Source organism: Hymenobacter terricola, from assembly GCF_017921975.2.
Taxonomy (GTDB): domain Bacteria; phylum Bacteroidota; class Bacteroidia; order Cytophagales; family Hymenobacteraceae; genus Hymenobacter; species Hymenobacter terricola.
The window spans coordinates 115,343-172,859 of record NZ_JAGEMO020000023.1 but is presented as its reverse complement, the minus strand read 5'-3'; the positions used below and the strand labels follow the sequence as shown (position 1 = coordinate 172,859).

Genomic DNA, 57,517 nt, shown 5'->3' with positions numbered 1-57,517 from the left:
CCCAGTATCGGCAGCTACGCCTGCTGCCGGCCCCGGCTGATACCCCGGCCGGCCATTTTCACTTTCCTGCTTCCTTTCATGAAGGCTTTCCATTTGACGGACACCACTGGAATTGCTGATTTACACCTGATGGATGTTCCCGTGCCAACGCCCGCGCGCGGCGAAGTCCTGGTGCGGGTGCGCGCCATCAGCCTCGGCCCCATCGATGTCAACACCACCAATGGCCACGGCGCTTACCACGCCTTACAGGACGCCGAACCCATGATTCCGGGCTGGGATATTTCGGGCGAAGTAGTCGCCGTGGGGCCTGAAGTACTGGATTTTTTGCCCGGCGACGCGGTATTTGGCGCGGTGAACTTTCCGGGCCCCGGCCGGGGCTACGCCGAATACGTGGCCGCCCCGGCCCGGCACCTGGCCCCCAAGCCGGCCAATATTTCCCACGCCGAGGCCGCCGCCGCCTCGCTGGCCGCCCTCACGGCCTGGCAGGCGCTGATGACCACTGCCAACGTGCAGCCCGGCCAGCGCGTGCTCATTCACGGGGCGGGCGGCGGCGTGGGGCACTTCGCGGTGCAGCTGGCCGGGGAGCGGGGGGCATACGTCATCGGCACGTCGTCGGCCAGCAAGCGGGTGTTTGTGCTCTCGCTGGGGGCCGATGCGCACGTTGATTACACCCGGCAGCGGTTTGAGGACGTGGTACCGCCCGTGGACGTGGTGCTCGATGCCATCGGCGGCGAAACGGCGTTGCGCTCGCTGGCCGTGCTCAAGCCCGGCGGCCTGCTCATCAGCCTGCCCATTGGCCTCAGCCCCAGTTTGCTGGCCCAGGCGCGGGCGCGCGGGGTGCGGGGCCAGCACTTCCTGGCCGTTTCCAACGGGGAAGACATGCGCCGGCTGGCGGCGCGGCTGGCGGCGGGCACGCTCTACGCGCACGTAGCGCGGACCTGGCCCTTTGCCCAACTGCCCGATGCCTTGTGCCAGGTAGCGGGCGGCCATACGCAAGGAAAAATCAGCGTTTTGCTGGACTAAAACCGCAGTAACAACATCCATCCACAACATTCCTTTATTTCAGCCATGACCGTTCCCCCCCCCGCTTCCGCCCCGGCTGTTGGCAGCTCCGGCCCCGCCTTCAATCCCGATGATTTCCTGCTCGTGCCCGCCCGCACGTTTGAGGATTTGCGCATCGGCGAGGTGTTTCGCGCCCCCAGCCGGACGCTCACCGATGCCCACGCCACGGCATTTCAGGCCGTTTCCTGCGACAATCACCCCGTGCATTACGATGCCGTGTGGGCGCAGCAGCGCGGGCACCCGGCGCCAGTGGTGCACGGCTTGCAGGTGCTGGCATTCACCGCGCCGGGCGCCACGCTGTTTCCGCACTACATCGGCGAGGTGTTTATCAGCTTCACGGGGTTGTCGTGCGAGTTTTTGAAAGAAGTGCACGCCGGCGACACGCTCTACCCGGCGCTGGAAATCACCGGCCTCATTCCGCAGGGCGCAACCGGCGTGGTGGTCGCGGCCGTCACGGTGCACAACCAGCGGGGCGAGCTGGTGCTCTCCGGCCAGCACCAGTACCTGCTGCGGGCCCAGCCCACTGTAAAGTAGTGTCGTCCAAATGTTTGCGGCCTTTTTGAGTAGTTAAGAAAGTAGCTCGGGGCCAGCCAGATAGTTCTATCTGGCTGGCCCCGAGCTGCTGTTTGGCTCTTATTGCCGCTGCCATCAACAAGCTTGGGCGGCTGCTCTTGCTGAGCTTCACCCTTCAACCTGGTCTTCCCCAAACCCGTCCCATGCCCACGCCCACCGCTAAACCCGCCAACTACCTGCGCACCCCCAACGGCTTCCTGCTGGTGCTGCACCCCGGCGATAATGTGCTGCACGAGCTGGAGCAGCTGGCCATCCGGGAAAAGATTCCCAGCGCCAGCTTTACCGGCTTTGGGTTCGTGCATCCCACGTTCGGCTTTTGGAACGCGGCGAAGAAGGAGTACGACCCCAAAGCCTTCCGCGACACGGAGCTGGCCAGCATGACGGGCAGCATTGCCTGGAAGGACGATAAGCCGGCCCTGCACGTTCACGGCGTGGTGACGGACAAGAACTTCACGGCCTACGGTGGGCACCTGCTGGCGCTGGAAGTTGGCACGGGTTCGGTCGAAATCACCATCGTAGTGCACCCCAGGCGCCTCACGCGGGAAGTGGACGAATGCACCGGCGCGGCCGTACTCAACCTGTAGGGCATCAGGCGCTACAGGTCTTTGAGAATGGTAGCCAGCTCCGTGGGCCTGGCGAAAAAAGGACTATGCCCGCAGTCAAGCGCAAATACCTGCGCCACGGCCCCATTCTCCTGAATCATAAGCCTTTGCAAGTGGGTGCTTATCCCCACGTCTTGCAGCGTTTCGATGTAATACTTCGGTACCCGGCCGAAATTCGGTTCCGTGAGGGTGACGTTGGCCTGAAAGGGGGCCAGGGCCTCCGGCCGGTGCCGGGATACCACCAGCTCCTGAATGTAAGCGGGACAGTCGGCCGCGAAAATGGGCACAATGGCTTCGGGCTTGATGGTCGCGCTAAGCTGGTCGGCCGACACGAGCAGGTTGGGCGGCAGCAGGCTGTCGGCATCGGCAAAATCGAAGGCGCTCTGCCCGTCGTGGGGCAGGTAGGCGCAGACGTACACCAACTTATCGATTTCGGCCGGCGCCTGCTCGGCTACCTGCGAGATAATCATGCCCGCCATGCTGTGCCCAACCAAGACGACCGGACCGCCCTCTTCCGCCCGGATAAGGGCGAGCGTAGCGCGCACATAGGAATCCAGCGTAAGCTGGCCGAGGGGGGTGGGGTCGCTGCCGTGGCCGGGCAGGTCGAAGGTGATAACGCGGTGGCCGGCTTGTTCGAGCACGGGCCGCACGGCATCCCAGGCATATTTGCCCGACCAGGCTCCGTGTACGAGCACAAACGTCTTGTTCATGGGTTTGAGTCAAAGAATTTTATAAGGAATGATGTCTTGCGCCAGGCATTAAAACGGGTAGGCAACCCGCGGCGGGAAGTGGGTTAGGTTACGCCCGGTGCCGGGCTCCTGGCGAAAATCGCCAGCCCGGAAGTCGTCGCTAGAAAGCCCGGAGGTAGGGCACGGGCACCGGGGTTTCGGCCTGCAGCGCCGCCGCCGCCCGGAGTGGGAAATAAGGGTCGCGCAGGAGTTCCCGCGCCAGGAACACCAGGTCGGCCTGGCCGTCGATAATGATGGTATTGGCCTGTTCGGGCGTCGTGATGAGGCCCACGGTACCGGTCAGAATGCCCGTGCCAGCCTTGATTTTCTCGGCGTAAGGCACCTGGTACAGCGGTTTGATTTTCGCTTTGTCCGGCATCCCGAAGCCCCCGGCGGACGCCGTGACGACGTCCACGCCGTGCGGCTGCAACGCGGCGGTCAGCCGCAGGGAATCGGTCAGTTGCCAGGCGAGCGGCTCGTCGGAAAAATCGACGGCAGACAGGCGCACCAGCAGCGGCATGGTGGCCGGAACAACGGCCCGAATGGCCCGCACCGTTTCCACCAGCAGGCGAATCCGGTTCTCGAAACTACCGCCGTACTCGTCGTGGCGGTGGTTGACCAACCCCGAATAAAACTGGTGGAACAAGTAGCCGTGGCCGGCGTGCAGTTCAATGGCATCGAAGCCGGCTTGTACGGCCCGCTGGGCGGCCACCGCAAAATCGGCGACCAGCGCCTTTATTTCCGGTATCGTCAGCGGCTCTGACGTGTGCTGCTTGTCGAGCGATACGGCCGAGGCGCTCTTGGTGAGCCAGCCGCCGTCGGCCGGGGGCAGGTAATGGAATCCGGCCGAAGGATGGGCGTGGCTGCCTTTGCCGCCCGCGTGCCACAGCTGCACCGCTATTTTGGCCCCCTGCGCCTGCACAAACTGCACAACCGGCTGCCAGGCGGCTACCTGCGCATCGTTCCACAAGCCCGTATCGAACAAGGTATTGCGGCCGTGGGGCGTCACGGCCGTCGCCTCGGTGATGACCAGGCCCACGCCGCCCACGGCCCGGCTGCCCAAATGCACCAGGTGCCAGGCTCCGACCAGCCCATCGGGGCTGCAATACTGCTGCATGGGCGACATCACCAGCCGGTTTTTTAGCCACAGGCTTCGGATTTCAAGCGGGGAAAACAAGTTTGTTCTCATGGAATTTGGGGAGCAAAGTGAATCGGTCAGCTTTGGCGAAAAAGGGTGTGGCTCGGCCTTCATAGCAGCTAAAGGATTGGGGTGAAAAGCACTGCGCGGTGAGCAGTTTCAGCAGCTCTTTGGGCTACTGCACCACAGCGGGACAAAGGTCCCGGCCGCCTCCTCGCGCCTCCATAGCCAAACCCTGCAATCGGTGGTAGATTTTACCGGTTCGGCCAGCTCCCTTCAGGCCGTGAGCAGCAAGCAGAACGTCATGCCGAGCGCAGCCGGGGCATGACGCTCTGGAATCACAACCCGCAATCAGTAAAATACACCACCGATTGCAGGGTTTGGCAGTGGGCCAACACCACCCCGGCTACGTCCTTTGCCTAACCACGCCGGGCCTTTTTCATCAGGCCCTGACGACATTTTTTTCCATTCATTGCCAAGCGCTTATCCCCATGGAAGACCGCATCCTCGGCCTGCATCACGTCACGGCCATTGCCAGCGACGCCCAGCGCAACTTTACCTTTTACGCCAAGACGCTGGGCCTGCGCTTCATCAAGAAAACCGTCAACTTCGACGACCCCGGCACCTACCATTTCTACTTCGGCAACGAGGTAGGTTCGGCGGGCACCATCCTCACGTTTTTTCCCTGGCCGCACATCACGGCGGGCCGGCGCGGGCCGGGGCAGGCCACCGAAATCGGCTACTCGGTGCCCGCCGGCAGCCTCGATTTCTGGATGCAGCGCTTCGATGCCCACGGCATCACCTACAACAAGCCCAGCGAGCGGTTCGGCGAGCAGTACCTCCCTTTCCTCGACCCTGATGGATTGAAGCTGGAACTCATCGTCTCGAAAACACCGGACGCCCGCACGCCCTGGACCACGCCCGAAGTCGGGGCCGATGTGGCCACGCGCGGCTTCCACAACGCGACGCTGACGCTGGCCAGCCAGAAGGCCACGGCCGCCATCCTCACCGAAGTATTCGGCTATAAGCTGATTGACCAGCACGTAAACCGCTACCGCTACGCCACCGACGCCGTGGACACGGCCAGCATCATCGACCTGGTGGAGGTGGCCGGCGAAGCGCCCAGCATCACGGCGGGCGGCACGGTGCACCACATCGCGTTTCGGGTGAAGGACGACGCCACGCTCATGCGCTTCCGGGAAATCGTGCTGAAGCGCGGCCTCAACATCACGCACCAGATTGACCGGCAGTATTTCCACTCGCTCTACTTCCGCGAGCCGGGCGGGGTGCTGTTTGAGCTCGCCACGGAAAACCCCGGCTTCATGGTCGATGAGCCGCTGGCCGAGCTGGGCACCCACCTGCTGCTGCCGCCCCAGTACGAGGCCCGCCGCACGCAGATTGAGGGGCACCTGCCGGTTATTTCCTAGTTAGCGCTGGCACGTTGTAGAGACGCATACTTGCGTCTCGTCGTTGAACGATGACGGCCGCCTGGTGCAAACAACGAGGCGCAAGTGTGCGTTTCTACAACGCATCAGCGGCCTGATTACTCCTGAGGCAGAGATGCTTCGGCTGCGCTCAGCATGACCGCCAAGCACATCATCACATCTGACCACCAAACCGCACCCCATGAAAACGCTCGTTCTGTTTTATTCCACCTATGGCCACATCTGGAAAATGGCCGAAGCCATCGCCGAAGGTGCCCGCGAAGTAGCCGGCAATGAAGTCATCATCAAGCGCGTGCCCGAAACGCTGCCCGCCGCCGTGCTCGACCAGATGGGGGCCACCGAAGCGCAGAAAGCCTACGCGCACATTCCCGTGGCCACCCCGCAGGAGCTCACGCAGTACGACGCCATCATCTTCGGCACGCCCACCCGCTACGGCAACGTGTGCGGCCAGATGCAGGCCTTCCTCGACGCCACCGGCGGCCTGTGGGCCAGCGGCGCGCTGGTGGGCAAGGTGGGCGGCGCGTTCGTGAGCACGGCCACCCAACACGGCGGCCAGGAAACCACCATCCGCTCGTTCCACACCGAATTGCTGCACCACGGCTTCGTCATCGTGGGCCTGCCCTATGCCTGGCAGGGCCAGATGGGCCACCACGAAGTGACCGGTGGCACGCCCTATGGCGCCAGCACCGTGGCCGGCGGCCAGGGCGAGCGCCAGCCCAGTGCCAACGAGCTGGAGGGTGCCCGCTTCCAGGGCAAGCACACCGCCGAAATCGCCAAAAAGCTGGCGGCCAATTAACAAGCAACTCGTTCTGTCATGGCAAAAATTGCGTTGTACGGGTTCGGCCGCATTGGGCGGCAGTTCCTGCGGGTGGGCCTGAGCCACCAGCTATTCGTCCCGGTTTCCATTTCCGACATTCGGGACGAAGCCACCCTGGCCGCCCTGTTTGCGGTGGACACCAACTACGGCCGCTGGCCCGAACCCGTCGCCGGCAGCGCGGGCCAGCTCACCATTGGCGGGCGGGAAATGGCCTACCTCAACTCGGCGAAAGAAGTGCCCGACTGGGCCGCGCTGGGCGTGGACCTGGTGGTGGACTGCACCGGCCGGGCCACCACCCGCGCCGGCGCGCAGGCCCACCTCGACCGGGGCGCGAAGTACGTGCTGGTGAGTGCGCCCAGCAAGTCTCTGGCCGACTGCGACGCCGTGCTGCTCCAGGGCATCAACCTCGATACGTTCGACCCGGCCCGGCACCGCATCATCAGCATGGGCAGCTGCACAACCAATGCCCTGGCGGCCGTGGTGAAGGTGCTGCTCGAAAACTTCGGCATTCAGTACGGCCTGTTTTCGACGGTGCATTCCTACACCAACTCCCAGTCGCTGACCGACCAGCCCATGAAGGACCGGCGCGACTCGTGGGCGGCGGCCGAGAACATCATTCCCTCGTCCTCGGGCGCGGCCAAGGCCCTGCAGTTCATCTGGCCCGACCTGAAGATTACCGGCAAGGCCTACCGCGTGCCCACCCGCACGGGCAGCATCGCGGAGCTGAACCTGGTGACCGAAAAGGACTGCACGGTGCAGGAAGTGAACGACGCCTTTCGGGCCGCCGCCAAAGCCGGCCCGTTGCAGGGCGTGCTGGATGTGCTGGAAGACGAATGGGCGTCTGCGCGCATTGTGGCCGACCCGCACTCGTCCATCGTCGACCTGCCGCTGACCGTGAAGGAAGGCAACCTGCTGTCGGTGGCCGCCTGGTACGACAACGAATGGGGCTTCTCGAACCGCCTGGCCGAAGTGGCCGCCTTCCTGGCCGCGCGCATCTGACCGCGGCGCGGCCGGGTGCCGGCCCATAAGCTGCTTTATCATCCTCGCTCATGGCCCAGCTGTTGCCTGCCGACCCGGCGGCTTTGCGCACCATCATCGCGTTTCAGGACCTGCCGCCCGAGGTGCTGGACTGGCTGGGCCAGGCCGGCGAGCTGCGCCGGTTTGCCGCCGGCGAAACCGTGATGGCCGCCAATGGGCGGGCCGACCAATTGGTGGCCGTGGTGGCGGGAAGCGTGCAGTTTTACACGCTGCGCGACGGCCGGTCGGAGCCCGTTTTCCGCCTCGGGCCGGGCCACCTGAGCGGGGCGCTGCCCTACGCCCGGCTCGCGCCGGCTTCGGAGCAGGGCGTAACGGTGGGCGATACCACGCTTTTCCAGCTGCCGTGCAGCCAGTTTCCGGCGTTGGAGCAGGTGAGCCCCTTGCTGGTGCAGCGGCTGGTGGACATTATGAGCGACCGCGCCCGCGACGAGGCCCGCGCCCAGGAGCGCGACGACAAACTGCGGGCGCTGGGCAAGCTTTCGGCCGGCCTTTCGCACGAACTGAACAACCCGGCCGCCGCCATCAGCCGGGCGGCGGCCTCGCTCACCGCCTCGTTGCAGGTGCTGCCGACGCTGCTGCTGAACCTCCTGGCCACCGTGCCGCCGGCCGACGCCGTGGCCAACGTCACGGCCCTGGCCGTGCTCACGCCCGAGCGGCCCGCAATTCGCTCGGCGCTGGCCGCCGTGGACGAAGAAGAGGCGCTGGCCGACTGGCTCGAAACTCAGGGCTGCCCCGATGGCTACGCCCTCGCCGCCGACCTGCTCGCCGCCAACCTGACCGCGGCCGCGCTGACACCCGTGGCCGCCCAGCTCCCGGCCGCGGCCCGGCCGGCGGCATTCGCCTGGCTCAGCGGCCACCTGGCGGCCCAGCGCTTCAGCCGCGACATCGGCGAGGCCGGCCAGCGCATCAGCGCTCTGGTGGGCGACGTGAAAATCTACTCGCACATGGACCGCGCCACCGGCCGCGAACGGCTGGCCGTGACCAGCGGGCTCGACAGCACGCTCAACATGTTTGCCTACGCCCTGCGCCAAAAAAACGGGCACCTCACCCGCGACTACGCGCCCGACCTGCCGCTCATCATGGGCCAGGCCGGCAGCCTCAACCAGGTGTGGACCAACCTGATTGACAACGCCCTGGATGCCCTGCCCGACCAGGGCGGCGAGCTGACGGTGCGCGTGGGCCAGCAGGCGGGCTTCGTCTGCGTCGGCATTCAGGACAATGGCCCCGGCATCACGCCCGCAGTACTGGCCCACCTGTTCGAGCCCTTCTACACCACCAAGCCGCCCGGTGAAGGTACCGGCCAGGGCCTGGGCATTGCCCTGCACATCGTGCAGGAACACGGCGGGCGGCTGGAGGCGGCCTCCGAGCCCGGCCGCACCGAGTTTACCGTCTGGCTACCCATCAGCTGAGTGCCCCTATCCGGAATGCTATTTTATGAAAAAGCCCCTCATCCTTACCGTTGACGACGACCCGCAGGTGCTGGCGGCCCTGGCCCACGACCTGCGCCAGGAGTTTCGCCACGACTATCGCATCATGAGTGTCGACTCGGGGCCCGCCGCCCTCACCGCCCTCGACGAGCTGCGCGCCCGTGCCGAGCCGCTGGCCTTGGTGCTGGCCGACCAGCGCATGCCCGACGTGGAAGGCGTGGAGGTGCTGAGCCACGCCCGCGAGCTGTTTCCCGAGGCCAAGCGCGTGCTGCTCACCGCCTACGCCGACACCACGGCGGCCATCAAAGCCATCAACACGGCCGAGCTCGACTACTACCTGCTCAAGCCCTGGAATCCGCCGGAACAGCTGCTCTACCCCACCCTGCGCGACCTGCTGGCGCGCTGGCAGGCCACGTACCGGCCGGCCTTCGCGGGCCTGCGGCTCATTGGCTTTCAGTGGTCGCCCCGCTCGCACGCGCTAAAGGACTTCCTCAGCGGCTACCTGGTGGGCTACCAGTGGCTTGATTTCGAGAAAGATGCCGAGGCCGCTACCCTGCTCCTGGCCAGCGGCCTGGGCCCCGACGACCTGCCAGCAGTGATTTACCCCGATGGCCAGGCCGTGGCCCGGCCCAGTAAGTCGGAGCTGGCCCGCCACCTGGGGCTGCTGGTGGAGGCGCAGCATGAATTGTACGACGTGGTGGTGATTGGGGCCGGGCCGGCCGGGCTGGCTGCAGCCGTGTACGGGGCCTCGGAGGGCCTCAAAACCCTCGTTATTGAGAAGGAAACGCCCGGTGGCCAGGCCGGCTCGTCGTCGCGCATCGAGAACTACCTGGGCTTCCCCACCGGCCTGAGCGGAACCGAGCTCACCCACCGGGCCTGGACGCAGGCCACCCGCCTCGGGGCCGAATTCATGGCCCCGAGCGAAGTAGTAGCCCTCGAAGTGCAGGACGGCTACAAAGTCCTGACCCTGTGCGACCACGCCATTATTCGCACCAAAGCCGTGGTGCTGGCCACGGGCGTCAGCTACCGCACCCTCCAGGCCCCGGGGCTCGACCGCCTGAGCGGGGCCGGCGTGTACTACGGCGCGGCCCGGACCGAGGCGCGGAGCTGCCTCAACCAGCCGGTTTTTATTATCGGCGGCGGCAATTCGGCCGGGCAGGCGGCCATGTATTTGTCGACGTATGCCTCGCGGGTATTCGTCGTCATTCGGGCCGAGAGCCTGGCGGCCGGCATGTCGCAATATCTGATTGACCAAATCGGCCAGGCCCCCAACATCGAGCTGTTGCCGAACACGCAGCTCCGCGAAGCCTGTGGGGCGCAGGCGCTGGAGGCCGTGGTATTGCAGCGCGACGGCCAGCCGCCCGTGCCGTACCCCGCCCGCGCCCTGTTCATTTTCATCGGCGCCAAGCCGAGCACGGAGTGGATAAGTCACCTCGCCATTTGCGACAGCCGGGGCTACCTCCTCACCGGCCGCGACCTCGTGGCCGACCCGCGCTACTCCACCTCCTGGAAAGAGACGCGCGAGCCCTACCTGCTGGAAACCTGCGTGCCCGGCCTCTTCGCCGCCGGCGACGGCCGGGCCGGGGCCATGGCACGGGTGGCCTCGGCCGTGGGCGAGGGCAGCATGGCCATCAAATTCGTGCACCAGTACCTGGATGAGTAAACGGCCGCGCCGACCCGGATATGGCCGCGCTACGTTGCTATTCCGCCGCCGAAGCGGGAGGTAACGGACGTTCGATGCGGCGGTTGGGCACGAGCCAGCCCAGCGCCAGCGCCACGTAAATCGCGCCCGCCACCCACGCATTCCAGAAGCAGGCGGCCACGCCCAGGGCGTAGAATAGCGGTGAGAGCCGCCCCTTCCATTCGTGCGCTACGGCGCGGGCCAGCACCGAATCGGGACCGTTCAATGCAATTAATTTACGCTGCAAAATATTGAATGTCATGGCCGCCATGAACAGCACCGCGCCGTACACCGCCAGCGTGGCCGGGGCAAAGTGGTTTTCGCCCATCCAGTCCGTGGCGAAGGGTATCAGCGACAGCCAGAACAACAGATGCAGGTTGGCCCACAGTACGCGGCCGTCGATTTTGGTCACTCCCGCCAGCAAGTGGTGGTGGTTGTTCCAATAAATGCCCACGTATACGAAGCTCAGCGCGTAGCCCAGCAGCACGGGCAGCACGGGCTTTAGGGCGGCCAACGTGTCCCCGTGCGGCCGCTTGATTTCCAGCACCATGATGGTGATGATGATGGCGATGACGCCGTCGCTGAAGGCTTCGAGGCGTCCTTTTTGCATGGTTGGAAGGGAGTAAAATTAGCTGACTGAGCGAGGCATTTTCGCGCCCTTACTTTTTAAAAATCAATTCATTGGCCAGCCTGATTTCTTCCTGTGAAATGGTGTGGCCCATGTTGGGGTACACCTTCTCGGTCACGCGGGCGCCCATGCTGGTCAGCAGCACCGTCGAGGCCCGCACCCGCTCCACGGGCACATGAAAATCGGGGTCGCCGGTGCCAATAAAAACCGGGGTACCCGCGAACGCGCCCGCGTAGTTTTCGGGGTAAAGCCGGTCGCCAATCAGCCCGCCCGTGAAGGCCACCACGCCGCCGTAGCGGGCCGCGTTGCGGGCCACAAATTCCAGCGTGAGGCACGCCCCCTGCGAGAAGCCCAGGAAGTACAGGTTTTCCTTGGGAATGCCCTGCTTTTCCAGGCTCCCCACCAGGTCGAACACGGTGGCCAGCGCCACGGAGAGCCAGGGCTCGTTTTGCACGGGCGGGGCCAGAAACGAGTTGGGGTACCAGCTGTTTTGCGGGGCCTGCGGGGCCAGCAGCGCAAAATCGGCCACGTGCAGCTGGTTGGCCAGCGAGAGGATATCGGCGGCGCTGCCACCGCGCCCGTGCAGCAGAATGAGGACGTTGATGGCGGTGGCCAGGGGCTGCCCGGCGGTATGAATGGAAGGCTGATGCATGTGTTCCGGCAGTAGTAGCGGGCGAGAAATCCGGCCGGGCATTACCCCGCCCGGCGAAACCACAAAGAACACCGTTGCGCCGGCTGCGCGCAATGGCTAAACCCTGTAATCACAGGTGCATTTGCGGGATGCAGGCCATTGGTCGCTGTTGGCGCAGCATTGCTATATACCTCCGATTACAGGATTTGGCCATGTAAACCGGCAGGGGCAGAAGCGACCTTTGCCGGGAGCGGCATGCGCTGCTTCCGCCTCGCTAGTGGCCCGCTAATCCGCTATGAACTTATAATCGGGGAGCCCCACTTTGCTATTATTGGCTTTACCCTCAAACATCCAGTTGAAGGGCCGGCTGGCAGGGGGGCCGTTCCGCCACGTACTCGGCTATTTCCTGTACGAGGGTCCGCAACCGGGCCATGTACACCTCGGCCGACTGCTCCTTGTCAGGGCCCCCGGCGCCAGCATTTCCCATTTTTCTTTTCCCCTCCCCTCCCATGAAACAACTCCTGCTGGTTGGCTTGCGCGGCCCGGTGATGGCCCTGCTGCTGTTTGCACTATGTGGGCCCCTGAGTGTGGCCCAGACCAGTCCGCCGGCACCCGCCGCACCACCGCCGGTGGCGGCGGGCACCGAAAAAGCCGTGGGCCAGGCCGGCGGTGTCGCCGTGCGGGTGAAGGTGCAGGGGCCCTCCGAACAGGAAACGCCCCTACAGGTGGTGTGCGTGTTTGAGTACAACGCCGACGATATCTACCGCTCCCCCCCGGCGCTGCCCGCCGCCCTCAACGGCCTGGTGCATGTAGACCAAGCCCTGGGCGGGCTGCTCACGGAGCTGCGCCGCAGCGGGCGTTTTCACGGCTACGAAATGGAAACGCTGCTGCTGGAAACACCGCCCGGCTCGGTCAAGGCCCGGCAGCTGCTCCTGGTGGGCCTGGGCGACCGCCACCGGATTGATTTCAGCAGCACCATGCATAAAGTGGGCCTGGTGGGGATGCGCGAGGCGTTGCGGCTGGGCGTGGCCAGCTACTCGCACTCCAGCGACCTGAAGGACGCCGGCCTGGACTCGCCCGCCGGCGATGTGGTCCGCGCCGTGCTGGAAGGGGCCCTGGAAGCATATCGGACCCAGCAATTTTTGGCGGGGCGCAACGCAGCGCGGCCGCCATCCGTGCAGCAGCTCACGCTGCTGGCCGGCCCGTCGTTCTTCGCGCCGTCGGCGGAAGCGGCGGCAAAGTTCGTAGCCAGTTACACGGGCAAATAGGGGTCGTCTCGGAAAACGGAAAATATGGCACGCTAAGGAATTTGACCGAAAGCTTGGTACAAAACTCAATCGGTCGACTTAGCTGCGGCGCCTTTTCGGTGACTGTGGATAACTGAGGTGGTCTAGATAATCTGGACAGCGCCCCCAACCGGCTGCTCGACCCGCCCAAGCCCACCCAGGCCAACCGCGTGTGGGTCTCGGACATCACGTATCTGCCGCTGGCCAACGGCTCCTGGGCCTACTTGTGTGCTTTCCAGAACCAGTGCACCAAGCACGTCGTGGGCTGGCACGTGGGGACACCATGCCCGCGGAACTCGTCACCACCGCCTTGCAGCGGGCTCTTTTCTCCCAGCCGCCCACCCCGGAACTCCTCGTGCACTCCGACCGCGGCGGGCAGTACTGCGGCAAGGCCTGCCGCGCCCTGCTGCACCAGCACAACGCCGTGCGCTCGCAGAGCCGCCGCGGCGAGTGCTACGATAACGCGCAGGCCGAAAGCCTGTGGTCCCGGCTCAAAACGGAGGTGCCCGAACTCCGCGAGTGGCCCGTTTTTGCCGACCTCTCGGACGCGCAGGCCAGCGTCGCCGACTATTTCGACTACTACAACTACGACCGGCTACACTCCAGCATCGGCTACCAGACCCCGTATCACACTCACCAACAACTTCTTCAAACTACTACCCTAAACTGTCCAGCATAACGGAACCACCTCAGAATGGCATGGTGTGGAACACATGGTCCCAGAGGGTGCTCGACACACCGAAAGCGGACTCGTGCTGGCGGTAGTGGTGCTGGGCGTGGTGCGTCCACCAGACGCGCAGGAAGTTTTGGGGCGGCGCGTAGGCATGGATGGCATAGTGAACGAATAGATACAGCGCGTACCCGAACGTGAAGCCGCTCAGCAGCCCAAATGCCCACGTGCCGAACATCAGGCGGAACAGGAAAAACAGCAACGAGGCCACAAAAACGGTGACAAAAGGCGGCATGGCCATGCGGGTTTTATCCTTCGGGAATTCGTGGTGCACCCCGTGAATGGTGTATTGCAGGCGCCTGCGAAGCGGGGTAGTGGTGGGCAGGTGGTAGAGGTAGCGATGCATGGCGTACTCAACGTAGGTGAACAGCAGCCAACCGCCCAAAAACAGTCCCAGCGCGGACAAGCCCGGCAAAAAGCCGTGCGTGAAACCGTAGTAAAAACTCAGCAGCGCGGTGCTGAAAAAGATGCTTACCGGCCAGGCAATGTGCGTGTGCGAGAGGCGCTCCAGCACCGGATTGGCAAAGAGCCGCGCCGAGCCTTTGTGCTGGGGACGAGCTGCCGGGGCCATTGCCGCCGGTTCAACTGCAAGAGATTCCATAGGGGGTGTAGGGAGGGGGTACTAAATCGTACGGTTAGCCTTGGCGCTGCTCAAGCTGCGCTGAAGCCCACTTTGGTCAATACCTTATGCTACCTTCAAGCGGCGCGCTCAAAGCGGAATGGCCGATTGATGCCCTGCGGCCAGTACGAACGGGAGTGTCAGGTAAGGAAAAGGGGCTGCCCAAAGGGAATGAATAGCCCGCCAGCAAGGAGGTCATCTCCGCCCGCTGAAAAAAGCGCGGGGCCAGGTGATGTTTAGGCAGCGGCCAGGGAATGGTAGAAGTGAAAAGCAACCGGCTCGAAGCCCTTGTGCCGGTACAGCCGGTGTGCCGCCTCACGGGCAAAGGCCGAATCCAGGGCCACGCCATCCAGGCGGCGTGTCTGGGCCAGTTCCAGGGCATAATCGAGCAGGTGGCTGCCGTAGCCCCGGCCCTGCGCGGCCGGCAGGGTCGATAAATCGTCGATGTACAGCGTGCGCCCGGCGTAGAGCTGGGTGAGGTAGCGGAAGCCCATCACGGCGACGACTTCGCCGCCGGTTTCCAGGTACGCCAACGCGTAGCCGTGCTGCCGCATATCCTGGATTTGGGCCAGAAAGGTTTCGTAAACAAGGCGCGGGCGCAGCAGGTGCAGCGCCGGCCAGCACGCCAGAATCTGGGCGTCGCTGATGGCCAGCAGAATGGGGGGCATGGGGGTGGGGGCCATAGGATTTAGGCGGGGACTAATCGGGCGGCGATGCCCAGGCGGTTCCAGGCGTTCATGTTTGTCACGGCCAGCAGCACCTGGGCCACATACCGCTCGCCCAGCAGCCGTACCGCCGCTTCGTAAGTAGCATCGGAAAGGTGGTGGGGCACCAACCGCGTTACCTCTTCCGTGAAAGCCAGGATGGCCCGCTCTTCGGCCGTGAAGTAGGGCGCCTCGCGCCAGGCCGGCAGGGCGCGCAAGCGCTGCTCGGTCTCGCCCGCTTTCAGGGCATCTTCCGAATGCTTTTGGATGCAATAGGCGCAGCCGTTTAGCTGCGAGGTGTGCACTTTTATCAAATCCCAATGCGTGGCGGTCAGCACCGACTGCGCCAGGTGCTTATCGAGTAGCAGCAGGCCCGCGTAAGCAGCAGGCTCTACGGCGTGCAGATTGAAGCGCGGTTGCGGAATTACACGGGTATCAGGCGAAGGCTCGGACATAATAAAGCAGGGAGAAGATGAAGCGAAAAGCTGCCGCGAAGCGGGGATTAAAACAGCCCGCCCGGGCGATTGGCCTACGTGGTGGCCCGCCAGCTGTCGAGGCTCCACGGATAAGCCCGGGCCTGCGCCAGCAGGAAGGCCGCCGCCGCCCCGGCCCACACCGAATAATCGAGCGGGGCTTTGGGGCCGAAGGAAATGGTCATGGCCAGGGCGAATACCAGCAGCAGCCCCCCCGCGCCCCAGGCCGCGATGCGGGTGGCCAGGCCCAGCAGCAAGGCAATGCCCAGCACCAGCTCCACCCCCGTGGCCAGCACGGCCAGCACCGGGGCCAGCGCGGCCGGCAAAAAGGAATTGACCTGCCCCGTATAGGCCACGAAGTGCGACCAGTCGCCCCAGGCTACGTGCGGCTGCCCCGGCGAGCCCCAAAGGCCCAGCCGGTCCGCTACCGCCGAAAGCAACCCTGCGCCCAGCGCCAGGCGCGCAAACAACGTGACGTATTCAGATTGTTTTAACATGATTGATGGGATAGGTTTGCCTGCTTAGGCACCAACTCAGGCGGGCTGACAACCCTGTTCCTGCTCGGGGGAAAGCCATTTTCTGTTGCAAAGCTCCCGTCTGCGCGGGGTGCCGTCGTCGTCCAGTTTCAACAAATCACCCCCTCCACGGCGTGTTGCCTTACCAAACCATTATCCCCCTCGACCGCGCCCTCGACCAGCCGCTCTACCAGCAGGTCGCCACCGGGCTGGCCGCCGAAATCCGGCGCGGCATCATTGCCGTTGGCACGCGGCTGCCCGGCAGCCGCGTGCTGGCCGAGCGCCTGGGCCTTAATCGCCAGACGATTATCGCCGCCTACGACGAGCTGGTGGCCCAGGGCTGGCTCGAAAGCCGGCCGCGCCAGGGCCTGTTCGTGGCCCCGCGGCTGCCGCAGCAAGTCCCTGCCGCCCCGGTGGCCCTGCCCGCCTACCCCGTTCACCCGGCTTTTGCCTTCGAGCCCGTGCCGACGGTGGCCACCCAGGTGCTGCCTGCCCTGCCCGTGCTGGTGTTCAACGATGGCTTTCCCGACGTGCGGCTGGCCCCGCTGGACGTGCTGACGCGGGCCTACCGGGCCATTGCCCGGCGGCCGTCTTCCCGGCAGTACCTGCGCTACGGCAGCCCGCAGGGCTCGGCGCACCTGCGCGAGGCCCTGGCCGCCGACCTGCGCGACACGCGGGGCCTGGCCATCACCGCCGAGAACATCCTGATTACGCGGGGCAGTCAGCAAAGTATTTTCCTCACGGCGCACGTGCTGCTACGGCCCGGCGATGCCGTCATCGTGGGGGAAACCAACTATTTTGCGGCTACTGCTACTTTCCAGCACCACGGGGGCCGGCTCCTGGCGGTGCCCGTCGATGCCCACGGGCTGGACGTGGATGCCGTGGAGCGCCTGTGCCAGCAGCAGCCCGTGCGGCTGCTCTACGTCACGCCGCACCACCATCACCCCACCACGGTCACCCTGCGCGCCGACCGCCGCCTCAAGCTCTTGCGCCTGGCCGCGGAGTACGGCTTTGCCATCCTGGAAGACGATTACGACTTTGATTTTCACTACACCGGTAGCCCCATTCTGCCCCTGGCCTCGGCCGATACGGCGGGCAGCGTCATTTACGTGGGGTCGCTCGGCAAAACCCTCATGCCGGCCCTGCGCGTGGGCTACCTCGTGGCCCCGTCCGCCCTGGTGCAGGCCGTCACTAATGTGCGCCGCCTCATTGACCGGCAGGGCGACCAGGTGCTCGAAGAAGCCCTGGCCGAGCTGTACCAAAGCGGCGAGATGAGCCGGCACCTGCGCCGGGCACAACGGGTATACGAGGGCCGCCGGGACCGGCTCTGCACCTTGCTCAGGGAACAGCTGCCGACCGCCCTGCACTTCGAGCAGCCCAGCGGCGGCATGGCCGTGTGGGCGCGGTTTGCCTCGGAAATAAATCTCAATGCACTGTCTCAGAAATGTTTGCGTAATGGACTGTATCTGAACGATGGCAGCCTCTATGAGTGGCAGAAACCCAATCAAAATGCGACCCGCCTGGGCTTTGCCTCATTGAATGACACGGAGCTACACGAGGCCGTAGCCATTTTGGCGCACAGCCTGCAAAGCTTGTGGTGAGGTGGTCCAGGGATGATGTGGACACAAGAAGGACATCTATTTCTTCTGTTAGGTTTTCTTCTAACCCCCCTTAGAATATTGATTTTATAATAATATTAATTATCTTATAAATTCTAATGTAACCTCGAAAACACGTTGTCTTAACAAGTGCGCCGGTGCTTTGCAGTCTCTAAGCAAGCCCCTTATTGATTGCGCACTTATGAAAAACTGCTATTCCACAGCTCGCCTGTGGCTGGAATTTACTCGACTTCGCCCTCGCACGTTGGTACTGCCGGTGCTGCTCATGGGCCCCACGCTGGCAATGGCCCAGCAAACCGTGAAAGGCACCGTAACCGACGAGAAAAACGCGGCGCTGCCTGGCGTCACGGTTCGAATCAAGGATGCGACCACGGCGGTGGCGACCAACGCCGATGGCACTTACAGCATCAACACCACGGGGCCGGCCGAGGTGCTGGTGTTCACGTTCGTGGGCATGGTGAACAAGGAGGTTACTGTCGGGACTAAGACTAGCCTCAATATCACGCTGCTGCCCGATGCGCAAAAGCTAAGCGACGTGGTGGTAATTGGCTACGGCACGGCCAGCCGCGCGGATATTACGGGCTCCGTCACTTCTATTAAAGCGGAGGAATTCAACCAGGGCGTGCTCACAACACCGGCCGAGCTATTGCAAGGCAAGGTGGCCGGCCTGAACATCACCAAGAGCGGCGACCCCAACCAGCGGCCGTCGGTGGTGCTGCGCGGCCCGAGCACCATCCGCACCGTGAACGGGGGCGTGACCGAACCGTTCTACGTCATCGACGGGGTGCCGGGCGCGAGCATCGACCTGCTGGCCCCGGACGACATTGCCACAATTGACGTGCTGAAGGATGCTTCGTCGACGGCCATTTATGGCACGCGGGCGGCCAACGGGGTCATTATCATCACCACGAAGCGGGCCAAGCCGGGCCAGACGCGTCTGACCTACAGCGCCTACGCGGCCGTGGCCAAGGTGTCGAAGAAAATTGACATGCTGAGCGGCGATGAGCTGCGCAAGTACCTGAGCGACAACAAAACCCGCCCCCTGGCCACGCCCACCGACGACGACGGCTCGAACACCAACTGGCAGGACCTGATTGAGCGCACCAGCTACTCGACCAACCACAACCTCTCCTTCACCGGCTCGGCCAATGCCACGGACTACGGCGCCAGCGTGAACTACCTGAAAAACAACGGGGCGCTGATAAACACCTCGCTGGAGCGCCTTATTTACCGGGGGTTCGTGAACCAGCGCTTTTTCAACAACCACCTGAAGCTGGGGGTGAACATCATCAACAGCAGCACCAACCAGAACGACATTCCGCAGGGCAGCACGCTGCCGGGCATGCTGTTTTACCTGCCCACGGTGAGCCCGTTCAACCCTGATGGCAGCTATAAGGAAAACTACACCCGCACGGGCAGCGGCCCGCTCAACCCGCTCTCGCTGGCCAACAACAACACCTACGTCACCAAAGACAACAAAACGCTGGTGAACGGGCTGGTGCAGGTGGACGTGCTCACGGGCCTGAAGCTGACGTTGAGCGGCTCGACCCAGCGCGCCCAGGCCAACCTGAGCAGCTACCTCAACAGCCAGTCGGGCCTGGCCGTGAACCTGGGCGGCGTGGCCCGCCGCGCCGAGTACGTGAACACCAACGACGTGCTGGAAGCCTACGCCAACTACGACCACGCCTTCGGGCAGCACAACCTGCAATTGCTGGCCGGCTACTCCTACCAGCAGGACCGCACGAACGACGGCTTCGGCATCACAACCCAGAACTTTGCCAACGACGCGCTGAGCTCCAACAATTTGTACCTGTCGAACCCGACCTCGCTGGCCCAGGTGGCCTTCGACAACAACCCGATTTCGACCCTGCGGCTCATCTCGCAGTATGCCCGCGTGCAGTACCAGTACGGCGACCGCTACCTGGTGCAGGCCTCGCTGCGGCGCGACGGCTCGTCGGTGTTCGGCGTGAACAACCGCTACGGCTACTTCCCGACGGCTGCCCTGGGCTGGCGCATCATCAACGAGAGCTTTATGCGGGACCAGGTGCTGTTTTCGGACCTCAAGCTGCGCGCCGGCTACGGCGTATCGGGCAATAGCCAGGGCTTCGACGCCTTCTCGGCCATCCTGATTTACGGCACGCCCCCCGGCAGCACCAAGTACCTGAACAACGGCGTCATCTCGAACGTGGTGAACGCCGTGCGCAACGAGAACCCCAACCTGAAGTGGGAAAGCACCGCCACCACCAACCTCGGCCTGGATTTCGGCCTGTTCAAGAACCGCGTCACGGCGTCGGTGGACTACTACATCAAGAAAACCAGCGACCTGATTGACGACGTGCTGCCGGTGTCGAGCACGGAGTTTCAGTACACCACCTACACGGCCAACGTGGGCAGCATGACCAACAAGGGCATTGAGGTGGCCCTGAGCGTGGTGCCGGTGCAAACGGGCGCCTTCACCTGGCGCTCGTCGCTGAACTTCTCGCACAACCACAACAACATCGACAACCTGAGCACCGAGCGCTTCACGATTCCCTACATCCAGACGGCGCAGCTCGGCGGCAAGGGCCAGAGCGGCAACTACAGCCAGATTGTGCAGCCCGGCTCGCCGCTCGGCACCTTCAAGCTGTGGCACTACATGGGCAAAAACGAGCAGGGCGTGAGCACCTACCAGAAGGCCGATGGCAGCATCACGGCCACCCAGCCCCTCACCACCGACATGCGGGTGGCGGGCAGCGCCCAGCCCACGCTCATCTACGGGTGGTCCAACACATTCAACTACAAGGGCTTCGACTTAAACTTCCTGGTGCGCGGGGTGATGGGCAATAAAATCCTGAACGCGACCCTGGCCGGCCTCAACAACCCCACCGACGCGCGCCTGCAGAACATCCCGCGCTTCACGCAGGGCGAGGCTTTCACCGACATCAACGCCTACCTCATCTCCGACCGCTTCCTGGAGAGCGGGGCTTACCTGCGCCTCGACAACGCCACCCTGGGCTACACCCTGAAGCCGCACACGCCCTACGTGCAGGCCGTGCGCCTCTACGTGGCGAGCAACAACCTGTTCATCATCACCAAATACCGGGGCATCGACCCCGAAATCAACATCGGGGGCCTGACGCCGGGCATCGACAACCAGAATTACTACCCCAAGACCCGGACGTTCACCCTGGGCCTGGCGGCTTCCTTCTAAAATCATTCGTCATGCAGAGCGCAGCGAAGCATCTCGCTTGCTGACGCTGAGATTACTGACTCAACGAAGCAAGCGAGATGCTTCGCTGCGCTCTGCATGACAAATACATAAACATATGAAAAACAAAGCTATTCTCCTCGCCCTGAGCGCCCTGGCTACTGTTACATACTCCTGCAAAAAGCTGGACGTGCCCGTGGAGTCCCAGTTCGTGGCGGCCAACTTCCCCAAAACCCTCAGCGACTACAACGCCTCGGTGGGAGCCATTTACTCCAACCTGTCGTCGCAATTCGCCGTGCCCTACTGGCGCATGCAGACGATGGCCACCGACGAGGCCATTCTGCCCGCCCGCGACGGCAACTTCGACGACGGCGGCCAGTACCGGCAGCTGCACTACCACACCTGGACGCCCGACCACCCCAACGTGCTCACCATCTGGCAGTGGGCCTACGGCGGCATTACCACCTGCAACCGCCTGCTCAACGTCACGAACACGTTCGGCTTCGCGCCGGCCGAGAAGGAGGCGCACCTGGCCGAGATTCGGGCCATGCGGGCGCTGTACTACTTCTTTCTGCTGGATTTGTACGGCAACGTGCCCATCGTGACGGACTACCCCACTGCGCCTCAGCCCGCCACCCAGCCCCGCACCAAGGTCTACGAGTTTATTGAAAGCGAGCTGAAAAGCCTCACGCCCAAGCTGCCGGGCAAGTCGGCCAACCCCGCCACCACCACCCAGCAGTACGGCCGGCCCACCAAGGGCATGGTGTACGCGCTGCTGGCCAAGCTCTACCTCAACGCGGAAGTATACGGCACCCCGGCCCGCTATTCCGACGTGGTGCGCATGGCCGACAGCGTGCAGGCCAACACGAACTACGCCCTCGACACGCGCTACCGCGACATTTTCCTGCCCAGCAACGGCCCCCAGATTCGGGAAACCATCTTCGCCATTCCCTACGACCAGCAGATTCCGGGCAACCAGTTCACGCGCTTCGGCTTCTTCTACTACTCGGTGCAGGCCTACGGCTTCAACGTGGGCCTGAGCATTGCCATGAGCACCACGCCGGAGTTCTACGCCCGCTTCAACCTGCCCGGCGACTTCCGCACCACCACCTGGCTGGCGGGCCCGCAGTTCGTGCCCGATGGCAACGGCGGCTTCACCACCACCCCGATATATTACCCCGGCACCACCAACCAGATTGTCATCAACCCGGTGCTGACGCTGGTGCCGCCCAAGCCCATGGACGTGGGCAATACCCTGGCCACGCAGTCGGAAGGCGTGCGCTCGCTCAAGTACTACCCCGACCCGGCCATCATCCAGGCCACCCGCCTGAACGGCAACGACGTGCCCGTGCTGCGCCTCGCCGACGTGCTGCTGATGAAGGCCGAAGCCATCCTGCGCGGGGCCTCGGCCACCACCGCCAACGGCGAGCTGCAAACCCCGCTGGTGCTCGTGAACAAAGTCCGGGCTCGGGCCGGAGCCCAGCTGGCCACCAGCATCGACCTGAACGGCCTGCTCGACGAGCGCGCCCGTGAGCTGAGCTGGGAGGCCTGGCGGCGCAACGACCTGATTCGCTTCAATCAGTTTGAAACCGAATACCCGCTGCCCAACGACGTGCTCAAGATGGACAAAAGCTTGACCCGCCGCCTCTACCCGGTGCCCACCGTGGAGCGACAGCTCAACAGCAATCTCGTGCAGAATCCTGGCTACTAGCCGGGCGGCACCTCACCCCCTGGCCCCCTCTCCCACGGAGAGGGGGAACTGGTTTTTAGTCTTGGCTTCTAAAAAGCTAGAACCAGAGCTAGTCCCCCTCTCCGCGGGAGAGGGGGTTAGGGGGTGAGGTGACCCAGGCGAACATCACCACAACTATTATGAAAGCAACCCTCCTCCTAAGCACCATCGCCGCCGGCACGCTCTGCGCTACCACCAAGCCGGCCCCCGAGCCGCTGATGAACCAGGTGCAGGTCATTGGCTCGCACAACAGCTACAAGCAGGCCATCGACCCCAAGCTGTTTGCAATGCTGCAAAAGGCCGACTCGGTGAGCATGAGCAAAATCGACTACGAGCACCTGACCCTGACCGAGCAGCTGAACAAGGGCCTGCTGGCGCTGGAAATCGACGTGTACGCCGACACCCAGGGCGGCAAGTACGCCCACCCCAAGGGCCTCGACCTGGCCCCCGGCCAGCCGCCCTACGACCCGGCCGGCCTCATGAAGCAGCCGGGCTTCAAGGTGTTCCACATTCAGGACCTGGACTACCGCAGCAACGCGCCCACCTTCAAGCTGGCCTTGCTGGAGCTGAAGCGCTGGTCGGCGGCGCACCCCACGCATCACCCCGTTTTCATCACCATGAACGCCAAGAGCGAGGCCCTGCCCCGCCCCGGCCTCACCGTGCCCGAGCCCTTCACTCCGGCCGTGTTCGAGGCCCTGGACCAGGAGATTGTGGACAACCTGGGGGCCGATAAGGTGATTACGCCCGACCAGGTGCGCGGCAAGTACGCGACGCTGGAAAGCGCCGTGCTGCACCGCAACTGGCCCACGCTGCGGGCCGCCCAGGGTAAGTTCGTGTTTGTGCTGGATGAGCTGGGCGAGAAGCGCGCCACCTACATCCAGGGCCACCCCTCGCTGAAGGGCCGGGTGCTGTTTGCCGATGCCGAGCCGGGCACGCCCGAGGCCGCCATTCACATCATGAACAACGCGAAGAAGGACCAGGCCGCCATCAAAAGCCTGGTGGCGCAGGGCTACATCATCCGCACCCGCGCCGACAGCGACACCCAGGAAGCGCGCCGCAACGACAAAAGCAGCTTCGAGGCCGCCGAGCAGTCGGGGGCCCAAATCATCAGCACCGACTACTACGCGCCGAGCACGCACTTCCAGTCGCCCTACGCTATCAGCTTCGCGGACGGCACGTATTTCCGGCCCAATCCGGTCAATGCAGGTCCGTCGGCTCCGGCGGCAGTGAAATAAAAGCAATTGCTCAAATAGGCCGTCATGCAGACCGCAGCGAAGCATCTCGCATGCTATCACTTTTCCTTTCCTTACGATTGGGTTACTACCACACGCGAGATGCTTCGCTGCGCTCTGCATGACGGCCTGCCGGCGGCTACCTGGGCGCTACTCCTGGGCCTGTGCTGCCTGGCGGGCCCGGTAGCGGCCCAGACGCCTACGGAGCTAGTCCGGCAGGGACACATGCCGGCCGACAGCCTGTTCCGGCTGTTTTATGTGCCCATTGAAGTGCCGGCGGGCACGGCCGAAATCCGGGTGCGGGAAGACTATGGCCACGACGGCGGCAACGTGCTCAATATGGGCATCTACGACCCGGCCGGCTACCGACCGGGCACCACGGCGGGCTTCCGGGGCTGGTCGGGCGGGGCCAAGACGGCTTTTTTCATCAATGCCCAGGCGGCCTCCACCGGCTACGTGCCGGGACCGGTGCGGCCCGGCACCTGGCACGTATTGCTCTACCCCTCCACCATTGCCCCGGCCGGCCTCGACTGGAAGCTGACCGTGACGCTGGTGCCCGGCCCGGTGGGTCCCCTGTTCGTGCCCGCGCCCGCCGCCACGGTCATCAACACCCGGCCGGGCTGGTACCAGGGCGACCTGCACCTGCACACGCTGCACTCCGACGGCCGGCGCACGCCCGCCGAACTGGTGGACGAGGCCGTGGCCCAGGGGCTGGATTTCATCATATCGACTGAGCACAACACCAACAGCGCCAACCTGAGCTGGGGCCGCTACGCCCGCCCCAACCTACTGGTCATCAACGGCGAGGAAGTAACCACCACCGCCTTCGGCCACTGGAACGCCCTCGGGCTGGAGCCCACCACGCTCATCGACTGGCGCTACGTGCCGGCGGACAGCAGCATTGCCCGCTACACGGCGCAGGTGCGCGCCCTGGGCGGCCTGGCCATCATCAACCACCCGTTCTTCCCGGATACCGTCAACCGCTTCCGGTTCGGGGTGCGGCATTTCGACGGCATCGAGGTGTGGAATGGCCGCTGGGACGCCCGCAACGAGCGGGCCCTGGCGTGGTGGGACGCGCTGCTGCGCCAGGGCCGCCCCCTGCTGGCCGTGGCCGCCAGCGACACGCACACGGCCGCCCTCTCCCCCAACCAGCTCGGCCGGCCGCGCACCGTGGTTCAGGCCACGGGCTTGTCGCGCGCCGGCATTATGCAGGGCCTGCGGGCCCGGCGCGCCTACCTGGCGGCCGACCGCGCCCTCCGCCTCACGCTCACGGCGTGGGCCGGCGGGGCCTCGGCCGGCATCGGCGATACTTTGGTGGCGGCGGCCGGGCAGCGCCTTGAAGTGGCGTTTGAGCTGCGCGGAGCCTCGGCCGGTACCGTCACGCTGCTGGGCGAAAGCGGCGTGCTGGCCACGAGTCCGGTAGCGGCCACGGGCTCTACGGCCGTGCGCTGGCCGCTGGCCGGCCGCCCCCGCTACCTGCGGGTGGAGGTGCGCAATCCAACGGGTGCCATGCTGGCCCTGACCAATCCCATCTGGGTAAGCAGCCGGCCGGGGAGGGCTGGGAAATGAAAGCTGTGTGCCCCCCACCGACCTCACAGTTTTTGGCACGACTAAAAAAGTTGTGAGGTCCCCGCCCCCCCGGCCCTGCTGCCGGCTTCACTCAATGTCTTTTTACCCATGCGTTTTCGCCCCTTTCTGCTGCTGGCCGCCGGCCTGCTTCGTGGCCTGGCCCCGGCCGCCGGCCAGGGCTACGGCCAGTTCGTGGACCCCATGATTGGCTCCGAGGGGCTGGGGCGGGTGTTCATCGGCCCGTCGTGCCCCTTCGGAATGGTGAAGCCCAGCCCCGACTGCACCGCCAGCCCCAACAGCGGCTGGCTGCCCGAGCCCACGCCCGTCACCGGCTTCGCGCAGGTGCACGTGAGCGGCACCGGCGGCGGCCCCAAGTACGGCAACATCCTGCTGATGCCCTTCAGCGGGCCGCTGGCCCTGGGCGACAACTCGGCGCACCGCCAGCATGAGCACGCCGAGCTGGGCTACTACCGGACCCAGCTGGCCGGAGCGGGCTCGGCGGCGGCCGGCATTGGGGTCGAAATCACGGCCTCGCCCAAGGTGAGCTTCTACCGCCTGGCCTACCCCCGGCAGCAGCCCCGGGCCCTGAAGCTGGACGCCGGCTTCTTCCTGGGCGAGCAGCCCGAGCCCGACGGCCGCGAGGCCCAGCAGTTCGTGGGCTCGGAGGTGGAAGTGGTGTCCGCTACCGAGGTGCGGGGCTACAGCCGCATTCGCGGCGGCTGGAACAATGGCCCGGCCTACACCGTGTACTTCGCGGCCGTGTTCGACGCGCCGGTGGCCGAGTTTGTCACCTGGAAGGGCACCCGGCTCCAGCCCGGCCAGAAGCTGCAAGCCGACTCGGGCGAGAAAACCGGGGCCCTGCTGCGCTTCGCCAACGGCGCGGGCGACACGTTGCGGGTGAAGGTGGGCATCTCGTTTCTGAGCGCGGCCCGGGCCAGCGAGAACGTGCGGGCCGAGATTCCGGGCTGGGATTTCGACTTGGTGCGCCGGCAGCTCCGGGCCCGCTGGGACGCCCTGCTGGGCCGCGCCGAGCTGCACCCCGACACGCCGCTGGACCAGAAAAAGCTGTTCTACACCGGCCTCTACCACACCATGCTCATGCCCGTGGACCGCAGCGGCGAGAACCCGCTCTGGAACGGCCCGCAGCCGTATTACGACGACTTCTACGCCATCTGGGACACCTTCCGCTCGTCGAACCCGCTCATCACGCTGCTCGCCCCCCAGCGAGAAGTCGACATCGTGAATGCCCTGCTCAACATCTACCAGCACGACGGCTACCTGCCCGAGGCCCGCAGCGGCAACGCCAACGGCCGCACCCAGGGCGGCTCCAACGCCGAGGTCCTCATCGCCGATGCCTTCGTCAAAAACCTGCCCGGCATCGATTATCGCCAGGGCCTGGCCGCCATGCTGAAGGACGCTACCGTGCCGCCCGGCGGCAACGAGGAACAGGAAGGCCGGGGCGACCTGGCCGACTACCGCCGCCTGGGCTACCTGCCCTCCGGCGTGCCCCGCGCCGGCAACCGCACCCTCGACTACGCCTACGACGACTACTGCATCGCGGTGGTGGCCAAGGGCCTGGGCCAGCTACCGGTGTACCAGCAGTACCGCCAGCAGGCCGGCAACTGGCAAAACCTGTGGCGCGACGGCTACCGCAACCACGGCGCGACGGGCTTCATTATGCCCCGCGACGCGGCCGGCAAGTGGCTAGATTCCATTCCCTACGGCACGTCGGTGCGGCAGCATCCCACCTTCGTCTACACCCCGCTCATGCGCGAGAATCCGTGGTACGTGTGCCACTGGTGCGCCTTTTTCTACGAGGCCACGTCGTGGGAATATTCGCTGAGCGTGCCGCACCAGGTGCCGGTGCTCATCGCCAAATCCGGCGGCCGGGATGCCTTCCGGGCCCGGCTCGATACCCTGTTTGAGAAGAAATTCTACAACGTGGCCAACGAGCCGTCCTTCCTCACGCCCAGCCTCTACCACTGGCTGGGGCGGCCCGATTTGAGCAGCCAGCGCATCCGCCAGATTATCGCGCAGAGCTTCAACGCCACCCATTTCGGCCTGCCCGGCAACGACGATTCGGGGGCCATGTCGTCGTGGCTGGCCTTCCAGATGATGGGCCTCTACCCCAACGCCGGCCAGTCGTACTACCTGCTCAATGCGCCCCTGGTGAAGCAAACCACCCTGCACCAGGAAAACGGCCGCGACTTCAGGATTACCGCCCACAACCTCTCGGCCACCAACGTCTACGTCGAGTCCGCGCGCCTCAACGGCAAGCCCTTCCGCCAGGCCTGGATTGAGCACCAGGACATTGTGAACGGCGGCGAGCTGCTGCTGGAAATGGCCGCCCAGCCGGCCGATTGGGGCACCCGGCAGCTGCCGCCCGTCACTGAGTAGCTTGAACCCCGCCCGTATGACCGTCATGCTGAGCGCAGCCGAAGCATCTCTACCGCTTCGTTGTGTTAGTAATTCAACGAAGCGGTAGAGATGCTTCGGCTGCGCTCAGCATGACGGTCTGTTTACTTCCTGAACGGCTCCCTTATATGAAAACCCTCTTTTCGCTCCCGCTCCTCCTCCTGGCCAGCCACGCGGCGCAGGCCCAGTCCCCCGCCCCATCGCTCCAGCCCGCCGTGGGCCCCGGCACCACCTTCGCCTACATGCTCGACCTGCATGGCCAGCGCGCCCCCTTCGAGCTGACCGTGGCCCGCGCCGCCGATACGCTGCAATTGAGCTGGCAAATCCGGGGCCTGGCCCTGGGTTCCTACCTCGTGTCGCCCGCCGCCTGGCAGCAGGCCGACCGGCTGAACTCCGCCCAGCCCGTGCCCGGCCCGGCCGTGCGGCTGCCCGCCAATCAAACGTTCATGATGCTGTCGAAAAAGGCCTTTGCCGGGCTGCTGGCCCGGCATCGCTGCGTGTACGACAACACCGTGTACGAGCTGAAAGCCGACGCCCCGCCCCTGCTGCTGCGCGGCCAGCCGCTCGACGCGCTGCACCTCGTGGCGCAGGAAGACGCTACCGAGCTCTGGATTCTCAACAACCCGGCCTTCCCCGTCATCTGCCGCATGCTGCACAATCCGCTGGGCGTGGACTACGTGCTTAATGGGATAAAGCAAGAAGCGGGAACGAGGTAAAGACGCATACTTGCGTCTTGTCGTCCGCACCGTGTGGCTGATATCGTTCAACGACGAGATGCAATTATGCGTTTCTACCCCGTTCAGAAACCAACTTGACCCACTTCCTAATCGTCGTCATCGGCGGGGCCAGTGAGGGCGGTGGGATAGGGCTGCTTCCCCTTGGTGGCAAACCAGATGATGCGGTTCATCACGTCGTCGCGACCGCCGTCGATGTGGTCGAATTCGGGCTCCGATGAGAGGCGACCGTAGCGCCGGGCGGCCCCGGTGAGCTTGCTGAGCTCGGGGTTGAGGCGGTTGAGGCGCACGCGGTTGGGGCGGTGGTGGAAGGGCGCGAAGTTGGGCGTCGCGGTGAAGCATTCAAACATAGGCAGCGCCGTGGCATCGACCACGTTCATGGGCGGCAGGCCCAGAATCTGCTCGATGGAGCGCACCACGCAGGTCTGGTTGTAGTTTTTGGTCACGGTGCGGCGCAGGCGGCTGTAGGGGCTCACCACGAAGCCCGTGGTGCGGTAGGCCGACACGTGGTCCCAGCCGGCCTGTGAGTCATCCTCGGTCACAAATACCACGGTGGTTGCCCAGAACCGGCTTTTGCTGAGGGCTTCCAGCATGCGGCCCAGGGCCAGGTCGTTGTCGGCCACCATAGCGGTGGGGACGGGCATGCCCGGCCGGGTGCCCACCGTGTGGTCCGTCGACAGCGCCATTACCGACAGCGCGGGGAAGGCATCGCCGGGCTGCTTTTCGAACGCCGCCAGCTCCCTGATAAAGGCATCGGCCCGAATCTGGTCGGTGATGCGCAGCTCGTCGGAGGCCGGGTAGTTGGGCGAGAGCAGGGGCCGGACCCGCGAAATGGTGCTGGTGTTGGTGAAGATGAACGGCCGCCCGGCCTGGTAGTTGGTGTAGATGTCGGTCCAGCTCAGCTTGGTATCATAGTGCGGCTGGGCGGCCTCGCCGTATATGCGCACGCTCTTGCCATGGTCGGCGGCGTTGTTCCAGATAAAGCCGGTGGGGCTGTACACCAGGGCATCTTCCTGCACGTGCGGGTAGCTGCGAAACCAGGCCCGCACGTTCTTCTCCACGTAGTCGCTCACCATGCCGGCGTCGGTCCACTGGTGGCCCTCGGCCGACGACTTGCCTGACGCGTAGTAATTATCGAGCAGCAAAAACTCGCGGGCCAGCTGGTGCTGGTTAGGCGTCACGCTGTCGCCAAACACGCAGAGCGACGGCTCGCCCCGGCCCTGGGGCATGTCGCCGAGCACCTGGTCGTAGGTGCGGTTTTCCTTGATGATGTACACCACGTGCCTGAACACCGAGGGCTCGCCAATGCGCTCGGGCAGCGGCACGGGCGGCACGTGGGGCCGGGGCAATTGCTGGGCCAGCTCCTTGCGGAAGGCGAAATTCAGCTGCCGCACCTGGGCTGTGTACCGCACCAGCTGCCGGGCCGTGGGCAGCGCAATCAGCGATACCGTGGCCCGCTGGTGGTGGGCGTTGTAGGCCGGTGGCGCGGCGCGCGGGTTGGCCTCCAGCTCGCCGCCCTCTGCCCTGATGTCCTGGGTGCTCACCCGTGCCCCCTCCCCTTCCAGGTTGGCCACGAACAGCGTGTGGGCTCCTAGCGCGAGGCCGCCGGGGTAGGCCTCGGTGGGAATGAAGCCCTGCACCAGGCTGGTTCCCGGTGCGCCCCCGCGGGCGGCGGCCTGGCCCAGCGCCACCACGGCCACGGCATTGTCGAGACCGTTGGCGACGTAGAGCGTGGTGCCGGCCACGTCGAGGGCCAGCGCGTTGGGCGAGTCGCCGCCGTAGCCGGGCGGACCGGGCAACAGCTGCACCGCAATGGTTTCGCGCACGCGCAGGTCGGCCACGGCCACCACGCTCACCGCGTCGCTGTTGCCATTGGCCACGTACACAAACTGCTCGTCGGGGCTGGCCAGCAGGGCGGTGGGATGCAGCCCCACCGGCAGCTCTTTCACCAGGTGGCCATCGGTGCGGCGCATGATGGATACCGTGCCCTGGGCGGTGGCCCCGGTCTGGGGGTCGATGTAGGCGCGGCCGTACGTGCTGGGTACGCCAGCCGCCTCGCGGCGTAGGGTATCGGTGGGCAGCGGCCCGCCCCAATTGCTCACGAACACCTGCTCGCCGGCCACGGCCACGCCGTAGGGGGCCGTGCCGGTGGGCTGCGTCCAGAGGGTGTGGCCGGAAGCCAGGTCGAGCTTCACGAGCTGGTTGTTGCCATTGAGCGCCACGTAGAGGCAGCGGCGGCCCCGCTCGGTGGTCAGGGCCAGGTCGTTGGGCAGGGCCAGGAGCCCGCTCCCGGCCGCGAACGGAAACAGCCGCGTGAGGCGCAGCCGGCCGGCTGCGTACTCGGCCTCCAGCACCCCCGACTGGCGGGTGCCGCCGTTGGAAGCGCTCCAGTAGAGGTGCGTGGCCCCGTTTTCGCGCCGCACCTTCAGGCCCGAGTAGGTGCTCATCATGCCCTTGCTGCGCTCGTCGTCGGCGTAGGTCCAGCGCGTTACCACCCGGCGTTGCAGGGTATCAATCAGGGCGACGCCGTACCGGTCTTCCACCGCCAGGAGGGGCGTTTCGGGCACCAGCTGCACGTCGAGGGCGTGGTTTTCAACGTCGGCGCTGCCGTAGGCTATTACGTGGCCGGCGGGGGCCAGCAGGCGGTTGTAGGGCAGCAGCAGCGGCAGGCGCGTGCCGTGCAGCGTGCTGTCGTCGTAGGGGCTGTGTTGGGTCAGCTGCTCGGGGCTGACTTTGTTCTGTTTATCCCGGGGGCCGGAACAACCCACCAAACCCGTGAGCAAACAGCCGATAAACGTGCGGACAAGTTGCCAATTCCCTTTCATGCGTTGCCAGGCGGGACGGGGCTGGTTGGCCACGCGGCTGGCCCCAACCCTGCCGCAAAAGTACTGGCTGGCCTTAGCGGCAACGTGTTCGAATTGTTATGCTGGCGCTGCTTTATGATGAAGCCGCGCCGGGGCCGGGGAGCCGTCACGGTGGCCGCTTTGCCCCGAACGGCTTTCCAGACCACCTCGGTCAGGTCGCGGTCGGGGTTGGCGAGGTTGAACCGGGATGAGCGTTCGGCGCTGCGGTTCCGGCCGGCGGCAGCCAGCTTTCAGGCCCGCTACGTTCGGCTCGCGGCCCGTGGCTACGAGGATGGCCGAGGCCGAAATGCCTTGCTGGGCACCGTACTTGTCCTCGTACACCACCACGTCCTCCGCGTCGGGTTGCGGCTCGATGCGCAGCAGGTGCACCCCGGTCTCAATGCCAATTCCTTTAGGAACAGTTCTCAATTAGCGGCTTGTCCGTTAGCGATGAATGCAGACCGCACGTTATTGACAGATGAGATGTGGACGGAGTTATCGCCGCTACTGCCCGGCCAAGCGGGGAGTTGTGGGGTGACGCCGCTGATACGTGGGGCTTTGTGGAGGCCGTGCTGTGGCTGGGTCGTACCGGGGTTGCTTGGCGGGACCTACCGGTGCACCTGGGCCAGTGGCACCGGGGGTACGTACGGTTTGCCCGGTGGCGGGACAAGGGCACCTGGGAGCTGACAACCGCCTGGCTGATACGCAACAATCGCAAGATTCCACATTCCCGGCAGCGGCAGCGGCAAGTGGCAGCGGCAAGTGGATTCGACCAGCACCCGGGTGCATCAGCACGGCACGGGCGCGAAAAAAAAACGGCGAACAAGCCGTAGGGCGTGGCCGGGGTGGAAACACGAGCAAAATTCATGTCGTGGGGGATGAGGCGGGGCAAGATGGGGACGCGCCCCAGGCGGGCCGGGCTGCTGGCCCAGTGGCTGGCCCCGGCCCAGCAGGTGGTCGGCGACGCGGCGTATGACAGCGATGCCTTGCGGGCGCTCATCGCCGAGGCCGGGGCAAATGCGGTTATTAAACCGAATCCGCGCCGCAAAAATCCGCCGCGTTTTGCCCCGGTAGCCTATGAAAACCGGCACCGTACTGAGCAGACATTCAGCAGGTTTAAACAGTTTAGACGCATCGCTACACGCTACGATAAGCTGGACCGCTCGTTCGATGCCTTTATCTGCTTGCGGGTTATCACCCTTTACCTTAATTGAGAACAACTCCTAAGGCAATTGGCCGACTGCATTTAGTCTGGACCAAGGGCGTACCTTTAATTATGCTTAGGAAAGTATGCCTTTTTTATCATCCTATTGTGGCGGGCACCACATTGTTCTTGGCAACCGTGCTGTTCTACCTTTCGGGTGGCCTGAAGGGCCGTGGAATGGAAGGCGATTTTCTGCTTTTTGTTTCTGCGGCCGTACTCTATATCTGTCTGGTCTGGACTATCCCACTCTGGCTAGCAGTACTTGCGTTGCTCATGCTTGGTAAACTTCTAGGTCGGGGTTCCACCCAGCCTGTACATCCTCGTTCCAAGCCAGCCAATACCTCACAGCATTAACCAGCCTCAGGGCTCGTACTTGAGTCCCTAATCTACTCCTCTCTTTGAGGGGGAACGAAGGTATTAGTTCGGGAAAACGGTCGTGGCTGTTGCAGAAGTCCTTTTTCGGGCGTACCGGCCACCAATACTGGTCCGTGGGAAGCAGAAAGCCGGCCTTTAGTGGCCTTCTACCCTGTTTCGAAGGTAGACGTGGCTGGTTTCGTACTGGCCTTGGAGTTCTGCAACAGCCACGACCGTTTCGCTGAACGAGTAAGGATGCGTAAACGACGGTGGTACCTCTGTGGAGAACGCCGGGCCCAATGAAAGGCCCCCTCGTGGCTTTCCATTGGGCCCGTGGGGCAGGGGTAGCCCGCTTCCGCGGGAGCGCACTTCGCCCGGTGCCTCTCTGGCGGGGTCTCCTCGGGGCGGTCCGATCGGATGTCATTCGGGCGCCAGCGGTCAGCAATCGGCGGCGGCGGGTGTGGTTTTTGGCAATCCGACCAGGTCCCCCCTGGCCTCGTAGGTGGCCGTGCGCACAACGTCCCGGCGCGGATTGGGACCAGTGGCCGGGTCCAATGGCCGGGCCAGTGCCCAGCACCCGGCCCCGTCCCAGTGCCGCACAAACCAGGCGTGCCGGGCGCGGTCTTCGGCGAGCGGAAGGGCCTGCCGGTGGGCCAGTACCTGGTCCTGGTGCCGCCGCGGCGGGAAGGGCCGTTGCCCCCCGCCCCGGGCCAGTTCCGAACCATGCGCGTACAAAGGGGTAGCGCAATAGTAAGAACAGAAACTATCGGTAGGACAATCCAAGTACTCTTTGCTGGGCGGGGTATCTCAAAATACGGGCGTTTTAACGCTGCTAAGGCAGTTTTGAATGAAAGGCAGCTTCTGCCGTATAAACGCATTTCGGTTGGTTATCTCGTTAATCAGTGGCTCTTGTTAACTACAAGACGTGACTTATTGAGACAAATCCTCCTAATGCGTTGCGTAGCGGGGATCAAAGCCGGCCCCACCAAAACCGTAGAGCATCACGGCCCGGGAATACCGGAACAGCAGCGGCGTCACGGCGAGTACTGCCGCGGCCACCGTGGTGATATACACCCAAAGCGGCGGGTCGTGCGCCAGGTAAAACAGCAAAAAACCAATGGCCAGCAAAATGCCCGTCGAAAAACCTGAGCTGATGTACATGGCCCCGTAGTAAAAGCCCGGTTCCGGCTCATACGTTTGCCGACATATCGGACAAGCCAACGGCATATCCATAAAGCTGGTACTCAAGGCTGGATGAGTAAAAAGCTTGCCCGTGTGGCACCGCGGGCACCGCAGATGCAACAACGCCGAACCAGTTGACTGGATAGCCGTGGTGGGCTGGCCCACTAGGCTTTGGCAGCCTTGGGGTGCGTGCGCCGGTACCAGAAATAGCCCACCGCACCAATCAGAATGTACGGCACGGTCATCATATACACAATGCCCCTGTTCAGGCCAGCCACGTCGTAGTCGTCATTCTCCTGTTTGGCGGCTTCCACTTGGGCCTTACACATCACGCACTGCGCCCGAACCGCCAGCGGCGCCAAGCTCAGCATTATGCCCAGAAGCAGGGCGAACGTTGCGGCAAAAAGGGTCTTTTTCATAGGTACTAAAACGCTGGGGTTGAAGCAAAGTTTCTTATAATCAATCTACTTATAAACGGACCTTACGTGTAATACGGCGAAATCATAAAATAAACGACAACCCCCGTTACCGATACATACAGCCACACCGGAAATGTCCACCGGGCAATCGCCTTGTGCTTAGTATACTGCCCCGTCAAAGCGAAATACAGCGTAAAAAGCACCGAAGCCACGGTCACCACTGCCAGACTGATGTGCGTGAGCAGCAGAAAAAAGTACACCGCCCTAATCGCCCCTACCCCTCCAAAATGCGTGCTTGCTACCTGCGAGTGGTAAGCCACGTACGAAAGCAGAAATAACCCACCCAAAGCGAAAGCCGTGCCCATCATGGCCCGGTGCCGGAGCACCTGTTTTTGGCGAATGAAGTAGTAACCCAGCAGCAGGCAAATAGCCGTCAGCGAGTTAAGCACCGCATTTACAGCTGGCAAAAACTTCACCTCCGCGCCCGGGATGCGGAACAAGTTTGGAAACGAAAACAAGACGGCCACCAGCAGCGGCACTACCACCCCCAGTGTACCCAGGATGATTTTGTAGCGGGTATAGTCGCCGGGAGCCAGCACCGGGGAGTGCAGTTGTTCAGTGGGGGTGTTCATAATCGTAGAGCTGCACGGTGATTTCCGTGAGTAATCGGTCAATTTCGCGTCCATCGGTACCGTCGTAGATACCGCGTACGCGGCGCTGGTTGTCAATCAATAACAGCCGGCCGGCCGGGATGTTGGCGGTGTACCCGGCACCGGGCAAGCGCTTGGGGTCAGCCATCAGGCGGAACTCACGCGTGGTTAGTCGGGTGAGGGTATCAGCGGGACCGGCGAGGAAAAACCATTTGCCTGCAATGGTGCCATACCGTTCGGCTAAGCGAGTGAGCGGAACGGCATGCCCGGAATCCGAATTCAGCACGAACGTAACCAGCCGCACCAGGGGCTCGTGCCGGAATTTTTCCTGCACCCGCAATAGTTGTCGACTAACCAACGCACTAGCAGCATCAGTGCCGTAAAACTGGGCAATATAAAGCCCCTGTCCCAATTCCTGGCTGCTCACCCTGCGGCCAGTAGAAGCGGGCAATCGGAACGGTGCAATTTGGTGGAAAACAGTATCGCGCTGCCACTCCCCGCCAACCTGCGTGGAATCCACGCGGTCGGGTAGGTAAGTTGGCAGCGCGTAACGGTTGGAGCCGAAGCGGAACAGGAACAAATAGGCCAGTACCGGCACCAATAGCAGCAGCCCCAGCAAGAGGGTTTGGCGGGGCCGCATCCGCTATTTAAACATATTTTCCAGCACTTCGCCGATGAACGAGCCTTCGGTAATCAGCGCAACCAACAGCCATATCAGCAGCGCTACCGGCACCAAAATGGTCCAAATCAGGCCCTTGGTTTCATGCTTGAGGTGCATGAATTCGCCTACGATGAAGAAGGCTTTCAGGATGGTGAGCACAATAAAAATGCTGTTGCGCAGGGTGCTTGGGTGCATCAGAAACACAAACACAAACTCGACGCCCGTAATACCAACCAGAATACCGAATACTCGCCAAATCCAGGCGGTGTTCGGCTTGGCAATTTCGCCAGGTGCCAGTGCGTGTTCAGGAGCTGCGGGAGAAGACATAATCTGTAAATGAATTGTTGAGGGAATGAGTGATTTTAACCGATTGGGATAACTGGGGATTTCTGATTCGCTCAGCCGTCCTTTCGCTCATTCACTGCTTAAACAAGGTAGAAGAACGTGAATACGAACACCCATACCAAATCTACAAAGTGCCAGTATAGGCCGATTTTTTCAATCATTTCGTAGTGGCCGCGCTTTTGAAACGTGCCATTGGTGGTGGCGATGAAGCACCAAATCAGCAGGCAGACGCCCGAGAATACGTGGGTGCCGTGGAACCCCGTAATAAAGAAGAACAGGTCGGCGAAAAGCACCGGTCCGTACTGGTTCATTTGCAGATTGGCGCCGTGGAATACGGTACCATCTGCCATAACAGTGCCCTCTACATGGCCACCGATGAAGTGACTCCACTCCCACGCCTGGCTGGCCAGGAACGTCGTACCGAACAGGATGGTCCAAAGCAGCCATTTCTGTACGTCAGCTTTGTCCATGCGGTGGCCGGCTTCGACGGCCAGCACCATCGTTACCGAGCTCAAAATCAAAATCATGGTCATCAAGGCCACGAAACCCAGCGGCACGTTGGCGTGGCCCATGCCAGGGAAGGCATTGAAGACGTGGTCCGGAATCGGCCACCAGCGCGTGCTGAACACAAAGTCCTTGGCTTCGCCGGTAAACACTTCGTGCTTGTGGCGAATCATGCCATAAGTAGTGAGGAAGGCAGCGAAGGTGAATGCGTCAGACAGCAGAAAAAACCACATCATCAGCTTGCCGTAGCTCGCCTTGAAAGGTTCGTTGCCGCCGTCCCAGTTGCCGGTGCGCGGGGCGTCGTGGGTAGCGGAAGCAGCGGGCGGCTGCAAAGTGGTCGGTTGGGCCATAGCGGACAGCGTAACGTCGTTTTAGTGGTTCAAAAGTAAGAACAAATACAGGTACAGCCAAAGCCCGCCCAGGAAGTGCCAGTATAAGGTAGCGTTGCCGATGGAGAGCAGCGCCCGCGAATGCACTTGATAATTAAGGGCCCTAGACAGGACTACGGCCAGAAAAATAAGCCCAGTAACCAAGTGAAAAGCGTGCACGCCCATGAGTACATATACGAATGAACCGGAAGGATTGGCATCGGCACCACCAAAGTAGGTATTGCCAGCCACCAAATCACCAAAGCTGTGGTATTGACCCACTAAGAAGGATAAACCCAGCACCAGCGTGATGGCCAGTCCAATCTTTACGCGGCCTATTTCATCTTTCCGGGCCGAAAAATATGCCCACTGCATGCTGGCACTGCTCAGGGCGATGATGATGGAATTTATCAGCAGCGAAGCCGGCAGGTCGAACTCGCGCCAGTTGCCTTCATCGCGCCGCACAATGTAGCCGCTGGTAAAAGCCGCAAACATCATTACAATGCTAAAAATGAGCAGGATGAGCAGCACACGCTTTGGGTGCCAGCCAAGTCCAACTTCCTTTTCGGATAAAACTTCGGAAGGGTTCATAGTCTAGTGATTAGTTGGTCGTTATCGGTTGCTAGATGAGGGCCACCAAGCTAGATAATCTTCCAAGCCTGGTAATACATAACTAACAACTGACAGCTATATTTTGTCCAGAACCAGCGCAATTTGTACGATGGGCAAATACAGGAAAGAGGCAAACATGATACGTAACGCCGCCTTACGCGACTGCGTGCGCATGAGCTGCACGGTGAGCAGGAGGAATAATACTCCGCACACTACTGCCACCAGCGCTGATATTCGACCAGAAATATTGAACTCCAACGGCAGCAGACTCAGCGGAATTAGCAGCAGCGTGTAGGTCATTATCTGAAATGCCGTGCGTAAGTCGCGGTTGCCGGGGGAAGGCAGCATCTTGAATCCCGCCCGTTTGTAATCCTCATCTGCCACCCAGGCAATGGCCCAGAAGTGAGGAAACTGCCACATGAACTGAATGCCAAAAAGCACCCAGGCTTCTACGCCGATGTAACCAGTAGCCGCCACCCAGCCAATAAGCGGCGGTAAGCCGCCCGGAATGGCACCTACGGCCACGCAGATGGGCGAAATAGTTTTGAGCGGCGTGTAGATAAAGCCGTACAGAATGAGCGAAAGCAACGAGAGCGCAGCCGTGAGTGGGTTGAAGAAATACGCCAGTAGGCCCAGCCCGGCCGCGCCCAGCAATACGCAAAACACCCATCCCTCGGCAGGCGAAATGATGCCCAATGGCAGCGGCCGCTTGGCCGTACGGGTCATCAGCTTGTCCAGTTCCCGCTCGTGAATCTGGTTGATGATGTTGGCCGAACCCGTTACCAGCAAGCCACCCAGCATAACCAGCAACGCGCGGCTCCAGCTAAACTCGTGAGCCCCCAGCATATACCCAATAGCGCTGGAAAACGCCACCGTGAGCGAAAGCCGGAATTTGAGCAGCTGAAAATAGGCGCGGGCCTTAACCATTAACAGGGGGAATAATTTCATCGTCTGACGCAGCTTATCCAGCCTCAGCCAAACGGGGCCGCAAAGTTACGCAACAACCTGCCGGGCGGCATCTGTGGGCGCAATTGTTTCCGGGCTTTTTCGGGCACGGGCCACTGTCAGCAGCGTCAAAAACTGCACGCCAAACAAAATAGTAGCCAGGGTGAGATGTATGGGCTGCACCGCAGCCGGCAGCGCGAACGAAGCCAGCACGATACCCGCCAGAATTTCTAACCCAATAATTCCCAGCGTTGCGGCTACCAGCTGCCGGAGGCGCGGCTGCGCCAGCTGCCACAGCTCATAGCCCACGTAGACGTTAAGAAGCAATACTGCCGCCGAAACGGTGCGGTGAATACTGAATACGCCGCCCAACTTAGCCACCCAAGCGCCCCGGTCCAGGTAACCTGCCGCCGCCGATACGACATCCACTTGCTCCCGCACTTGGGTACCCAACACAATTTGCCAGAACGTGAGTAAAAGCACCGCCCATTGCCAGACCTGCAGTCCAATACTTGGCCTTCCTGCCCCAGCGAATATGCCCGAACTTGGTTTCTTGAGTCTATTTACTACATCTGCCCCTATTTGCCTTCTCCCCCACCGCGCCCGGTCTACTGCGTAGAGCAATAACGCAACTATCAGCAGGGCCAGCGCCATGTGAATAGTCACCATTACGGGCAGCAAGTTAGTCGATACCACCAGCGACCCCAAATACCCTTGTATGCCCGTGAGCAGGAAAGAGGCAAGTGCCAGCCAGAATACCGCCCGGTCCTTCTGCCAATATGGCCAGGCAAACAAAACGGTCAGGAACACAAAGACGCCAATCAACGCCCCTAACAAGCGGTTGACGTATTCAATCCAGGTTTTTACGGGATTAAAATCCGTTTCGATGTATTGCGTGGGGTGGGCAAAAATGCTTCCGGCCACCTGCGCGAATCCCATTCTCTGCAATGTGCGGGCTAGCTTCTGATTTTTGGCAACTCGCTGAGCCGTATAAACTTCTTTGTAGTTAGCCGGCAATTGGCTTGCCTCCGTGGGCGGTATCCAACTCCCGAAACATTTGGGCCAATCAGGACAACCCATGCCGCTGCCAGTGCTACGCACCACTCCACCAACTAAAATCAGCAGGTATACGGCAACTACCGTCAATATTCCGACGAAGCGAAAACGGCTAACGGTGGGACTCATCTGTATCCTATCCATATCGACCAAATTTGCTTATTGTATAACCTTAGCATACTTATTTCAATTCCGTCGAAATCAAGAACCGACGGAATTCAATGATACAAAAACGGGCCGCCGATGAGGCGGCCCGTTTCGGGTTTTGGTCAGTGTTCCAACTTAATCAGCCATGTCCTGCTCGTAGGGCAAGTTCGACGATTGCGTTTGCGAATACGGTATGTTTTGCGGGATGAAGTCCTGCTCAGCACCAGGCTTGCTATAGTCGTAGGGCCAGCGATACACGGCGGGAATCTCGCCGGGCCAGTTGCCATGGCCAGGCTCGATAGGAGTCGTCCATTCCAGGGTGGTCGAGTTCCAGGGGTTCTGGGTGGCCCGACGGCCGCGGAAAATGCTATAGAAGAAGTTGAAGATGAAGATGAACTGACCCAGGAAGGCAATGATAGCCGCAATCGAGATGAACTTGTTCATATCAGCGAATTGCGAGAAAGCATCAAATCCAGTCCAGGCGTAATAACGACGGGGGAAACCAGCGATACCTACGTAATGCATCGGCATGAATACCAGATATACGCCAGCAAACGTGAGCCAAAAGTGGATATAACCCAGTTTCTCGTCCATCATGCGGCCAAACATCTTCGGGAACCAATGGTAAACACCAGCAAACAGACCAAAGAAGGCCGAGCTACCCATTACCAGGTGGAAGTGAGCCACCACGAAATACGTGTTGTGCATCTGAATATCCAGCGTCGCGTTGCCGAGAATAATACCCGTCAAACCACCCGAGATAAACAGCGACACAAAGCCGATTGCAAACAACATAGCGGCCGTGAAGCGAATATTACCGCGCCACAGCGTGGCTAGCCAGTTGAACACCTTTACCCCCGAAGGCACCGCGATAATCAGCGTCAGGAACATGAACACTGAACCGAGGAAGGGGTTCATGCCCGTCACAAACATGTGGTGAGCCCACACAACGAACGACAACAGCGAAATACCAATCAGCGAACCAATCATGGCACGGTAACCGAAGATGGGCTTGCGGGCATTCGTAGCTAGCACTTCTGAAACCATGCCCATGGCCGGCATAATCACGATGTACACCTCGGGGTGCCCCAGGAACCAGAACAAATGCTGAAACAACACCGGCGAACCACCCTGATTGCTCAGCGCTTGCCCAGCAATGTAGATATCCGACAGGAAGAACGAGGTACCGAACGACCGGTCAAACACCAACAGCAGCGCGGCCGAGAATAGCACCGGGAACGACAAAATACCCAGAATTGCAGTAAGGAAGAAAGCCCAGATAGTGAGTGGCAGTTTGCTCATGCTCATGCCACGAGTCCGCAGGTTGATTACGGTGGTAACATAGTTTACCCCACCCAGCAACTGTGACACGATGAAAAACACCATGCTCACCAACCAAAGCGTCATGCCTGCACCGGAGCCGGGAATAGCTTGTGGCAGCGCACTCAACGGCGGGTAAATTGTCCAGCCGGCTGCTGCCGGTCCAGTTTCAATGAACAGCGACGAGAACATGATAATACTGGAAACAAAGAAGAACCAGTAAGAAAGCATGTTCATGAAGCCCGATGCCATATCGCGGGCACCCACTTGCAGCGGAATCAGGAAGTTGGAGAACGTGCCGCTCAAGCCAGCCGTCAGCACGAAGAACACCATGATAGTGCCGTGCATCGTAACCAGCGCCAGGTAGAATTCCGGATTCAGTTTACCAGCTTGAATCCACCCACCTAGAACGGGCTTCAACCATTCCATCGTACCCTCAGGCCAGCCGAGCTGCAAACGGAACAAGCTGGACAGCGTGCCACCCAAAATAGCCCACAGCATACCGGTAATCAGGAATTGCTTGGCAATCTGCTTGTGGTCTTGGCTGAAAACGTACTTCCACAGCCAATGCTGGTCGTGGTGCTCATGGTCATGGTCGTCGTGAAGCAGGTGGTCACCGTGTTCAGTAGCCGGCACCGGAGCGGTGCCGATACCGCCTTGTGCTTGCACGTCCGGCGAAAGATTAGGCTTGGGTGTCATATCTGACATAGCAGGAAACCTTTAGTAGTTATTAGTAAGAAGCAGCCAGCGGCGTGGGGGCGGCTTCCTTTTCCTCAGTAGAAGAAGCTACCGGAGTAACCATTGTTTTGGCTTTCAGTTTAAAAGCGGCCAATACATCGGGGTTTTTCTGCGAGAAAGACTGCTGGGCCGCATACCAGTTTTGGTAATCATCCGGCTCATCTACTATTACAGTAGCCTTCATCGCGAAATGGCTACCGCCGCATACCTGGTTGCAAGCCAACTCGTAGTTGAATTTAGGATTGCCCAACTTGGCACGCATCTCATCAGTCGTGGTGGTTGGCGTAAACCAAAAGCGGGTTGGCATGCCAGGCACGGCATACATCTGCACGCGGAAGTGCGGCATGTATACAGCGTGCAATACGTCGCGCGAACGAATCTTAATCAGTACGGGAACACCTTTGGGAACGTGGATTTCGTTGGTCGTAAAATCATCCAACGCGGACTTGTCGCTCAGGTCGAAGCCCCACTCGTTCACCGCGTCAATCATGCGGTAATTTATCACACCCAGTTTCATGTCGCGGCCAGGGTAGCGCACCAACCAGTTGAACTGCTTGCCCATCACTTCAACAACCACCGAATTTTTCGGAGCAGGGCCAGTAATGCGCGTCCAGGCTTTCCAGCCGGCGAAAATCAGCGCGGCCATTACAATCGCCGGGATAATCGTCCAGATAACCTCAATCTTGTTGTTGTGGGCAAAAAAGTAGGCCCGACGACCTTCTCTGTGCTGATACTTATAGGAATAAACGAAGAGCAGTGTTTGGGTAATGGCGAAAGCCACGCCAAGTACGGCCATCGTAATCCAGAACATTCGCTCCATTTGATGGCCGTGCACCGAGGCAATCGGCGGGTTCATCTTGCTGAAGTTCTCAACAAATGAATAAGCAAACCAACCACCGCCACCAATCAGGAAAACCAGCATCAAAATAGCATTAACGCTATTGCTCATGCCAATATCACGGGTAAAGGTGCCCGAAAAAATAGAAGTAAAAATCTGCAGGCGGAACAGCAGGCCGAAGACGACCAACAGCAACACCAACACTAGCAAAATGGTAAGAGCAGTCATTGAGTTTTTAGTATTGAGTACCAAGCATTGCGTATTGAGGTGTTTAGCAGACTTGCTACTCAATACTGCAGACTAACAATCTAGGTAGTGTGGTGAATGCTCTCGTCCAGGAACGGATGATTAACCGGAACCAGCGAAGCCGAAGCCAGGCGGCGCGTAAAGAGAATCAGGAAAGCACCAAGGAAAATCGCGGCGACACCAATCTCAATCAGGAACCCGTTTTCGCCCTTCATAGTGCCCGGCATCAGCATTAAATAGAAGTCGGACCAGTGACCGCAGAGGATGGCAATGGCGACGATTTTCATTATAATCATCTGGCGCTTGGCATCCCGAGTCATCAAGCCCAGGAAAGGGAAAACGAAGTTGATTGCAATGTTGAAGAAGAACATGAAAGTATAGCGGCCTTCGAACCCACCGAGTCGTTGGTTGAAGTAAACCGCTTCTTCAGGCAGGTTGGCGTACCAAATCAGCATGAACTGGCAAAACCACACATAAGTCCAGAAGATGCTAAAGCCAAACATCAACTTACCCAGGTCGTGCAGATGGTTGGAAGATAAAGCACGCAGATAGCCTGCTTGTTTCAGAAAAATTGCCGTTAGGGCAATGGCAGCAATGCCAGACACCCACCACGAAGCAAAAACGTACCAGCCAAACATGGTACTGAACCAGTGCGTGTCAACCGACATCACCCAGTCCCAAGCCGACATCGACGAGGTAACGGCGTACAGCACAAGGAAAAGAGCTGAAGCCGTGATACTCTTGTGAAACCAATAAGTGCCGCCATGCAAATCTTCCTGCAAAGACAATTGGCGCAATTTCCAGCTGAATACGCCCCATATTACTAAGTAGCTCACCATGCGGATAACATAGAAAGGCAGGTTCAAAAAGCCACTCTTGCCAGCGATGATGGCATCATAATTCGGGCTGCCTTTGTCCATGATGCCCTCGTGGGTCCAATGGAAGATGTCATGGCGACCAATCAGGAACACAATGAGCATAATGACGCCGCCCGGAATAACCCAAGCGCTCAGGGCTTCAGCAATACGCTTTAACAGGACCGACCAGCCGGAGTAGGCCACGTAATTGATGGCCATAAACACAGTCCCAACCGTCGAAACGCCCAGGAAAAACAAGTTGCTATGCCAGAGGCTGATAATCAGGCGTTTCAGCCAAATTGGGCCACCTTCTTCATGGGCCGCGCCGTGAGCGGCAACTCCTGCGTGGCCAGCAGCCTCGCCATGTTCAGCAGCACCCCAGCCCATGACGGATGCCAGAATGCCCAGAATTAGAATCACAACACCGGCAATGATGATAGTGAGGAAGATTTTACGGGCGCCATCCGTAACGACGAGCTGTTCAGCCGTGGCGCTTTCTTGGTGCGTCAGAGTTGCCATAGTACGTTAGTTGGAGGTGCCGTTGGTTGCTTTAGTTTTGCCTTCACCGGGAGTTTCGGAACCGGTGCCGGCCTGGGCTTGGCCCACTGGTGCCTGGTTGGTGCGGTCGGTCATTTCAGTAGAATCGTTAGCAATGCTGGTTGGTCCTTTAGCCACCAGTTTGCTTAGGGCATCGGGGCCTTCGCCACGCTGCAATACGCGCACGTACATGGCAATTTTCCAGCGCTCTTCCGGATTCACGATGGAACCGTGGGGCATCATACGGTTGCGGCCCCATTCGATGACGTGGTAGATGTGGCCATCGTTCATCGTTTTATAAGCGCCGGCTGAATAGTTCGGCACGCCTTTGAACTTGAGGCCGACCGGTCCCTGACCATCGCCCTGTTCGCCGTGGCAATGCGAGCAAATGCGGGTATAGAGCACTTTGCCTTCTTCCAGATTTGCTTTCGTGTACGGGAAAGGGTTGTGGAGGAGACGCTCGGCCATCCGGACACTATCCTTGGGAATATGGTCGAAATAGTTCAGCTTACCACGGGGCACGGTGCCATTGGCTGGCGTACGCTCGTTGATACCAAAGGAGTTGACCGTATTGAAGTGGGTCTGACTCAAGGGGTCGTACGGGATTGATTCGTACATCTCCGGGGCATATTCTACGCCGGGGTCGTTTCCATCGTTAGTGCAAGCCGTGGTGGCAAGCCCTAAGGAAAGTAGCAGCGCCGAAACGCGCAGGCTCAGGTTCAGCGGATGCATCATTAGTTGTGGGTCATTTCTTTTTGGTTGACTTCTGAAGCGCCATTTTCACGCAACAGTTGAGTCAGCCGGGGAAATTGCGAGCTAGTTTCATCCAATTCAATGGCCATTACGAACTTGTCGTCGGTGGCGCGTACGTCCATCACCGGCACTTTAAAGCGCGGATAGAGGCCGGTAATCGTGAAGAAGGTAATAGCCATGCCGTGGCAGGTGAAGAATACCGTCAGCTCGAAGGCAACAGGCACGAAAGCAGGCAGCGCGATGTGCGGCTTGCCACCAATAATCATCGGCCAGTCAAAGCCCAGCATGTAAATCTGCATCCACAGGGCGAAGGCCAGACCTGTCATGCCGAAAAAGAAAGCGGCAATCGGGAGGCGCGAACGTTCAATTCCCAGTGCATCATCAATCCCGTGGACGGGATACGGCGAGAATACGTCGTGGATTTTTACACCGGCGGCGCGCACGTTCTCAACGGCGTGCAGCAGCACATCTTCGTCTTCGAAGATACCAAGGGCGAAGTGCTTAGTCATGCTTGTTATAAGTTACAGGAGCCGAAGCAGGCGCCCCGTGAATGGCTGGTTGATGAGCGTGGGCAGCGTGGGCCTTCTCCGGATTATAAGTCGGGCCATTGTCTACCGTGTATTTCAGGATGGTTTTTATCTCAGCCATGTTAATCACGGGGAAGAACTTGGCGAAGAGCAGGAACAGCGTGAAGAACAGACCCAGCGTACCAACATACAGGCCGATGTCGATAATGGAGGGCGAGAACATAGCCCAGCTCGATGGCAGATAGTCGCGGTGCAACGAGGTCACGATGATTACAAAGCGCTCGAACCACATGCCGATATTAACCACGATAGAAAGCGCGAAGGTGAGCGGAATGCTGTAGCGTACGCGACGGAACCACACCAGCTGCGGCGTAATCACGTTACAAGTCATCATCGAAGCATAAGCCCACCAGTAAGGACCGGTAGCGCGGTTGATGAAAGCGTATTGCTCAAACTCAACCTGCGAGTACCAAGCGATGAAGAACTCTGTGATGTAAGCCACACCCACAATCGAGCCCGTCACCATCATGATTTTGTTCATTAGCGCGATGTGCTCCAGCGTGATATAGTCTTCGAGGCGGAATACTACGCGGGTAATCAACATCAGCGTGAGCACCATGGCGAAACCTGAGAAGATGGCACCGGCCACGAAGTAGGGCGGGAAGATGGTCGTATGCCAGCCCGGTACAACCGAGGTGGCAAAGTCCATCGATACAATGGTGTGCACCGAAAGCACCAGCGGGGTCGAAACACCGGCCAGAATGAGCGACACCGTCTCGTAGCGCGACCAGGCTTTGGCCGAACCTTTCCAGCCGAAGCTGAGCATGGAGTAGCTAAACTTGGCGATAGTGCCCTTGGCGCGGTCACGAATCGAAGCAAAGTCCGGAATCAGGCCAATGTACCAGAACACCAGCGACACTGTGAAGTAAGTCGAGATGGCAAATACGTCCCAGAGTAGCGGCGAATTGAAATTCGCCCACAACGAACCAAGCGTGTTTTGCAAGGGAAATACGTAGAACGCCAACCACGGACGGCCCATGTGCAGCACCGGAAACATCGCGGCGCAGATTACGGCGAAGATGGTCATGGCTTCTGCTGCCCGGTTGATGGACGAGCGCCACTTCTGGCGGAACAGCAGCAGTACGGCAGAAATCAGCGTACCGGCGTGGCCGATACCAACCCACCATACGAAGTTGGTAATGTCCCAGGCCCAGTTCACGGTTTTGTTCAGGCCCCACTCCCCGATGCCGTACCACACGGTACGGTACACCGAGTAGAAGAACACTCCCAGGAAGAACAAGGCTACGCTCAGGGCCGCCATCCAACGAATGTTGGGTTTGGCTTCAACCTGATAGCAGATGTCTTGCGTGACGTCGTGTAACGTCTTGCCGCCAGTTACGAGCGGCTCGCGTACGGCTGATACGTGCTGCATAGTCTTATAAGTTAAGCGTTTTCTTTAGCGAAGAACTCCGACTCGGAATTCCGAATCTTCGTCAGGTACGTCACGTTCGGCTGCACGTTGATGGAATCGAGCGAATGGAAGGCGCGTTCGCCATCCTCGCGGCGGAGGAGCTTGCTGATGCGGCTTTCCGGGTCGCGCATATCGCCGAAGACGATGGCCTCGGTGGGGCACGACTGGGCGCAGGCCGTCACAATCTCACCATCTTTCGGGCGGCGCTTTTGCTTTTTGGCTTCGAGCTTGCCCAACTGAATGCGCTGGATGCAGAACGTGCATTTCTCCATCACCCCACGGGCGCGAACCGTTACATCCGGGTTCAGCACCATGCGGCCAAGGTCGGTGAACATGTGGCCGTTTACGGTTTCAAACTTCTCATTGGAGTAGTACGAGAACCAGTTGAAGCGACGCACTTTATATGGGCAGTTGTTGGCGCAATAGCGGGTGCCGATGCAGCGGTTGTAGGTCATCTGGTTGATGCCTTCCGAGCTGTGCGTGGTAGCCAGTACCGGGCATACCGTTTCGCAGGGAGCGTGGTTGCACTGCTGGCACATCATCGGCTGGAAAATCACCTGCGGGTTTTCCGACGGGTCTTCCATGGCAGCGTAGGTAGCCACCTTGCCTTTGGTATCGAACGAGTCCTTGTGGGTATCCGAGCTGTAGTAGCGGTCAATGCGCATCCAGTGCATCTCGCGGCGGTTAATTACCTGCTGCTTGCCTACTACGGCAATGTTGTTCTCGGCCTGGCACCCAATCACGCAAGAGCCGCAGCCGATGCAGGAGTTGAGGTCCACAGCCATGCCCCAGTGGTGGTTGTTGTATTGGTAATCCTGCCACAGCGAGACTTTACCCGGGGCTTCCAAGCCGTCAGGCGTGGCGACTTTTTCGTATTCGGTTACTTCTTTGGGATTCTCCTTATACTTAGCCAGCGTATTTTCCTGAACTACGGGCTTGCGGTCCATCAGCGTCTGGTGCGTCTGGGTCTGAGCAATGGGCGACGTGGCATCGGTCTTAGCCAGCGTCACCACGTTCATATACTGAATACCATTGGCCGTCATCGCCAGTGGAGCAGCATTCTCCCCTACTTTGTCACCGGCCTTACCGGCTTGCGTCCGGCCGTAGCCGAGGGCAATGCTCACCGTACCATTTGTCTGGCCGGGCTGAATCAGCACCGGTAGCTCAACACTGTGGCCGTTAGCCGTAACCTTGATGACGTCGCCTTGTTCCCACTTATTCTCGACGGCCATCTTGCGCGGCACGGCGAGGTAGTTGCCCCAGGTAGCTTTCGAAATCGGGTCGGGTAGTTCCTGAAGGAAGGGGTTATTGGCTTCGCAGCCAGTAGCGCTCAACCCTACTTTCTCATACAGTGCCAACTCAATGCCGCTAGGCTTTGCGGCACCACTGATTTGGGAAGCGGCAACTGCGGGGCTCAAAGCAGCCATCAGCATGGCCGGAGCGGCAGGGAGAGCGGTGCCAGTGGCAACACCATCGTGCACGGCCTTGTCCCAGGCAGCATCGGTGGGGGTTACTCCGCGCCAGTTGGCACGCAGGTATTTGTAGTAAGTGGTGTTATTGCCAGCCCAATGCAATAGGCTTTCCTGGGCCTGACGCGTGGCAAACAGCGGCGTAATAACCGGCTGCGACAAGCTCAGGTAGCCGCGCTTGGGCTCAAAGTCATTCCACGATTCCAGCCAGTGGCTGTCGGGAGCGGCGTACTGGCAAAGGCTACCGGTTTCATCCAAACGGTCGTTCAGCGAAATGGTCAGCGGCACTTTGGCGATGCCCGACTTCACTTTTTCTGCCAGCGGGTGATTGTAAACCGGGTTAGCGTTATAGAAGATGACAGCTCCAACGGTGCCATTATTCATCTCATTAACAAGCGCAGCCATGCGGGCATCGTCGCCTTGCCGCACATTGCTGGGAGCAGTCAGGTCAACTGTTGTCCCGAGGTTGCCCAAGGTCTGGTTGATGGCAGCCACCAGCGCCTGCACGGCCGGGTCGTTCGAGCCCGATACCACGAGGCTGCTGCCACGATTGGCGGACAACTCAGCCGCGGCTTTGGTCAGTTGCGGGTTGGTGTAAGACGACGAACCGCCGTTGCCACCGACTGCGTTGTATAGGGCCAGCGCTACGGCGCCTATTTCCGAAGGCTTCACCGGCACACGCACATCGGCGTTGGACCCGGTCAGTGACATCGCCGTTTCAAACTGGAAGTGGCGCGACATCGTGCGCTTGGTGCTGCTCACCTTGCGGTTCACCACGTACTGCTTGGCATATTCCACCGGCGAAATCCAGGTACCGAGGAAATCGGCCCCGAGGCTCACGATGACATTGGCCTTACTGAAATCGTAAGCAGGCAGCACCCCGTTATTGGCTTGCAGCAGGCCTGAGGCCGACTGCGCATCGTACATAACGTGCGTGGTGCTGGGGTAGCGGGTAGCAAACTCAGCAATGGCCTTTTTAGTGCTGGGGCTGATGATTGTCGGTGATACGATGGCAATGCGGCCGGTCGTGGCAGCCAGTTTGCTGCGCACCTCGCGGTCGAACGCGGGCAACTCCACTTTTTCGTGGCTGTTATTCTTCTTTACAGCAAAATGCTGCAGGCGGCCACCATCATACAAGCTCAGCACTGCGGCTTGAGCTCGGGCCGAGAGGCCACCGCGCGTAATTGGCGACTCGGGGTTGCCTTCCAACTTAATTGGCCGGCCATCGCGGGCTTTCACCAGTACGGCGTTGTAGTCCGAGCCCGTGAAGTAGGTAGAAGCGTAGAAGTTGGAAATAGCCGGGTCAACTTCTTCGGGCTTGTTCAGATACGGAATGGCTTTGCGGACCGGAGTCTCGCACGAAGCCAACGTAGCCGCAGCCACACCAAAACCCATTAGCTTGAGGAAGTCGCGGCGGGGAGCCGAAGTAGCATCGCTGCTCTCGTGGCTTTCCTTGACCGGCATGAATTCGGCGAAGGCCGATTGCATGAACTCCGGGGCGCTTTCCAGTTCCTCAATTCCTTTCCAGTACTTCATTTTTGGGGACTTAGGGACTCGGGACTAAGGCCTTGGCGATGCAAGACTCAGAGGCCGCGAGGTACTTGAATTTATAAGCGGAATCTTTTTTTTGTAACGGTATGGGCAAGACGATGACTTAAAAGCTTCGGGAACAAGTTCCTCCACTTTCAGAGCGTCATCAGCCAATTAGTAGTGGCACTTCGAGCACTCGGTACCACCGTTCGACGACACGGTGAAAGGGGCGCCGGCATTCTTGGTGTCGTGCAGTTTCACGAGGTTGTCGTAGTACTTGTTGTCCTTCGTGTTGAGGGGCATCTCGCGGTGGCAGTTGATGCACCAGCCCATGGTGAGGGCCGAATACTGGTACACCACTTCCATGTTCTGGATGGGGCCGTGGCAGGTCTGGCACTGGAGGCCAGCCACCTGCGTATGCTGCGAGTGGTTGAAGTAAGCCAGGTCGGGCAGGTTGTGAATGCGCACCCACTGAATGGGCTGGTGGCGCTCGATGGCCCGGTAGATTTTCTTGATTTCCGGCGACTCTGTTTTAATCTGCGAGTGGCAGTTCATGCAGATGTTGGCGGAAGGAATGTTGGCCGACTTGCTTTTGTATACCGAAGTATGGCAGTAGGCGCAGTTAATCTGGTGTTCGCCGGCGTGCAGTTTGTGCGAGAAGGCGATGGGCTGAGTGGGTTGGTAGCCTTGGGTCAGGCCCACGGCCATCACACTTTGGACGCCTTCATAAAGTAAAACCAGGGCGAAAACCGTCCCTACAACTCCGCGCATCGCCGGCGAGTGGTAAAACTTGCTCCAGTTGAAGCGCTGCTCCAGAATTTCAATATCACGGCCGTCGAGGTCTTTACGGCCGCGCAGAACATCCTTCATCAGGTTACCAATGATAACGAGCGTTACCACCAGCACAATCAACACCACTACCAAGACAATCAGGAGGATGTCAACGTATTTACCAGCACCTGCTTCGGTACCGCCAGCCGCACCGGCATCTGCGCCATCCGTTTTAGCAGCATTCTGTGCCGTAACTCCGGGATTGGCTTGGCCTTCCTGCGAAGTAATATAGGCAACAATCGACGTGATTTCCTTATCCGAAAGGGCAAAGGAGGGCATTTGCTGCTTATTGAATTTATTGAACAGCGCTACGGCGTAATCATCACCGCCGGCTACCACTTTGCTGGAGTTTTTCACCCACGGCAGAATCCAGGAAATGGGGCGGCGCTTGGTGATGCCGCCGAGGGCTGGCCCTACTACTTGCTCGTTCACGGCGTGGCACTGGGCGCAGTTGCCTTTAAAGAGCGCATCGCCAGCGGCGATGGCAGCGGCATCGCCGCCACCGGCTGCCGGCGCGGTGGCAGTAGCAGGAGTGGCAGCAGCAGTAGCGCCGGGAACAACCCCTTGGGTTTTCACGTCGGCAGTAGCACCTGCGGCTTGAGCCAAAGCCTGTTGGGCACCGGCAAACGTAAGCAATAATGCCAGCAACAGATGAGGTAACGAACGGAGTCGATTGCTATTCATAAGAAAATAGGCGGTAAAACGAAACGCTAGGGCATTTCAAGGCCACAAATGTAGGTCAGGAATCGTAGGCGGCAAAGAGTGAAACACAATTTCCGGGCATTCCTGGCCGTTCATATCGGCCCATTTCTATGCTCCGTCTTTCGGCTTTCGCCCAATTGGCCCGGTGGCTACTCAACTGTAGCTGTTGATTTTATTAGCTTCTCAAATACGAGGGCCCGGCGATTGATAAAGCCCTAAATGGCAACTAGTGAACCACTATTTTGTTAGCCGTTTCAGAAGAAATAAGCGGGCATTTTCCTGTGGGGACTGGCTGCCAGGACTGGGACGATTGCGCAAAACCGAGGCAAAAGGATTCTCAGGTCGCTCCTGCCCTGAGTTTACTTCATAATTAGGAAGGAAGTGCGAAAGGCTCTTGGCAATGTGCCCGAAAGTCAGTACCTTTGCGCCCCAATCAAATTTTTTCACCCCCAAATTCACCCCATCGTAATGGAAGTAAGAAATTACGAGACGGTCTTCATCGTAACTCCCGTATTGAACGAGAGCCAGGTGCAAGAAACGGTCGAGAAGTTCACCCAGGTGCTTAAGGAAAATAGCGCCGCCATTTTGTCCACTGAAGCCTGGGGCCTGCGCAAGCTGGCGTACCCAATTCAGAAAAAAACCACAGGCTACTATTTCTGCCTGTCGTTTACTGGTGAGGGCAACATTGTTGACGTACTCGAGCTGGCTTTCCGCCGGGACGAGCGCATCATCCGGTTTTTGACCACCGTGCTGGATAAGCACGCCGTGGAGTACAACACCCGTCGCCGCAATGGCGAGATGAACCTGCAGAAGGCTGCGAAAGAAACCGAAGCCGTAGCCCAATAACCAGTCAAGATATGGCAACTCCCGCATTCAACCGGAACAACGACCGGTCGGCAATGAACAAGCCGCAGGACACCCGCAAGAAATACTGCCGCTTCAAGAAGAACGGCATTAAGTACGTGGACTACAAAGACCCGAACTTCCTGCTGAAGTTCGTGAACGAACAGGGCCGCGTGCTGCCCCGCCGCCTCACCGGCACCAGCCTCAAGTTTCAGCGCAAAGTGACTCAGGCCATCGCTAAGGCCCGTCACCTCGCCCTGATGCCGTACGTAGCCGACGCCCTGAAATAAATTATGAGTTACAAGTTTTGAGTTTTGAGTTGCTGCAATGGCAATTCTTAACTCCTGACTCATAATTCAAAACTCATAATTCTAGCAAGACAATGGAAATCATCCTCAAAGACGACGTTAAGGGCCTCGGGTACAAGAACGACATCGTGACCGTGAAATCGGGTTACGGTCGCAATTTCTTGTTGCCGCAGGGCCTGGCCATGCTGGCCGACAAGACGAACAAGAAAATTACGGCCGAGAACGTGCGTCAAGCCGCTCACAAAGCCGATAAAATCAAGGGCGATGCCCAGGCCATTGCCGACCAGATTGGCGACGTGGTACTGGAAATCCCGGCCAAAGTGGGCGAAAGCGGCAAGATTTTCGGCCGCGTAACCACCCTGCAATTGGCTGAAGCCCTGAAAGCGAAAGGTGTGGACGTGGACCGCAAGCGGTTGTCGTTCGACCAGGAGCCTTCGGCGGCCGGCGACTACACGGCTACGGCCAACCTGCACAAAGAAGTAAAACACACGGTGAAATTCCGCGTGGTAGCTGAGTAGTATCTACTTAGCATCAACAAAAAAAGCCCTACCTTCTGGTAGGGCTTTTTTTATTCCGGCTTTCGGGCTGGAAACGGGTTAGGGGCTATTTTTGCTTTAATGTTTAGAACTGAACTTACAATTGCCCCAGCCACGGGCCAACTACCGCGCACGGCGCGGGTCCTCACCATGGGCTCCTGCTTTGCCGACAGCATCGGCGCGCGCTTAGCTACCAACAAGGTGGAAACGCTAGCGAATCCTTTTGGCACCGTGTTTCAACCCCTGGCGCTGGGGCGCCTGCTGCGCGCGGCAGCGGGCGAAGACGTGGACTGGCAGCAGCACCTCGTGGAAGCGCGTGGCCGCTGGCAGAGCTACGACCTGCACGGCAGCATCGGGGCCGATTCGCCGGTGGAGCTGCTGCAGACCATTCAGGAACTGGTGCGGCGCACGGGCGACTTTTTGCGCCAGGCCGATGTGGTGCTGCTCACGCTGGGCACGGCCTGGGCCTACCGCCTGCGCGAAACCGGGGAACTGGTGAATAACTGCCATAAGCAGCCGGCCGACCTGTTTGTGCGGGAATTGCTGACGCCCGATGAGCTCATCAACGACCTGGCGGAAACCCACGCGTACTTGCGGCGCATCAACCCCGAGCTGCGCTTTGTGGTAACGGTGAGCCCGGTGCGGCACCTAAAAGACACGTTGCCGATGAACTCCGTGAGTAAATCGGTGCTGCGGCTGGCTACCCATATTGTGAGCGACTTGCTGCCGGGCGTGGCGTATTTCCCGGCTTACGAGCTGCTGTTGGACGATTTGCGGGACTACCGCTTTTACGCATCGGACATGCTGCACCCATCGGAAGTAGCGGAGGACTACATCTGGGACAAGTTTGCCCGCACGTATTTTGACGCGGACTTTGGACGGTTTCGCAAAGAGTGGGCCGCCGTGCGGCAGTCGCTGGGCCACCGGCCGCTGCATGCGGGGGCGCCGGAGCACCGGCAGTTTCTGGCCAGCACACTGGAAAAGCTGGAGCAGCTGAGCTTGCGCAAGGTGGCCGTAGCTGACGAGCTGCACGAGGTCCGGGCCCGATTAGCAGCACTGCCAATGCCCCGGATACCGGAGCTGGCACCCGTGCTGGAAAGCAACGAAGAGCTGGTTGATATCGGTGGCGACTCAACCACTCTTAGCCCAGCTGTTGATGATGCAATAATTAGCCAACCAGAAGGCAAACAACCGCAATCTGCGGAAGGCCGGCCGCCGCGCCTGTCGCCGGAAGAGTTTCGGGCGCAACGGGCGGCGCGCTCGGGCCGGCCGGAGCGGGGCCGTCGCGATGGCCGTGGCAAAGGCCAGTCGGAACTGGCGGCCACTGAGAATGAGCAGTTTCAAACAGCCTCGGGCGTTGCGAAGGTTGAGCCTGAAAACCAGCCTTCGTACGATGCCGCAGCGCAAGTTTCGCCTGACTTGGAAGGGGCTGAATTGCCTGTTGCTCCCAATACTGCGGACTTAGCAATGGCTGATGGCGAGGAGCTGGCGAAGAAAAAGAAACGCCGCTCACGCGGCGGGGCCAAACGCACAGCCCGGAAACATGCGCTGCGCCTGGCGGCGGAAGAGGGCTTTATCACAACCGAACCTGGTTCGGGGGCCACGGCTGAGGCTGATAGTCCACAGGAAAGCACGGAGATTACTGGGTTGCAACCGGCTAACAATACGGCCGAGGGAGGCACGCAGCCAGAACCGACGAAGCGCGGCGGACGGCGCAATGGGTCCGGCGGCCGCGTTCCACGGGTCGAATTATTTGCGGCTGCCCCGGCCCCGGCTGATGTGGCCCCTTCCTTAAACGTTGATGCGGAAGAGCCTGATTTGCCATTCGCTCTGGCCGAGGCTCCGGCTATTTTGACTGGGCTTGGCGAACCGCGTGCTGCTGGTCCTGATACTCGGAATAATCGAAATAGAAACAAGCGTGGTGGCGGCAGGCCTGCGGCAGAAGCATCGGTGCCTGACCTCGCCAACGCGAGCCTTGCAACAGATGAAACCGCATCATTTGCGCCAATTGGCACGGCGGAACAGTTGTCCGGGAGCAATGAGCCAGCGGCAAGGGAGTCGGGAAATCGCATTGACCGCGGGCAGCCACCAGTGGCTGCTCCATTAGTAGCTGGCGCAACCGATGCAACGGGTATAGCCGGCGCAACTCCGGTAGCTGCCCGCCGGCCGAATCGGTCGAAAAGCCGCGCCGTTAGTGCGGCACGCGCCGAAAAGCCAGCCATCGACACCCCGGTAATTCCCGTGCCGGATGTTTTGCAGGTTCGCACACAGGTAGCGGCGGGCCGCATGACCGGCTCTTCGGCTAGTTTGGTGGCACCCACGGCCCCGCCAAAGAAAGTGGCAGCCGCGAAGAAACCAGCAGTTGTTCCTAAAGCAGCAGTTGCCCCTAAAGTAGTAGTGGCCAAGGCTAAGGTTGTGAAGGCGGCTGTGGTGCCGGTTGCGGCCGCAGTCGCAAGTAGTCCCGTGAAGCCCGCGCCGACCGCCAAGCCAAAGGCAGCCGCCAGGCCTAAGGCGGCAGTGGTTAAGCCAGTCCAGCCGACGACTGCGGCGGCCCCAAGCCCGCCCGCCAGGCCAAAATCGGTGTCTAACCCCAAGGCGGCAACGCCTAAGCCGGCCTCGCCCAAGGCAGCCACAGCCAAGGCTACCGAACCTAAACCAGCGGCACCCAAACCCAAGGCGCTCAGAAAGCCAGCCAAACCGGCATAATAAATTCCCAAGCCCGGCCCTTTTCGCCGGGTTTGGTGTTTCAGTACCTCCCCTACCCTTTTCGCAATGGCTCACGCTTCGCCTCCGACCAACCGCCTCGCCGAGGAAACCAGTCCTTACCTCCAGCAACACGCCCACAATCCCGTGGACTGGTACCCGTGGGGCCCCGAAGCGCTGGGCCGGGCGCGGGCCGAGCAGAAGCCGATTCTGGTTAGCATTGGGTATGCGGCCTGCCACTGGTGCCACGTTATGGAGCGCGAATCGTTTGAAAACGCGGCCGTGGCGGCGGTGATGAACGCGCATTTCGTGTGCATCAAGGTCGACCGGGAGGAGCGGCCCGACGTGGACCAGATTTACATGGATGCCGTGCACGCCATGGGTTTGCAGGGCGGCTGGCCGCTGAATGTGTTTCTGACTTCGGAGGCGAAACCGTTTTATGGCGGGACCTATTTCCCGAAAGGCAACTGGGTGAAGCTGCTGGAAAACATCGGCCAGGCCTACGCGGGCGAGCACCGGAGCGAACTAGAGCAGTCGGCGGAGCGGTTCATGGAGGTCATTGGAGCCAGCGAGTTGGCGAAATACGGCACACACAACCGCAATGCCGCGCAGGAAGCCGATTTTACGGCGCTCCAGGATATTGGCGTGGCACCGGAAACCGGCCCGGCGGGGGTTTCCGACGAAGAATTTAAACTATTGGTTTATAACCTGGGGGTGAATTTCGACCGGGAGCACGGCGGGATGAACCGCGCCCCGAAGTTTCCAATGCCCAGCATCTGGCGGTTTTTGTTGCGCGCGCACGCCATCAGCGGTAGCCGGGCCGTGCTGGACCAAACGGTGCTGACGCTTCGGGCAATGGCCTGGGGCGGCATTTATGACCAGGTACACGGCGGTTTCGCCCGCTACTCGGTGGATGGCGAATGGCTGGCCCCGCACTTTGAGAAAATGCTGTACGACAACGGGCAGCTGGTCAGCCTCTACAGCGAAGCATTTCAGCTAACTCAGGATGAGCTATTTCGGGAAACGGTGTATGCGACCATCGAATTTATTCGGCTGGAGCTGACCAACGACGAGGGCGGTTTCTACTCCTCGCTGGATGCCGATAGCGAAGGCGAGGAAGGCAAGTTTTACGTCTTCACGAAGGACGAGCTGCGCGAAATTCTGGGTGATGAGGAGCCGCTGTTTTCCGATTATTACAACTGCACGGCCACCGGCAACTGGGAGCATGGCCGCAATATCCTGCACCGCCGCGAAACCGATGCAGACTTTGCCGCGGCGCACCAGCTGGCGCCCGGCATCGTAGCCGAGCTGGTGACGGGCTGGAAGCAGAAAATTATGGCCGTGCGCGCCACCCGCGTTCGGCCCGGCCTCGACGATAAAGTCCTTACCGGCTGGAATGCCCTCATGCTCCAGGGCCTCACGGATGCCTACCGCGC

General features: G+C 60.9%; 52 protein-coding genes (1 of these 52 only partly in view). 24 read left to right on the top strand and 28 right to left on the bottom strand.

All coding sequences use genetic code 11. The annotated features are described in order from the left end of the window. Nucleotides 1–78: 78 nt before the first annotated feature. The 3 genes from J4G38_RS16955 (at nt 79) to J4G38_RS16945 (ending at nt 2,219) form a co-directional block, all read left to right on the top strand. Nucleotides 79–1,023: an NADP-dependent oxidoreductase gene (locus J4G38_RS16955; protein WP_210521661.1), complete on the top strand. Its 945-nt coding sequence runs from the start codon at nt 79–81 to the stop codon at nt 1,021–1,023. Between the two features lie 45 nt (nt 1,024–1,068). Then, complete coding sequence (locus J4G38_RS16950; RefSeq protein ID WP_210521662.1) at nt 1,069–1,596, top strand: MaoC family dehydratase; 528 nt, start codon at nt 1,069–1,071, stop codon at nt 1,594–1,596. A 182-nt stretch (nt 1,597–1,778) separates the two neighbouring features. Further along, entirely contained in the window at nt 1,779–2,219 is a 441-nt protein-coding gene (locus tag J4G38_RS16945) for a PPC domain-containing DNA-binding protein (RefSeq protein WP_210521663.1), read from the top strand. Between the two features lie 11 nt (nt 2,220–2,230). Here the strand turns inward: J4G38_RS16945 and J4G38_RS16940 are convergent, their stop codons facing one another. Both J4G38_RS16940 and J4G38_RS16935 read right to left on the bottom strand, forming a co-directional pair. After that, nucleotides 2,231–2,947 carry an alpha/beta fold hydrolase gene (locus J4G38_RS16940; RefSeq protein ID WP_210521664.1) on the bottom strand — a complete coding sequence of 239 codons (717 nt, stop codon included), beginning with the start codon at nt 2,945–2,947 and terminating at the stop codon, nt 2,231–2,233. A gap of 139 nt (nt 2,948–3,086) precedes the next feature. Then, nucleotides 3,087–4,154 (bottom strand): NADH:flavin oxidoreductase/NADH oxidase, encoded by a 1,068-nt coding sequence (locus tag J4G38_RS16935; protein ID WP_210521665.1) that lies wholly within the window; start codon nt 4,152–4,154, stop codon nt 3,087–3,089. A gap of 440 nt (nt 4,155–4,594) precedes the next feature. Here J4G38_RS16935 and J4G38_RS16930 point away from each other — a divergent pair, with 440 nt between their 5' ends. The 5 genes from J4G38_RS16930 to J4G38_RS29005 all read left to right on the top strand — a co-directional run bounded on the left by J4G38_RS16930 (nt 4,595) and on the right by J4G38_RS29005 (nt 10,493). Then, nucleotides 4,595–5,530 carry a ring-cleaving dioxygenase gene (locus tag J4G38_RS16930; RefSeq protein WP_210521666.1) on the top strand — a complete coding sequence of 312 codons (936 nt, stop codon included), beginning with the start codon at nt 4,595–4,597 and terminating at the stop codon, nt 5,528–5,530. 199 nt (nt 5,531–5,729) lie between these two features. Next, a complete protein-coding gene (wrbA, locus tag J4G38_RS16925; RefSeq protein WP_210521667.1) occupies nt 5,730–6,344 on the top strand; it encodes an NAD(P)H:quinone oxidoreductase in 615 nt (204 codons plus the stop codon). Nucleotides 6,345–6,362: 18 nt separating this feature from the next. After that, on the top strand, nt 6,363–7,364 hold the full coding sequence (locus J4G38_RS16920) for a type I glyceraldehyde-3-phosphate dehydrogenase (protein ID WP_210521668.1): 1,002 nt from the start codon (nt 6,363–6,365) through the stop codon (nt 7,362–7,364). Between the two features lie 50 nt (nt 7,365–7,414). Then, on the top strand, nt 7,415–8,812 hold the full coding sequence (locus J4G38_RS16915) for a sensor histidine kinase (RefSeq protein WP_210521669.1): 1,398 nt from the start codon (nt 7,415–7,417) through the stop codon (nt 8,810–8,812). Between the two features lie 25 nt (nt 8,813–8,837). Beyond that, complete coding sequence (locus J4G38_RS29005) at nt 8,838–10,493, top strand: FAD-dependent oxidoreductase (protein ID WP_210521670.1); 1,656 nt, start codon at nt 8,838–8,840, stop codon at nt 10,491–10,493. Between the two features lie 37 nt (nt 10,494–10,530). On the opposite strand, the gene J4G38_RS16900 is transcribed toward J4G38_RS29005, so the two are convergent. Next, nucleotides 10,531–11,121, bottom strand: a complete 591-nt coding sequence (locus J4G38_RS16900; RefSeq protein WP_210521671.1) for a TMEM175 family protein — start codon at nt 11,119–11,121, stop codon at nt 10,531–10,533. A 49-nt stretch (nt 11,122–11,170) separates the two neighbouring features. Beyond that, nucleotides 11,171–11,791: an alpha/beta hydrolase gene (locus J4G38_RS16895; RefSeq protein ID WP_226163492.1), complete on the bottom strand. Its 621-nt coding sequence runs from the start codon at nt 11,789–11,791 to the stop codon at nt 11,171–11,173. 488 nt (nt 11,792–12,279) lie between these two features. Here J4G38_RS16895 and J4G38_RS16890 point away from each other — a divergent pair, with 488 nt between their 5' ends. Further along, nucleotides 12,280–13,038, top strand: a complete 759-nt coding sequence (locus tag J4G38_RS16890; protein WP_210519717.1) for a M17 family peptidase N-terminal domain-containing protein — start codon at nt 12,280–12,282, stop codon at nt 13,036–13,038. A 301-nt stretch (nt 13,039–13,339) separates the two neighbouring features. Further along, nucleotides 13,340–13,735 carry an integrase core domain-containing protein gene (locus tag J4G38_RS16885; protein ID WP_210519715.1) on the top strand — a complete coding sequence of 132 codons (396 nt, stop codon included), beginning with the start codon at nt 13,340–13,342 and terminating at the stop codon, nt 13,733–13,735. A 10-nt stretch (nt 13,736–13,745) separates the two neighbouring features. Here J4G38_RS16885 and J4G38_RS16880 read toward each other — a convergent pair whose 3' ends face one another. The 4 genes from J4G38_RS16880 to J4G38_RS16865 form a co-directional block, all read right to left on the bottom strand. Continuing rightward, nucleotides 13,746–14,387, bottom strand: a complete 642-nt coding sequence (locus J4G38_RS16880) for a sterol desaturase family protein (RefSeq protein ID WP_226163490.1) — start codon at nt 14,385–14,387, stop codon at nt 13,746–13,748. 254 nt (nt 14,388–14,641) lie between these two features. Further along, nucleotides 14,642–15,073 (bottom strand): GNAT family N-acetyltransferase, encoded by a 432-nt coding sequence (locus J4G38_RS16875; protein WP_210519713.1) that lies wholly within the window; start codon nt 15,071–15,073, stop codon nt 14,642–14,644. Nucleotides 15,074–15,093: 20 nt separating this feature from the next. Next, on the bottom strand, nt 15,094–15,564 hold the full coding sequence (locus J4G38_RS16870) for a carboxymuconolactone decarboxylase family protein (RefSeq protein WP_210519711.1): 471 nt from the start codon (nt 15,562–15,564) through the stop codon (nt 15,094–15,096). Nucleotides 15,565–15,638: 74 nt separating this feature from the next. After that, nucleotides 15,639–16,079, bottom strand: coding sequence for a DoxX family membrane protein (locus J4G38_RS16865; protein WP_210519709.1), 441 nt, complete (start codon nt 16,077–16,079; stop codon nt 15,639–15,641). A gap of 152 nt (nt 16,080–16,231) precedes the next feature. Between J4G38_RS16865 and pdxR the strand changes: the two genes are divergently transcribed. The 7 genes from pdxR to J4G38_RS16830 all read left to right on the top strand — a co-directional run bounded on the left by pdxR (nt 16,232) and on the right by J4G38_RS16830 (nt 28,564). Further along, nucleotides 16,232–17,698, top strand: a complete 1,467-nt coding sequence (gene pdxR / locus J4G38_RS16860; RefSeq protein WP_210519707.1) for a MocR-like pyridoxine biosynthesis transcription factor PdxR — start codon at nt 16,232–16,234, stop codon at nt 17,696–17,698. Nucleotides 17,699–17,897: 199 nt separating this feature from the next. After that, nucleotides 17,898–20,906 (top strand): SusC/RagA family TonB-linked outer membrane protein, encoded by a 3,009-nt coding sequence (locus J4G38_RS16855; protein WP_210519705.1) that lies wholly within the window; start codon nt 17,898–17,900, stop codon nt 20,904–20,906. 115 nt (nt 20,907–21,021) lie between these two features. Then, nucleotides 21,022–22,614: a RagB/SusD family nutrient uptake outer membrane protein gene (locus J4G38_RS16850; protein ID WP_210519703.1), complete on the top strand. Its 1,593-nt coding sequence runs from the start codon at nt 21,022–21,024 to the stop codon at nt 22,612–22,614. Nucleotides 22,615–22,772: 158 nt separating this feature from the next. Further along, nucleotides 22,773–23,867, top strand: coding sequence for a phosphatidylinositol-specific phospholipase C1-like protein (locus J4G38_RS16845; RefSeq protein ID WP_210519702.1), 1,095 nt, complete (start codon nt 22,773–22,775; stop codon nt 23,865–23,867). A gap of 99 nt (nt 23,868–23,966) precedes the next feature. Then, on the top strand, nt 23,967–25,433 hold the full coding sequence (locus tag J4G38_RS16840; protein WP_210519701.1) for a CehA/McbA family metallohydrolase: 1,467 nt from the start codon (nt 23,967–23,969) through the stop codon (nt 25,431–25,433). Nucleotides 25,434–25,541: 108 nt separating this feature from the next. Then, nucleotides 25,542–27,830: a GH92 family glycosyl hydrolase gene (locus tag J4G38_RS16835; protein ID WP_210519700.1), complete on the top strand. Its 2,289-nt coding sequence runs from the start codon at nt 25,542–25,544 to the stop codon at nt 27,828–27,830. 146 nt (nt 27,831–27,976) lie between these two features. After that, nucleotides 27,977–28,564, top strand: coding sequence for a hypothetical protein (locus J4G38_RS16830; protein ID WP_210519699.1), 588 nt, complete (start codon nt 27,977–27,979; stop codon nt 28,562–28,564). 107 nt (nt 28,565–28,671) lie between these two features. On the opposite strand, the gene J4G38_RS16825 is transcribed toward J4G38_RS16830, so the two are convergent. Further along, nucleotides 28,672–31,350, bottom strand: a complete 2,679-nt coding sequence (locus J4G38_RS16825; RefSeq protein WP_226163500.1) for a bifunctional YncE family protein/alkaline phosphatase family protein — start codon at nt 31,348–31,350, stop codon at nt 28,672–28,674. A 153-nt stretch (nt 31,351–31,503) separates the two neighbouring features. Beyond that, nucleotides 31,504–31,854: a hypothetical protein gene (locus J4G38_RS16820; protein WP_210519698.1), complete on the bottom strand. Its 351-nt coding sequence runs from the start codon at nt 31,852–31,854 to the stop codon at nt 31,504–31,506. 56 nt (nt 31,855–31,910) lie between these two features. On the opposite strand from J4G38_RS16820, the gene J4G38_RS29195 reads away from it, so the two are divergent. Together J4G38_RS29195 and J4G38_RS16810 are read left to right on the top strand one after the other, a co-directional pair. Continuing rightward, nucleotides 31,911–32,258, top strand: a complete 348-nt coding sequence (locus J4G38_RS29195) for a transposase (protein WP_210519696.1) — start codon at nt 31,911–31,913, stop codon at nt 32,256–32,258. 3 nt (nt 32,259–32,261) lie between these two features. Continuing rightward, the gene (locus tag J4G38_RS16810) at nt 32,262–32,639 is read left to right on the top strand and encodes a transposase (protein ID WP_210519694.1); all 378 of its coding nucleotides are present in this window, start codon (nt 32,262–32,264) and stop codon (nt 32,637–32,639) included. A 782-nt stretch (nt 32,640–33,421) separates the two neighbouring features. On the opposite strand, the gene J4G38_RS16805 is transcribed toward J4G38_RS16810, so the two are convergent. From J4G38_RS16805 to J4G38_RS16720, 18 genes are all read right to left on the bottom strand, one after another. After that, the gene (locus J4G38_RS16805) at nt 33,422–33,718 is read right to left on the bottom strand and encodes a hypothetical protein (protein ID WP_210519692.1); all 297 of its coding nucleotides are present in this window, start codon (nt 33,716–33,718) and stop codon (nt 33,422–33,424) included. A 213-nt stretch (nt 33,719–33,931) separates the two neighbouring features. Beyond that, the gene (locus J4G38_RS16800; RefSeq protein WP_210519727.1) at nt 33,932–34,210 is read right to left on the bottom strand and encodes a DUF983 domain-containing protein; all 279 of its coding nucleotides are present in this window, start codon (nt 34,208–34,210) and stop codon (nt 33,932–33,934) included. A gap of 119 nt (nt 34,211–34,329) precedes the next feature. Further along, nucleotides 34,330–34,584: a hypothetical protein gene (locus tag J4G38_RS16795; protein WP_210519690.1), complete on the bottom strand. Its 255-nt coding sequence runs from the start codon at nt 34,582–34,584 to the stop codon at nt 34,330–34,332. A 62-nt stretch (nt 34,585–34,646) separates the two neighbouring features. After that, a complete protein-coding gene (locus tag J4G38_RS16790; protein WP_210519688.1) occupies nt 34,647–35,216 on the bottom strand; it encodes a DUF420 domain-containing protein in 570 nt (189 codons plus the stop codon). Further along, complete coding sequence (locus J4G38_RS16785) at nt 35,200–35,874, bottom strand: thioredoxin domain-containing protein (RefSeq protein WP_210519686.1); 675 nt, start codon at nt 35,872–35,874, stop codon at nt 35,200–35,202. Before J4G38_RS16785 ends, J4G38_RS16790 begins: the two co-directional genes overlap by 17 nt. A 3-nt stretch (nt 35,875–35,877) precedes the next feature. Beyond that, a complete protein-coding gene (locus tag J4G38_RS16780) occupies nt 35,878–36,222 on the bottom strand; it encodes a cytochrome C oxidase subunit IV family protein (RefSeq protein ID WP_210519684.1) in 345 nt (114 codons plus the stop codon). A 98-nt stretch (nt 36,223–36,320) separates the two neighbouring features. Then, complete coding sequence (locus J4G38_RS16775) at nt 36,321–37,094, bottom strand: cytochrome c oxidase subunit 3 (protein ID WP_210519683.1); 774 nt, start codon at nt 37,092–37,094, stop codon at nt 36,321–36,323. Between the two features lie 21 nt (nt 37,095–37,115). Continuing rightward, on the bottom strand, nt 37,116–37,703 hold the full coding sequence (locus tag J4G38_RS16770; RefSeq protein WP_210519681.1) for a cytochrome c oxidase subunit 3: 588 nt from the start codon (nt 37,701–37,703) through the stop codon (nt 37,116–37,118). Between the two features lie 96 nt (nt 37,704–37,799). After that, a complete protein-coding gene (cyoE, locus tag J4G38_RS16765) occupies nt 37,800–38,651 on the bottom strand; it encodes a heme o synthase (RefSeq protein ID WP_210519679.1) in 852 nt (283 codons plus the stop codon). Nucleotides 38,652–38,717: 66 nt separating this feature from the next. Continuing rightward, nucleotides 38,718–39,854: a COX15/CtaA family protein gene (locus J4G38_RS16760; RefSeq protein WP_210519677.1), complete on the bottom strand. Its 1,137-nt coding sequence runs from the start codon at nt 39,852–39,854 to the stop codon at nt 38,718–38,720. Nucleotides 39,855–40,007: 153 nt separating this feature from the next. Further along, on the bottom strand, nt 40,008–41,891 hold the full coding sequence (locus tag J4G38_RS16755) for a cytochrome c oxidase subunit I (RefSeq protein WP_210519675.1): 1,884 nt from the start codon (nt 41,889–41,891) through the stop codon (nt 40,008–40,010). 31 nt (nt 41,892–41,922) lie between these two features. Further along, a complete protein-coding gene (locus J4G38_RS16750) occupies nt 41,923–42,996 on the bottom strand; it encodes a cytochrome c oxidase subunit II (protein ID WP_210519674.1) in 1,074 nt (357 codons plus the stop codon). Nucleotides 42,997–43,076: 80 nt separating this feature from the next. Further along, nucleotides 43,077–44,390, bottom strand: a complete 1,314-nt coding sequence (locus tag J4G38_RS16745; RefSeq protein ID WP_226163489.1) for a quinol:cytochrome C oxidoreductase — start codon at nt 44,388–44,390, stop codon at nt 43,077–43,079. A 6-nt stretch (nt 44,391–44,396) separates the two neighbouring features. Then, the gene (locus tag J4G38_RS16740) at nt 44,397–45,143 is read right to left on the bottom strand and encodes a c-type cytochrome (protein WP_210519672.1); all 747 of its coding nucleotides are present in this window, start codon (nt 45,141–45,143) and stop codon (nt 44,397–44,399) included. Then, complete coding sequence (locus J4G38_RS16735; protein WP_210519671.1) at nt 45,143–45,670, bottom strand: DUF3341 domain-containing protein; 528 nt, start codon at nt 45,668–45,670, stop codon at nt 45,143–45,145. Before J4G38_RS16735 ends, J4G38_RS16740 begins: the two co-directional genes overlap by 1 nt. Further along, the gene (gene nrfD / locus J4G38_RS16730; protein WP_226163488.1) at nt 45,663–47,120 is read right to left on the bottom strand and encodes an NrfD/PsrC family molybdoenzyme membrane anchor subunit; all 1,458 of its coding nucleotides are present in this window, start codon (nt 47,118–47,120) and stop codon (nt 45,663–45,665) included. Before nrfD ends, J4G38_RS16735 begins: the two co-directional genes overlap by 8 nt. An 11-nt stretch (nt 47,121–47,131) precedes the next feature. After that, the gene (locus J4G38_RS16725; RefSeq protein WP_210519669.1) at nt 47,132–50,164 is read right to left on the bottom strand and encodes a TAT-variant-translocated molybdopterin oxidoreductase; all 3,033 of its coding nucleotides are present in this window, start codon (nt 50,162–50,164) and stop codon (nt 47,132–47,134) included. A gap of 168 nt (nt 50,165–50,332) precedes the next feature. Further along, entirely contained in the window at nt 50,333–51,673 is a 1,341-nt protein-coding gene (locus J4G38_RS16720; RefSeq protein WP_210519667.1) for a cytochrome c3 family protein, read from the bottom strand. Between the two features lie 486 nt (nt 51,674–52,159). Between J4G38_RS16720 and rpsF the strand changes: the two genes are divergently transcribed. From rpsF to J4G38_RS16695, 5 genes are all read left to right on the top strand, one after another. Continuing rightward, on the top strand, nt 52,160–52,537 hold the full coding sequence (rpsF, locus tag J4G38_RS16715) for a 30S ribosomal protein S6 (RefSeq protein ID WP_210519666.1): 378 nt from the start codon (nt 52,160–52,162) through the stop codon (nt 52,535–52,537). Between the two features lie 53 nt (nt 52,538–52,590). Then, nucleotides 52,591–52,824, top strand: a complete 234-nt coding sequence (rpsR, locus tag J4G38_RS16710) for a 30S ribosomal protein S18 (protein WP_035561439.1) — start codon at nt 52,591–52,593, stop codon at nt 52,822–52,824. A 92-nt stretch (nt 52,825–52,916) separates the two neighbouring features. Continuing rightward, on the top strand, nt 52,917–53,360 hold the full coding sequence (gene rplI, locus J4G38_RS16705; RefSeq protein ID WP_210519664.1) for a 50S ribosomal protein L9: 444 nt from the start codon (nt 52,917–52,919) through the stop codon (nt 53,358–53,360). Nucleotides 53,361–53,459: 99 nt separating this feature from the next. Further along, on the top strand, nt 53,460–56,084 hold the full coding sequence (locus tag J4G38_RS16700; protein WP_210519662.1) for a GSCFA domain-containing protein: 2,625 nt from the start codon (nt 53,460–53,462) through the stop codon (nt 56,082–56,084). Nucleotides 56,085–56,150: 66 nt separating this feature from the next. After that, nucleotides 56,151–57,517, top strand: partial view of a thioredoxin domain-containing protein gene (locus J4G38_RS16695; protein WP_210519659.1) — the 5' portion only. 739 nt of this gene lie beyond the right edge of the window; the window shows 1,367 of its 2,106 coding nt (coding positions 1–1,367); it begins with the start codon at nt 56,151–56,153; its stop codon lies off the right edge, out of view.

Excerpts from the sequence above, each read along its gene's own strand:
- J4G38_RS16720 (WP_210519667.1), bottom strand. The coding sequence starts at position 51,673 with ATGAATAGCAATCGACTCCGTTCGTTACCTCATCTGTTGCTGGCATTA.
- J4G38_RS16880 (WP_226163490.1), bottom strand. The coding sequence starts at position 14,387 with ATGGAATCTCTTGCAGTTGAACCGGCGGCAATGGCCCCGGCAGCTCGT.
- J4G38_RS16940 (WP_210521664.1), bottom strand. The coding sequence starts at position 2,947 with ATGAACAAGACGTTTGTGCTCGTACACGGAGCCTGGTCGGGCAAATAT.
- wrbA (WP_210521667.1), top strand. The coding sequence starts at position 5,730 with ATGAAAACGCTCGTTCTGTTTTATTCCACCTATGGCCACATCTGGAAA.
- rpsR (WP_035561439.1), top strand. The coding sequence starts at position 52,591 with ATGAACAAGCCGCAGGACACCCGCAAGAAATACTGCCGCTTCAAGAAG.
- J4G38_RS16780 (WP_210519684.1), bottom strand. The coding sequence starts at position 36,222 with ATGTCTTCTCCCGCAGCTCCTGAACACGCACTGGCACCTGGCGAAATT.
- J4G38_RS16755 (WP_210519675.1), bottom strand. The coding sequence starts at position 41,891 with ATGACACCCAAGCCTAATCTTTCGCCGGACGTGCAAGCACAAGGCGGT.
- J4G38_RS16770 (WP_210519681.1), bottom strand. The coding sequence starts at position 37,703 with ATGAACCCTTCCGAAGTTTTATCCGAAAAGGAAGTTGGACTTGGCTGG.
- J4G38_RS16935 (WP_210521665.1), bottom strand. The coding sequence starts at position 4,154 with ATGAGAACAAACTTGTTTTCCCCGCTTGAAATCCGAAGCCTGTGGCTA.
- J4G38_RS16915 (WP_210521669.1), top strand. The coding sequence starts at position 7,415 with ATGGCCCAGCTGTTGCCTGCCGACCCGGCGGCTTTGCGCACCATCATC.
- J4G38_RS16900 (WP_210521671.1), bottom strand. The coding sequence starts at position 11,121 with ATGCAAAAAGGACGCCTCGAAGCCTTCAGCGACGGCGTCATCGCCATC.
- J4G38_RS16725 (WP_210519669.1), bottom strand. The coding sequence starts at position 50,164 with ATGAAGTACTGGAAAGGAATTGAGGAACTGGAAAGCGCCCCGGAGTTC.
- rpsF (WP_210519666.1), top strand. The coding sequence starts at position 52,160 with ATGGAAGTAAGAAATTACGAGACGGTCTTCATCGTAACTCCCGTATTG.
- J4G38_RS16955 (WP_210521661.1), top strand. The coding sequence starts at position 79 with ATGAAGGCTTTCCATTTGACGGACACCACTGGAATTGCTGATTTACAC.
- J4G38_RS29005 (WP_210521670.1), top strand. The coding sequence starts at position 8,838 with ATGAAAAAGCCCCTCATCCTTACCGTTGACGACGACCCGCAGGTGCTG.
- J4G38_RS16750 (WP_210519674.1), bottom strand. The coding sequence starts at position 42,996 with ATGACTGCTCTTACCATTTTGCTAGTGTTGGTGTTGCTGTTGGTCGTC.
- J4G38_RS16835 (WP_210519700.1), top strand. The coding sequence starts at position 25,542 with ATGCGTTTTCGCCCCTTTCTGCTGCTGGCCGCCGGCCTGCTTCGTGGC.
- J4G38_RS16930 (WP_210521666.1), top strand. The coding sequence starts at position 4,595 with ATGGAAGACCGCATCCTCGGCCTGCATCACGTCACGGCCATTGCCAGC.
- J4G38_RS16740 (WP_210519672.1), bottom strand. The coding sequence starts at position 45,143 with ATGATGCATCCGCTGAACCTGAGCCTGCGCGTTTCGGCGCTGCTACTT.
- J4G38_RS16760 (WP_210519677.1), bottom strand. The coding sequence starts at position 39,854 with ATGAGTCCCACCGTTAGCCGTTTTCGCTTCGTCGGAATATTGACGGTA.
- J4G38_RS16890 (WP_210519717.1), top strand. The coding sequence starts at position 12,280 with ATGAAACAACTCCTGCTGGTTGGCTTGCGCGGCCCGGTGATGGCCCTG.
- J4G38_RS16735 (WP_210519671.1), bottom strand. The coding sequence starts at position 45,670 with ATGACTAAGCACTTCGCCCTTGGTATCTTCGAAGACGAAGATGTGCTG.
- J4G38_RS16920 (WP_210521668.1), top strand. The coding sequence starts at position 6,363 with ATGGCAAAAATTGCGTTGTACGGGTTCGGCCGCATTGGGCGGCAGTTC.
- J4G38_RS16840 (WP_210519701.1), top strand. The coding sequence starts at position 23,967 with ATGCTTCGCTGCGCTCTGCATGACGGCCTGCCGGCGGCTACCTGGGCG.
- J4G38_RS16800 (WP_210519727.1), bottom strand. The coding sequence starts at position 34,210 with ATGCCGTTGGCTTGTCCGATATGTCGGCAAACGTATGAGCCGGAACCG.
- rplI (WP_210519664.1), top strand. The coding sequence starts at position 52,917 with ATGGAAATCATCCTCAAAGACGACGTTAAGGGCCTCGGGTACAAGAAC.
- J4G38_RS16870 (WP_210519711.1), bottom strand. The coding sequence starts at position 15,564 with ATGTCCGAGCCTTCGCCTGATACCCGTGTAATTCCGCAACCGCGCTTC.
- J4G38_RS16950 (WP_210521662.1), top strand. The coding sequence starts at position 1,069 with ATGACCGTTCCCCCCCCCGCTTCCGCCCCGGCTGTTGGCAGCTCCGGC.
- J4G38_RS16865 (WP_210519709.1), bottom strand. The coding sequence starts at position 16,079 with ATGTTAAAACAATCTGAATACGTCACGTTGTTTGCGCGCCTGGCGCTG.
- J4G38_RS16895 (WP_226163492.1), bottom strand. The coding sequence starts at position 11,791 with ATGCATCAGCCTTCCATTCATACCGCCGGGCAGCCCCTGGCCACCGCC.
- J4G38_RS16775 (WP_210519683.1), bottom strand. The coding sequence starts at position 37,094 with ATGGCCCAACCGACCACTTTGCAGCCGCCCGCTGCTTCCGCTACCCAC.
- nrfD (WP_226163488.1), bottom strand. The coding sequence starts at position 47,120 with ATGCAGCACGTATCAGCCGTACGCGAGCCGCTCGTAACTGGCGGCAAG.
- J4G38_RS16875 (WP_210519713.1), bottom strand. The coding sequence starts at position 15,073 with ATGCCCCCCATTCTGCTGGCCATCAGCGACGCCCAGATTCTGGCGTGC.
- J4G38_RS16945 (WP_210521663.1), top strand. The coding sequence starts at position 1,779 with ATGCCCACGCCCACCGCTAAACCCGCCAACTACCTGCGCACCCCCAAC.
- J4G38_RS16795 (WP_210519690.1), bottom strand. The coding sequence starts at position 34,584 with ATGAAAAAGACCCTTTTTGCCGCAACGTTCGCCCTGCTTCTGGGCATA.
- J4G38_RS16830 (WP_210519699.1), top strand. The coding sequence starts at position 27,977 with ATGAAAACCCTCTTTTCGCTCCCGCTCCTCCTCCTGGCCAGCCACGCG.
- J4G38_RS16745 (WP_226163489.1), bottom strand. The coding sequence starts at position 44,390 with ATGGCAACTCTGACGCACCAAGAAAGCGCCACGGCTGAACAGCTCGTC.
- J4G38_RS16790 (WP_210519688.1), bottom strand. The coding sequence starts at position 35,216 with ATGAACACCCCCACTGAACAACTGCACTCCCCGGTGCTGGCTCCCGGC.
- cyoE (WP_210519679.1), bottom strand. The coding sequence starts at position 38,651 with ATGGTTAAGGCCCGCGCCTATTTTCAGCTGCTCAAATTCCGGCTTTCG.
- J4G38_RS16700 (WP_210519662.1), top strand. The coding sequence starts at position 53,460 with ATGTTTAGAACTGAACTTACAATTGCCCCAGCCACGGGCCAACTACCG.
- J4G38_RS16845 (WP_210519702.1), top strand. The coding sequence starts at position 22,773 with ATGAAAGCAACCCTCCTCCTAAGCACCATCGCCGCCGGCACGCTCTGC.
- J4G38_RS16785 (WP_210519686.1), bottom strand. The coding sequence starts at position 35,874 with ATGCGGCCCCGCCAAACCCTCTTGCTGGGGCTGCTGCTATTGGTGCCG.
- J4G38_RS16850 (WP_210519703.1), top strand. The coding sequence starts at position 21,022 with ATGAAAAACAAAGCTATTCTCCTCGCCCTGAGCGCCCTGGCTACTGTT.
- J4G38_RS16885 (WP_210519715.1), top strand. The coding sequence starts at position 13,340 with ATGCCCGCGGAACTCGTCACCACCGCCTTGCAGCGGGCTCTTTTCTCC.
- J4G38_RS16855 (WP_210519705.1), top strand. The coding sequence starts at position 17,898 with ATGAAAAACTGCTATTCCACAGCTCGCCTGTGGCTGGAATTTACTCGA.